General features: G+C 47.7%; 73 protein-coding genes, 1 pseudogene and 2 other annotated features. Of the genes and pseudogenes, 72 read left to right on the top strand and 2 right to left on the bottom strand.

Features of this window, described 5'->3' with window-relative positions; genetic code table 11:
* The first annotated feature begins 2 nt into the window (after nt 1-2).
* Both disA and pssA read left to right on the top strand, forming a co-directional pair.
* Entirely contained in the window at nt 3-1,082 is a 1,080-nt protein-coding gene (gene disA, locus I8U27_RS16460; protein ID WP_181753744.1) for a DNA integrity scanning diadenylate cyclase DisA, read from the top strand.
* 106 nt (nt 1,083-1,188) lie between these two features.
* Nucleotides 1,189-1,902, top strand: a complete 714-nt coding sequence (gene pssA / locus I8U27_RS16455) for a CDP-diacylglycerol--serine O-phosphatidyltransferase (RefSeq protein ID WP_181753746.1) — start codon at nt 1,189-1,191, stop codon at nt 1,900-1,902.
* A gap of 361 nt (nt 1,903-2,263) precedes the next feature.
* Here pssA and I8U27_RS16450 read toward each other — a convergent pair whose 3' ends face one another.
* Complete coding sequence (locus tag I8U27_RS16450; protein WP_181753748.1) at nt 2,264-2,662, bottom strand: DUF1573 domain-containing protein; 399 nt, start codon at nt 2,660-2,662, stop codon at nt 2,264-2,266.
* 237 nt (nt 2,663-2,899) lie between these two features.
* On the opposite strand from I8U27_RS16450, the gene I8U27_RS16445 reads away from it, so the two are divergent.
* The 68 genes and pseudogenes from I8U27_RS16445 to I8U27_RS16115 all read left to right on the top strand — a co-directional run bounded on the left by I8U27_RS16445 (nt 2,900) and on the right by I8U27_RS16115 (nt 53,505).
* Nucleotides 2,900-3,388 (top strand): CarD family transcriptional regulator, encoded by a 489-nt coding sequence (locus I8U27_RS16445; protein WP_181753750.1) that lies wholly within the window; start codon nt 2,900-2,902, stop codon nt 3,386-3,388.
* Nucleotides 3,389-3,506: 118 nt separating this feature from the next.
* A complete protein-coding gene (locus I8U27_RS16440; protein WP_181753752.1) occupies nt 3,507-4,601 on the top strand; it encodes a PIN/TRAM domain-containing protein in 1,095 nt (364 codons plus the stop codon).
* 77 nt (nt 4,602-4,678) lie between these two features.
* On the top strand, nt 4,679-5,362 hold the full coding sequence (gene ispD, locus I8U27_RS16435; RefSeq protein ID WP_309506168.1) for a 2-C-methyl-D-erythritol 4-phosphate cytidylyltransferase: 684 nt from the start codon (nt 4,679-4,681) through the stop codon (nt 5,360-5,362).
* Nucleotides 5,325-5,651, top strand: coding sequence for a hypothetical protein (locus I8U27_RS20755; RefSeq protein ID WP_232345598.1), 327 nt, complete (start codon nt 5,325-5,327; stop codon nt 5,649-5,651). Before ispD ends, I8U27_RS20755 begins: the two co-directional genes overlap by 38 nt.
* Nucleotides 5,652-5,666: 15 nt before the next feature.
* Nucleotides 5,667-6,335: pseudogene (locus tag I8U27_RS20750) on the top strand (RNA-guided endonuclease InsQ/TnpB family protein); the annotation flags it as partial.
* A gap of 159 nt (nt 6,336-6,494) precedes the next feature.
* Nucleotides 6,495-6,977 carry a 2-C-methyl-D-erythritol 2,4-cyclodiphosphate synthase gene (ispF, locus tag I8U27_RS16425; protein WP_181753754.1) on the top strand — a complete coding sequence of 161 codons (483 nt, stop codon included), beginning with the start codon at nt 6,495-6,497 and terminating at the stop codon, nt 6,975-6,977.
* Nucleotides 6,978-7,011: 34 nt separating this feature from the next.
* On the top strand, nt 7,012-8,472 hold the full coding sequence (gltX, locus tag I8U27_RS16420) for a glutamate--tRNA ligase (protein ID WP_220186017.1): 1,461 nt from the start codon (nt 7,012-7,014) through the stop codon (nt 8,470-8,472).
* A gap of 40 nt (nt 8,473-8,512) precedes the next feature.
* Nucleotides 8,513-8,741, top strand: a binding site (T-box leader).
* 190 nt (nt 8,742-8,931) lie between these two features.
* Nucleotides 8,932-9,678: a serine O-acetyltransferase gene (gene cysE, locus I8U27_RS16415; protein WP_181753756.1), complete on the top strand. Its 747-nt coding sequence runs from the start codon at nt 8,932-8,934 to the stop codon at nt 9,676-9,678.
* Entirely contained in the window at nt 9,605-11,041 is a 1,437-nt protein-coding gene (gene cysS, locus I8U27_RS16410; protein WP_181753758.1) for a cysteine--tRNA ligase, read from the top strand. Before cysE ends, cysS begins: the two co-directional genes overlap by 74 nt.
* Nucleotides 11,038-11,478: a Mini-ribonuclease 3 gene (locus I8U27_RS16405; RefSeq protein WP_232345586.1), complete on the top strand. Its 441-nt coding sequence runs from the start codon at nt 11,038-11,040 to the stop codon at nt 11,476-11,478. The genes cysS and I8U27_RS16405 overlap by 4 nt, the downstream gene beginning before the upstream one ends.
* On the top strand, nt 11,471-12,211 hold the full coding sequence (gene rlmB, locus I8U27_RS16400; RefSeq protein ID WP_181753760.1) for a 23S rRNA (guanosine(2251)-2'-O)-methyltransferase RlmB: 741 nt from the start codon (nt 11,471-11,473) through the stop codon (nt 12,209-12,211). The genes I8U27_RS16405 and rlmB overlap by 8 nt, the downstream gene beginning before the upstream one ends.
* The gene (locus I8U27_RS16395; RefSeq protein ID WP_181753762.1) at nt 12,204-12,725 is read left to right on the top strand and encodes an NYN domain-containing protein; all 522 of its coding nucleotides are present in this window, start codon (nt 12,204-12,206) and stop codon (nt 12,723-12,725) included. The genes rlmB and I8U27_RS16395 overlap by 8 nt, the downstream gene beginning before the upstream one ends.
* 111 nt (nt 12,726-12,836) lie before the next feature.
* Nucleotides 12,837-13,472: an RNA polymerase sporulation sigma factor SigH gene (gene sigH, locus I8U27_RS16390; RefSeq protein WP_374057941.1), complete on the top strand. Its 636-nt coding sequence runs from the start codon at nt 12,837-12,839 to the stop codon at nt 13,470-13,472.
* A gap of 300 nt (nt 13,473-13,772) precedes the next feature.
* Nucleotides 13,773-13,922 carry a 50S ribosomal protein L33 gene (rpmG, locus tag I8U27_RS16385; RefSeq protein WP_181753765.1) on the top strand — a complete coding sequence of 50 codons (150 nt, stop codon included), beginning with the start codon at nt 13,773-13,775 and terminating at the stop codon, nt 13,920-13,922.
* Between the two features lie 40 nt (nt 13,923-13,962).
* Nucleotides 13,963-14,187, top strand: coding sequence for a preprotein translocase subunit SecE (secE, locus tag I8U27_RS16380; RefSeq protein ID WP_181753767.1), 225 nt, complete (start codon nt 13,963-13,965; stop codon nt 14,185-14,187).
* 42 nt (nt 14,188-14,229) lie between these two features.
* Nucleotides 14,230-14,763, top strand: a complete 534-nt coding sequence (gene nusG, locus I8U27_RS16375; protein ID WP_181753770.1) for a transcription termination/antitermination protein NusG — start codon at nt 14,230-14,232, stop codon at nt 14,761-14,763.
* A 159-nt stretch (nt 14,764-14,922) separates the two neighbouring features.
* Complete coding sequence (rplK, locus tag I8U27_RS16370) at nt 14,923-15,348, top strand: 50S ribosomal protein L11 (RefSeq protein WP_181753772.1); 426 nt, start codon at nt 14,923-14,925, stop codon at nt 15,346-15,348.
* Nucleotides 15,349-15,429: 81 nt separating this feature from the next.
* Complete coding sequence (gene rplA, locus I8U27_RS16365) at nt 15,430-16,128, top strand: 50S ribosomal protein L1 (protein ID WP_181753775.1); 699 nt, start codon at nt 15,430-15,432, stop codon at nt 16,126-16,128.
* Nucleotides 16,129-16,200: 72 nt separating this feature from the next.
* Nucleotides 16,201-16,327: a sequence feature (ribosomal protein L10 leader region), on the top strand.
* A gap of 34 nt (nt 16,328-16,361) precedes the next feature.
* Complete coding sequence (gene rplJ, locus I8U27_RS16360; protein ID WP_181753777.1) at nt 16,362-16,874, top strand: 50S ribosomal protein L10; 513 nt, start codon at nt 16,362-16,364, stop codon at nt 16,872-16,874.
* A gap of 63 nt (nt 16,875-16,937) precedes the next feature.
* Complete coding sequence (gene rplL, locus I8U27_RS16355) at nt 16,938-17,303, top strand: 50S ribosomal protein L7/L12 (RefSeq protein WP_181753779.1); 366 nt, start codon at nt 16,938-16,940, stop codon at nt 17,301-17,303.
* A gap of 68 nt (nt 17,304-17,371) precedes the next feature.
* Nucleotides 17,372-17,974: a class I SAM-dependent methyltransferase gene (locus I8U27_RS16350; protein WP_181753781.1), complete on the top strand. Its 603-nt coding sequence runs from the start codon at nt 17,372-17,374 to the stop codon at nt 17,972-17,974.
* A gap of 259 nt (nt 17,975-18,233) precedes the next feature.
* The gene (gene rpoB / locus I8U27_RS16345; RefSeq protein ID WP_374057942.1) at nt 18,234-21,770 is read left to right on the top strand and encodes a DNA-directed RNA polymerase subunit beta; all 3,537 of its coding nucleotides are present in this window, start codon (nt 18,234-18,236) and stop codon (nt 21,768-21,770) included.
* Nucleotides 21,771-21,840: 70 nt separating this feature from the next.
* On the top strand, nt 21,841-25,458 hold the full coding sequence (gene rpoC, locus I8U27_RS16340; protein WP_181753785.1) for a DNA-directed RNA polymerase subunit beta': 3,618 nt from the start codon (nt 21,841-21,843) through the stop codon (nt 25,456-25,458).
* 82 nt (nt 25,459-25,540) lie between these two features.
* Nucleotides 25,541-25,795: a 50S ribosomal protein L7ae-like protein gene (locus I8U27_RS16335; RefSeq protein ID WP_181753787.1), complete on the top strand. Its 255-nt coding sequence runs from the start codon at nt 25,541-25,543 to the stop codon at nt 25,793-25,795.
* A 138-nt stretch (nt 25,796-25,933) separates the two neighbouring features.
* Nucleotides 25,934-26,347, top strand: a complete 414-nt coding sequence (rpsL, locus tag I8U27_RS16330; RefSeq protein WP_181753789.1) for a 30S ribosomal protein S12 — start codon at nt 25,934-25,936, stop codon at nt 26,345-26,347.
* A 47-nt stretch (nt 26,348-26,394) separates the two neighbouring features.
* Entirely contained in the window at nt 26,395-26,865 is a 471-nt protein-coding gene (gene rpsG, locus I8U27_RS16325; RefSeq protein ID WP_181753791.1) for a 30S ribosomal protein S7, read from the top strand.
* A gap of 39 nt (nt 26,866-26,904) precedes the next feature.
* Nucleotides 26,905-28,980 (top strand): elongation factor G, encoded by a 2,076-nt coding sequence (fusA, locus tag I8U27_RS16320; RefSeq protein WP_181753793.1) that lies wholly within the window; start codon nt 26,905-26,907, stop codon nt 28,978-28,980.
* Nucleotides 28,981-29,084: 104 nt separating this feature from the next.
* Nucleotides 29,085-30,272, top strand: coding sequence for an elongation factor Tu (gene tuf / locus I8U27_RS16315; RefSeq protein WP_181753795.1), 1,188 nt, complete (start codon nt 29,085-29,087; stop codon nt 30,270-30,272).
* A 1,207-nt stretch (nt 30,273-31,479) separates the two neighbouring features.
* Entirely contained in the window at nt 31,480-31,788 is a 309-nt protein-coding gene (rpsJ, locus tag I8U27_RS16310; RefSeq protein WP_093291968.1) for a 30S ribosomal protein S10, read from the top strand.
* Between the two features lie 33 nt (nt 31,789-31,821).
* A complete protein-coding gene (gene rplC / locus I8U27_RS16305) occupies nt 31,822-32,448 on the top strand; it encodes a 50S ribosomal protein L3 (RefSeq protein WP_181753797.1) in 627 nt (208 codons plus the stop codon).
* Nucleotides 32,449-32,477: 29 nt separating this feature from the next.
* Nucleotides 32,478-33,104, top strand: coding sequence for a 50S ribosomal protein L4 (gene rplD, locus I8U27_RS16300; protein WP_181753799.1), 627 nt, complete (start codon nt 32,478-32,480; stop codon nt 33,102-33,104).
* Nucleotides 33,101-33,388, top strand: a complete 288-nt coding sequence (rplW, locus tag I8U27_RS16295) for a 50S ribosomal protein L23 (RefSeq protein ID WP_181753801.1) — start codon at nt 33,101-33,103, stop codon at nt 33,386-33,388. Before rplD ends, rplW begins: the two co-directional genes overlap by 4 nt.
* 33 nt (nt 33,389-33,421) lie before the next feature.
* Nucleotides 33,422-34,252, top strand: a complete 831-nt coding sequence (rplB, locus tag I8U27_RS16290; RefSeq protein ID WP_181753803.1) for a 50S ribosomal protein L2 — start codon at nt 33,422-33,424, stop codon at nt 34,250-34,252.
* A gap of 42 nt (nt 34,253-34,294) precedes the next feature.
* Nucleotides 34,295-34,576, top strand: a complete 282-nt coding sequence (gene rpsS / locus I8U27_RS16285; RefSeq protein ID WP_181753805.1) for a 30S ribosomal protein S19 — start codon at nt 34,295-34,297, stop codon at nt 34,574-34,576.
* A gap of 31 nt (nt 34,577-34,607) precedes the next feature.
* Nucleotides 34,608-34,940 (top strand): 50S ribosomal protein L22, encoded by a 333-nt coding sequence (rplV, locus tag I8U27_RS16280; protein WP_181753808.1) that lies wholly within the window; start codon nt 34,608-34,610, stop codon nt 34,938-34,940.
* Nucleotides 34,941-34,965: 25 nt separating this feature from the next.
* Nucleotides 34,966-35,625: a 30S ribosomal protein S3 gene (gene rpsC, locus I8U27_RS16275; protein ID WP_181753810.1), complete on the top strand. Its 660-nt coding sequence runs from the start codon at nt 34,966-34,968 to the stop codon at nt 35,623-35,625.
* Between the two features lie 2 nt (nt 35,626-35,627).
* Complete coding sequence (gene rplP, locus I8U27_RS16270; RefSeq protein WP_181753812.1) at nt 35,628-36,053, top strand: 50S ribosomal protein L16; 426 nt, start codon at nt 35,628-35,630, stop codon at nt 36,051-36,053.
* Nucleotides 36,050-36,262: a 50S ribosomal protein L29 gene (gene rpmC / locus I8U27_RS16265; RefSeq protein ID WP_181753814.1), complete on the top strand. Its 213-nt coding sequence runs from the start codon at nt 36,050-36,052 to the stop codon at nt 36,260-36,262. The genes rplP and rpmC overlap by 4 nt, the downstream gene beginning before the upstream one ends.
* A complete protein-coding gene (gene rpsQ, locus I8U27_RS16260) occupies nt 36,259-36,525 on the top strand; it encodes a 30S ribosomal protein S17 (protein WP_181753816.1) in 267 nt (88 codons plus the stop codon). Before rpmC ends, rpsQ begins: the two co-directional genes overlap by 4 nt.
* A 40-nt stretch (nt 36,526-36,565) precedes the next feature.
* Nucleotides 36,566-36,934 carry a 50S ribosomal protein L14 gene (gene rplN / locus I8U27_RS16255; RefSeq protein WP_181753818.1) on the top strand — a complete coding sequence of 123 codons (369 nt, stop codon included), beginning with the start codon at nt 36,566-36,568 and terminating at the stop codon, nt 36,932-36,934.
* Nucleotides 36,935-37,009: 75 nt separating this feature from the next.
* A complete protein-coding gene (gene rplX, locus I8U27_RS16250) occupies nt 37,010-37,363 on the top strand; it encodes a 50S ribosomal protein L24 (protein WP_181753887.1) in 354 nt (117 codons plus the stop codon).
* A gap of 27 nt (nt 37,364-37,390) precedes the next feature.
* A complete protein-coding gene (gene rplE / locus I8U27_RS16245; protein WP_181753821.1) occupies nt 37,391-37,933 on the top strand; it encodes a 50S ribosomal protein L5 in 543 nt (180 codons plus the stop codon).
* Nucleotides 37,934-37,975: 42 nt separating this feature from the next.
* On the top strand, nt 37,976-38,161 hold the full coding sequence (locus I8U27_RS16240) for a type Z 30S ribosomal protein S14 (RefSeq protein ID WP_181753823.1): 186 nt from the start codon (nt 37,976-37,978) through the stop codon (nt 38,159-38,161).
* 25 nt (nt 38,162-38,186) lie between these two features.
* Nucleotides 38,187-38,585: a 30S ribosomal protein S8 gene (gene rpsH / locus I8U27_RS16235; protein ID WP_181753825.1), complete on the top strand. Its 399-nt coding sequence runs from the start codon at nt 38,187-38,189 to the stop codon at nt 38,583-38,585.
* A gap of 28 nt (nt 38,586-38,613) precedes the next feature.
* Nucleotides 38,614-39,150, top strand: a complete 537-nt coding sequence (gene rplF, locus I8U27_RS16230; RefSeq protein WP_181753827.1) for a 50S ribosomal protein L6 — start codon at nt 38,614-38,616, stop codon at nt 39,148-39,150.
* A 34-nt stretch (nt 39,151-39,184) separates the two neighbouring features.
* Complete coding sequence (rplR, locus tag I8U27_RS16225; protein ID WP_181753889.1) at nt 39,185-39,553, top strand: 50S ribosomal protein L18; 369 nt, start codon at nt 39,185-39,187, stop codon at nt 39,551-39,553.
* Complete coding sequence (rpsE, locus tag I8U27_RS16220) at nt 39,550-40,068, top strand: 30S ribosomal protein S5 (RefSeq protein ID WP_181753829.1); 519 nt, start codon at nt 39,550-39,552, stop codon at nt 40,066-40,068. Before rplR ends, rpsE begins: the two co-directional genes overlap by 4 nt.
* Before the next feature lie 6 nt (nt 40,069-40,074).
* Nucleotides 40,075-40,269, top strand: coding sequence for a 50S ribosomal protein L30 (gene rpmD, locus I8U27_RS16215; protein ID WP_181753830.1), 195 nt, complete (start codon nt 40,075-40,077; stop codon nt 40,267-40,269).
* Nucleotides 40,270-40,302: 33 nt separating this feature from the next.
* Complete coding sequence (gene rplO / locus I8U27_RS16210; RefSeq protein ID WP_181753832.1) at nt 40,303-40,743, top strand: 50S ribosomal protein L15; 441 nt, start codon at nt 40,303-40,305, stop codon at nt 40,741-40,743.
* Nucleotides 40,743-42,047: a preprotein translocase subunit SecY gene (secY, locus tag I8U27_RS16205; RefSeq protein WP_181753834.1), complete on the top strand. Its 1,305-nt coding sequence runs from the start codon at nt 40,743-40,745 to the stop codon at nt 42,045-42,047. Before rplO ends, secY begins: the two co-directional genes overlap by 1 nt.
* A 110-nt stretch (nt 42,048-42,157) precedes the next feature.
* Nucleotides 42,158-42,811 (top strand): adenylate kinase, encoded by a 654-nt coding sequence (locus I8U27_RS16200; RefSeq protein ID WP_181753837.1) that lies wholly within the window; start codon nt 42,158-42,160, stop codon nt 42,809-42,811.
* Nucleotides 42,808-43,554, top strand: a complete 747-nt coding sequence (gene map, locus I8U27_RS16195) for a type I methionyl aminopeptidase (protein WP_181753839.1) — start codon at nt 42,808-42,810, stop codon at nt 43,552-43,554. The genes I8U27_RS16200 and map overlap by 4 nt, the downstream gene beginning before the upstream one ends.
* A gap of 16 nt (nt 43,555-43,570) precedes the next feature.
* Complete coding sequence (locus I8U27_RS16190; protein WP_181753841.1) at nt 43,571-43,885, top strand: KOW domain-containing RNA-binding protein; 315 nt, start codon at nt 43,571-43,573, stop codon at nt 43,883-43,885.
* 4 nt (nt 43,886-43,889) lie between these two features.
* Nucleotides 43,890-44,108, top strand: a complete 219-nt coding sequence (gene infA / locus I8U27_RS16185; RefSeq protein ID WP_181753891.1) for a translation initiation factor IF-1 — start codon at nt 43,890-43,892, stop codon at nt 44,106-44,108.
* 67 nt (nt 44,109-44,175) lie between these two features.
* Nucleotides 44,176-44,289, top strand: a complete 114-nt coding sequence (rpmJ, locus tag I8U27_RS16180; RefSeq protein WP_013074249.1) for a 50S ribosomal protein L36 — start codon at nt 44,176-44,178, stop codon at nt 44,287-44,289.
* A gap of 17 nt (nt 44,290-44,306) precedes the next feature.
* On the top strand, nt 44,307-44,675 hold the full coding sequence (rpsM, locus tag I8U27_RS16175) for a 30S ribosomal protein S13 (RefSeq protein ID WP_181753843.1): 369 nt from the start codon (nt 44,307-44,309) through the stop codon (nt 44,673-44,675).
* A gap of 21 nt (nt 44,676-44,696) precedes the next feature.
* Nucleotides 44,697-45,095, top strand: coding sequence for a 30S ribosomal protein S11 (rpsK, locus tag I8U27_RS16170; RefSeq protein ID WP_181753845.1), 399 nt, complete (start codon nt 44,697-44,699; stop codon nt 45,093-45,095).
* A gap of 165 nt (nt 45,096-45,260) precedes the next feature.
* On the top strand, nt 45,261-46,205 hold the full coding sequence (locus tag I8U27_RS16165) for a DNA-directed RNA polymerase subunit alpha (RefSeq protein ID WP_181753847.1): 945 nt from the start codon (nt 45,261-45,263) through the stop codon (nt 46,203-46,205).
* 24 nt (nt 46,206-46,229) lie between these two features.
* The gene (gene rplQ / locus I8U27_RS16160; RefSeq protein WP_181753850.1) at nt 46,230-46,622 is read left to right on the top strand and encodes a 50S ribosomal protein L17; all 393 of its coding nucleotides are present in this window, start codon (nt 46,230-46,232) and stop codon (nt 46,620-46,622) included.
* Nucleotides 46,623-46,698: 76 nt separating this feature from the next.
* Nucleotides 46,699-47,547, top strand: coding sequence for an energy-coupling factor transporter ATPase (locus I8U27_RS16155; protein WP_181753853.1), 849 nt, complete (start codon nt 46,699-46,701; stop codon nt 47,545-47,547).
* Entirely contained in the window at nt 47,523-48,386 is an 864-nt protein-coding gene (locus tag I8U27_RS16150; protein ID WP_181753855.1) for an energy-coupling factor transporter ATPase, read from the top strand. Before I8U27_RS16155 ends, I8U27_RS16150 begins: the two co-directional genes overlap by 25 nt.
* The gene (locus tag I8U27_RS16145; RefSeq protein ID WP_181753857.1) at nt 48,383-49,177 is read left to right on the top strand and encodes an energy-coupling factor transporter transmembrane component T family protein; all 795 of its coding nucleotides are present in this window, start codon (nt 48,383-48,385) and stop codon (nt 49,175-49,177) included. Before I8U27_RS16150 ends, I8U27_RS16145 begins: the two co-directional genes overlap by 4 nt.
* Before the next feature lie 9 nt (nt 49,178-49,186).
* Nucleotides 49,187-49,939, top strand: a complete 753-nt coding sequence (gene truA / locus I8U27_RS16140) for a tRNA pseudouridine(38-40) synthase TruA (protein WP_181753859.1) — start codon at nt 49,187-49,189, stop codon at nt 49,937-49,939.
* Between the two features lie 201 nt (nt 49,940-50,140).
* Nucleotides 50,141-50,578 (top strand): 50S ribosomal protein L13, encoded by a 438-nt coding sequence (gene rplM / locus I8U27_RS16135; RefSeq protein ID WP_181753861.1) that lies wholly within the window; start codon nt 50,141-50,143, stop codon nt 50,576-50,578.
* A gap of 22 nt (nt 50,579-50,600) precedes the next feature.
* Entirely contained in the window at nt 50,601-50,993 is a 393-nt protein-coding gene (gene rpsI / locus I8U27_RS16130; RefSeq protein WP_181753863.1) for a 30S ribosomal protein S9, read from the top strand.
* A 97-nt stretch (nt 50,994-51,090) separates the two neighbouring features.
* A complete protein-coding gene (locus I8U27_RS16125) occupies nt 51,091-51,537 on the top strand; it encodes a hypothetical protein (protein ID WP_181753865.1) in 447 nt (148 codons plus the stop codon).
* Nucleotides 51,538-51,611: 74 nt separating this feature from the next.
* A complete protein-coding gene (cwlD, locus tag I8U27_RS16120) occupies nt 51,612-52,358 on the top strand; it encodes an N-acetylmuramoyl-L-alanine amidase CwlD (RefSeq protein ID WP_181753867.1) in 747 nt (248 codons plus the stop codon).
* A gap of 52 nt (nt 52,359-52,410) precedes the next feature.
* Nucleotides 52,411-53,505, top strand: a complete 1,095-nt coding sequence (locus I8U27_RS16115) for an Mrp/NBP35 family ATP-binding protein (protein WP_181753869.1) — start codon at nt 52,411-52,413, stop codon at nt 53,503-53,505.
* A gap of 267 nt (nt 53,506-53,772) precedes the next feature.
* Here I8U27_RS16115 and gerD read toward each other — a convergent pair whose 3' ends face one another.
* Nucleotides 53,773-54,402 (bottom strand): spore germination lipoprotein GerD, encoded by a 630-nt coding sequence (gene gerD, locus I8U27_RS16110; protein ID WP_181753871.1) that lies wholly within the window; start codon nt 54,400-54,402, stop codon nt 53,773-53,775.
* Nucleotides 54,403-54,668: 266 nt separating this feature from the next.
* On the opposite strand from gerD, the gene I8U27_RS20745 reads away from it, so the two are divergent.
* Both I8U27_RS20745 and I8U27_RS20740 read left to right on the top strand, forming a co-directional pair.
* Nucleotides 54,669-55,073 (top strand): hypothetical protein, encoded by a 405-nt coding sequence (locus I8U27_RS20745; RefSeq protein ID WP_332310908.1) that lies wholly within the window; start codon nt 54,669-54,671, stop codon nt 55,071-55,073.
* A partial coding sequence (locus I8U27_RS20740) for a zinc ribbon domain-containing protein (protein ID WP_309506169.1) occupies nt 55,070-55,193 on the top strand: 124 nt, incomplete at its 3' end. The genes I8U27_RS20745 and I8U27_RS20740, both read left to right, overlap by 4 nt.

The following is a 55,193-nucleotide window of genomic DNA, read 5'->3' as shown; positions in this document are numbered from 1 at the left end:
ACGTGAAAGAAGAAGGGAAAAAAGATCGGTTGAGCAGTGATATTTTGCGCTTCCTCGCTCCCGGAACCCCTTTTCGTGAGGGGCTTGACAATGTTCTGGGAGCCAAAACAGGTGCGCTGATCGTCATGGGCTATGATGAAACGATTCGTGAAATTGTTGATGGCGGATTTCACATCGATTGCCCCTTTACGCCTGCTCATCTTTATGAACTAGCCAAAATGGACGGAGCGATTATTTTAAGTAATGACGGTAAACGAATTTTATATGCCAATACCCAATTAGTCCCCAGTTCAGCCATACCTTCCACTGAGACGGGAATTCGCCATCGCACCGCACAACGAACAGCAAAACAGACCGGGAAATTAGTGGTGTCTATTTCACAGCGGAGAAATATTATTACATTATACAAAGGAAATTTCCGTTACGCCCTGAAGGATATAGGAGTAATTTTAACCAAGGCAAACCAGGCAATCCAGACGCTTGAAAAGTATAAGTCGGTCCTTGATCAGACAACCACCAATTTAAGTGCGTTGGAATTTGAAGAATTGGTTACATTACATGAAGTAGCGTTAGTTTTACAGAGAGTGGAGATGGTCCTGCGCATTAAACGTGAAATTGAAACCTATATTCATGAATTGGGGACAGAGGGTCGTTTGATTAGCATGCAGCTGGAAGAGCTGGTTTCCAATGTGGAGGATGAGGCAGAGCTGCTGATCAGAGATTACTGTCAGAATCCGGAATGCGTAAAACCCCAGGAAGTATTTGAGGAACTGAGTAAACTTTCTGCAGACGATTTGCTGGAGTATACAAATTTAGTACGGATTCTTGGATTTCCTGGAAATATTAATATCCAGGAGCAGGCTGTCTCCCCGCGCGGGTATCGGATCCTGAATAAAATCCCCCGCCTGCCGGCAAATATTATTGAAAATTTAATTTGTCGCTTTGAAACATTGCCGCGCATCATGCTTGCCAGCATTGAAGAATTGGATGATGTAGAAGGGATCGGAGATGTGCGTGCCAGAACGATTAAAGAGGGTTTGAAGCGAATTCAGGAGCAGGTCTTTATTGACAGACATATCTAAATAACCTAGAATGAAACCACTACAATAAATTGAGCGAAAACAGCGAAAGGAGGCATGCAGTCAGCCACCTTAAGCGGTACTCATTCCATTTAGGAGGTTCCCTGTTATGTTTGCGAGAGCATTGCCCAGTTGTTTTACAGTTGGGAACTTATTTCTCGGTATTATATCTATAATTTTAGCGATTCAGGGTTCGTGGCAGTACGCTGCAATTATGGTCATTATAGGAATGTTACTGGATGGCCTGGATGGCCGGGTTGCCCGGATGCTGAATACGGAAAGCGAATTCGGGAAGGAATTGGATTCATTATCTGATGTTATTTCATTTGGGGTAGCTCCGGCAATCATTATGTATGTATCCGTATTAAAAGATACAGGTCCCCAGGGCTGGCTGGTCACGGCTATTTTTCCGATCTGCGGTGCCCTCCGTCTTGCCCGCTTCAATGTAAGTCCCGGAAAGCCCGGTTATTTCATCGGTTTGCCGATCACGGCTGCGGGCGGAATTCTCGCCACTATGGCAATCTATAACGAATATGTAGCCAATGCATACATTCTTATGTTTGCGATGCTGTTTTTATCTTTTTTGATGGTCAGCCAGATCAAATACCCTAAATTTAATAAAATGAGAGTACCAAAAAGTGCGTATTGGTTTGCGCCTCTCTTTTTGATTGCCGTTGCTGTTTCAGCTATTTTATATCCCCGCGAACTGCCAAAAGTGATGTTCATTCCTCTGGCCCTGTATGCACTGTACGGGGTGAAAAAAGCGATTGACCGTAAACGGCGGGGAGAGGCGAATGATGATCCGGTTGAGGATCTGAAGTAAAAATATTCATGACTGAATATAACAATCAACTGGCAAAAACAACCCTGAATAAGGAGAGCAGGGTTGTTTTTAATATGAATAGCGGACTTCCCGCTGCAAACAGCCAGCATCTCATCAAAGGCACGTTCCATGCGCTTTCATTTAAATGGCGGGTTTTAATGTTTCCATACTTTTAGTTGTAAGCACCCGCAAGAGAGAACGGGCCAGTCTAAAAGGTGCAACCTGTGCTCAAAGATGGAGAAAGCAACAGGTTCAAAATATTTTATTTATTTGTTAAATATATTTCAATTGATCATAGATTTGGAGTATAATGGGCATAGTACGGGTTAAGAGGTGAATCCTTCCAGACTCCGGAGATCTTCTAGCGGAGAGTAAAAACTCCCAGAGTAGACAAATTATTGGACTCCTGCTTAATCACATCAAGTAAACGAATATCTAACAGATTGCACAATGCGGTCAGGTAAAACAGGTTTTTACCCATTTCCGACTTGACGACATCAAGACAATGGTCGCATAATTCTCCGGACAGGTGGGTCTTTAGTTGTTCTTTCCACTCTGAAACGGAAGCTGCTTTCGGAAAAGACTGGCGGCGGGCCTCTACTTCAATGCAGCCGCAGTCGGTAACAGCTTTCATTAAAGCGCGGTTGATCCGGGCGTTTGATTCTTGAAATTTGGAAGTAACATCCAAAAAGCTGCGGTGTCTTAAGAGAAGATCTCCCACTTGCTGTTGAAAGGAGTGAAAATGGTTCTCTTCACTCATGCCTTTCACCTCATTTTCCAGGGATTCCGTGCCGAAGTTTTTGCTATGTTTATTATATAGATGGCGCTTTCATGGTGTCAAATTCGCAGCCAAAGAATAAGTTGTGCTCATAAACAAAAAAGTTGTTGACGGTTTAAATAGGAATATGCTAATATAATAATTTTTAATTTTGTTGACTCGCGATCCCTTTTGTGATATCTTGGAAATAGATATTGCCCTTTTTGGAGGTGGATCGATTTGTTCAATATTGGCGACAAGGTGGTTTATCCGATGCACGGTGCCGGGGTCATTGAGTCAATTGAAGAAAAAGAGATCCTGGGAAAACGACAAAAGTACTATGTGATGCGCATGCCCATCGGAGATATGAAAGTGATGGTCCCGATGAAAAATGTGGAGAGCATCGGTCTCAGGGAGGTTGTGGACGAAAGTACTGTGGAGCGGGTCCTTGAAAGGATGCGCACTCAGGATGTAAATGACACGACCAATTGGAATCGCCGTTATCGTGCCAATTTGGACAAAATGAAGAGCGGAGATATTTATGAAGTGGCCGACGTAGTACGGTCTTTGATGCTTCGCGAAGAAGAGAAGGGCCTTTCTACCGGAGAGCGCAAAATGTTGGATAATGCCAAGCAGATCTTGATCAGCGAACTGGCTCTCGCGAGAAACCTCAAGGAAGAACAGGCGTTTGAACTTATTGATCATATCGTTATAACCCGTGATGCCTGATTCAAGATTTTCTGTTGTTACAAAAAAATCACAGGAAAATTGTATATTCGGGTTTTCATTTTGTCAGATTGTCTATAATGAATACTAGCAGAGTGAAGTTGGGAGGAGGTGAAGCCCCGTGTTGAAACGTTTTGTACAATTAGCTTTCACTCTTGTCGGAGCATCTGCCGGTTACTATCTGGGGCCAGAATTTTTCGGAGCGCTTCAAAAATCTCCTCTGAAATTCGGTGATGTACCCGCACCCGGTTATATAGGGGGCGCTTTGGGGGCCGTGATTATGTTTGTGGCCACCATCTGGTTGTCGAACAATGTGGTGAAGTGGATTCGTTGGAGCGAAGAGCGCTTGATTAAGATCCCTGCCGCGGACGGAGTATTTGGGGCTCTGGGCTTAATTTTTGGTCTTATCGTCGCTTTTCTCATCCAACAACCGTTGTCTTCATTGCCGATACCCGGTGTAAACCACGTCTTGCCGTTTATTTTTTCCGGTTTATTCGGTTATCTCGGATTCAGAGTGGGATATAAGAAACGCGATGAACTAATTTCTGTTTTTACTCTTGGCCGTCAGAATAAAGAAGGCCGAAACAAAAAAGAAGGACGCGAGACTTTCGAACACAAGATTTTAGATACCAGTGTCATCATTGACGGAAGAATCGCCGATATCTGCAGGACCGGTTTCCTGGAAGGAACCCTTGTCATTCCCAGTTTTGTTCTGGAAGAGCTGCAACATATCGCTGACTCCTCTGATGTATTGAAGCGGAACCGGGGACGAAGAGGCTTGGATATTCTTAATAAGATTCAAAAAGAGTTAAACGTAAAAGTAATTATTTACGAGGGAGACTTTGAGGAAGTGGCAGAGGTGGACAGCAAGCTGGTAAAACTGGCCAAGGTTTTATCCGGTAAAGTTGTCACCAATGATTTTAACTTGAATAAAGTTTGTGAGCTGCAGGGTGTGAGCGTCCTGAATATAAACGATCTGGCTAATGCGGTAAAGCCGGTTGTGCTGCCGGGTGAAGAGATCAACGTTCAAGTGATTAAAGACGGAAAAGAGCACGGCCAGGGAGTTGCTTACCTTGATGATGGCACTATGATCGTGATTGAGGGCGGACGTGAATATATTGGTGACAGGCTTGACGTACTGGTTACCAGTGTGCTACAAACTTCTGCAGGACGAATGATTTTTGCCAAACCTAAACTGCTTGAACGTGCCTTATAATGAGAGAGCTGCGAATTAGCCCGTAACGGTTTTGCTAAAGCCGACGGGCATTGCTGTGTTTGAAAGGAGATAGCTTCGTGAGTGTTGGCGTTGTGATTCCGGCGGCAGGGCAAGGGAAGCGGATGGGGGTCAAAGAGAGTAAACAGTTCTTATTATTTCATCATCATCCGATCCTCCTCCACACTTTACGTGTCTTTGAAACACATCCTGAAGTTGAAGAAATCGTCGTTGTCACCCGGGAAAATGAGATCGGACGGGTGAAGCAGTTGATTGCACAGGACGGGCTGATGAAAGTCAAACAAGTTGTTGCCGGCGGCAAAGAGAGACAAGAGAGTGTATACAGGGGACTTACCTGTTTAACGACGGAGTGGGTGTTGGTTCATGACGCTGTCCGTCCATTTGTCAGTCATGCCTCTATTTCCCGCTTGCTCACGACAGCCCGTATGCATGGGGCGGCCATTCTCGCCGTGCCCGTGAAAGATACAGTCAAACAAGTAGATCAAGCCGGGATTGTCGAGATGACTCCGGACCGAAGCCGCCTGTGGGCAGTGCAAACCCCGCAAGCATTTCGGACCCAGATCTTGTTGGAGGCTCATGAACAAGCATCAGGGCAGGAAGCGGCAGCCACTGATGATTCGATGCTGGTCGAACAGTTGGGAATTGATGTCCGGGTTGTTGAAGGGGAGTACACCAATATCAAATTGACAACGCCGGATGATCTCATTGTGGCTGAAGCGATTTATCAGATACGTCAATCATGAGCTGTCCAAAAGATCTCCCTGGATCAAAGATTGTGGAAGCAAGGCGAGAAAAAAAGCACTCGTTCATGCAGAAACGTCCTTCCGGCGATACTTTAAGAAATTGGCTGAAAAGCCACGATTCAAGAAGAAAAAGAATCAAGATGTAACAATCTATTTTCCTAAGAATAACAAAACCGATTTAAAGATCGGGCGTCATCGAATTAACATCCCCACTTTGGGCTGGATCCGGCTGAAGGAAAAAGGATACATGCCCCTGAGTGGGTTGGTATCCAGTTGTACAGTGGAATAGAAGGCAGATCGTTTCTATGTCTCGGTCCTCTTCAAGTCTGTCCTTCCCGGGAAAAATGAATGGAAGCGGAGAGATCACCCCTTCATCACGGGAGTGGGGATCGACCTGGGGATCCAACGGCTCGCTGTTGTGAGCAATGGTCAAGAGTTTAAGAATATCAACAAGTCTTCCGCTGTCAAGCGTACGGAGAAACGGCTGAAAAGAGCCCAAAGGGCATTATCCCGAAAGTACGAATCCAGGAAAAAGAGAGGTGAAAAACCTGCTGCGAAGGGCGGAAGCAACATACGCAAAAATGTCCTGAGAGTACAAAAATTACATCAACGCCTGGCCAGAATGAGGGAAGCGTATCGGGCATGGGTGGTGAGTGTCATCGCAAAAACCAAGCCGGCATTTATCACCACCGAAAAACTGCATGTGCGCGGGATGAAAAAGAACCGGTACTTGGCGAAGTCTGTTTCAAATCAGGGATTTTATGACTTCAAGATAAAGTTGCTGAACACCTGCAGGAAGATGGGGATGGAGTACCCGTCCAGCAAAACTTGTTCTTGTTGCGGTCATAAGAAAATCAACCTTTCCCTGTCTGAACGGATGTTTCGTTGTGAACAATATGGATGTGAAAGAGACAGAGACCTGAATGCATCTGTCAATCTGGCGAAGGCAAAAGAATATGCAGTGTTAACTTGACTGACCTGCAAATATGTACCGATGGCTAGTCGGGAATTGACGCCTGTGGAGTGCTACATCAAACCGTAGTAGCGAGTAAGAGGTGAGGCGGGGCACGAAGAAGCAGGAATCCTCTGGCATGGACATGTTTGTCTATGTTTTTAGTAGCAGCAAACAGGTATGATTCGGATTGGACAAGGGTTTGATGTACATCAATTGGGAGAGGATCATCCATTGATCATCGGCGGAGTAACCATTCCCTTTGAAAAAGGGCTGATCGGTCACTCCGATGCCGATGTCCTTTTACATACGATTACCGATGCGATTTTGGGCGCATTGGCGCTGGGAGATATCGGAAAGCATTTTCCTGACGATGATCCCGCATATAAAGGGGCAGATAGTGCGAAGCTGTTACAGACGGTGTGGAACCTGGCCAGGGAGAAAGGGTATGTTCTGGGAAATGTTGATGCCACAATTATCGCCCAGCGGCCTAAAATGGCTCCTTATATCCCCCAGATGTGTGAGCGGATTGCCGCGCTTTTGGAAGCAAGCATTGAACAGGTCAATGTAAAAGCGACGACGACGGAAAAGTTGGGATTTACCGGCCGGGGAGAGGGGATTGCTGCCATGGCCGTGGTCTGTCTTGTCAAAAACGGAAAATAAGATCAATGAGTGTATGGGAAAAGGGGAAAGAAGAATGACAAAAGTTCGTACACGATATGCACCAAGTCCCACAGGTCATCTGCATATTGGTGGTGCACGGACGGCGCTGTTCAGCTATTTACTTGCCAAAAAACACAGGGGCGACTTTATCGTCCGTATTGAAGATACCGATACAGAGCGAAATGTGGAGGGTGCTGCCGAGAAACAGCTGTCCATGTTAAAATGGCTCGGGATTGAATGGGATGAATCAGTTGATACCGGCGGTCCCTACGGGCCTTACCGTTCCATGGACCGGGCTGATATTTACCGGAAATATGCTGATCAATTATTAAGCAAAGGGCTGGCATACTACAGTTACAGCACCCCGGAGGAGTTGGAGAAAGAGCGTGAGGAGCAATTAGCGCGTGGAGAAGCACCCAAGTACAGCGGCTGGGACCGGGATCTGACTGCCGAACAGCGGGAGCGTTTGGAGGCGGAGGGGAGAGTGCCCAGCATCCGTTTCCGGGTGCCCGAAGGAAGGACGCTTGTTTTCGAGGATGCGATTCGCGGGCGGGTCAAATTTGAAACGGATGGGATCGGAGATTTTATCATTATGCGTCCCGATGGCCGTCCCACCTATAACTTTGCCGTTGCGATTGATGATGCCTTAATGAAAATTACTCATGTCATTCGCGGCGAAGAACACCTTTCCAACACGCCGCGCCAATTACTGATCTATGAAGTGTTTGGCTTTGAAGTGCCCACGTTTGCACATGTCCCGCTGATTTTGAACGCGGAAGGCAAAAAGATGAGCAAACGGGATGAAACCATTATCCAGTTTATCGATCAGTATAAAGAGCTGGGATATTTACCGGAAGCCATTATTAACTTTATTGCGCTGTTGGGATGGGCACCCGAGGGTGAAGAAGAGATTTTCTCCATGGAAGAGCTGTGCAATATTTTCTCCCTGGAACGCGTCTCAAAAGCACCTGCTGTTTTTGATACCGGCAAGTTGAATTGGATGAACGGCCATTATATCAAAAAGGCTCCGTTAGAGCGGATTGCCGGATTGGCTTTTCCCTATCTGGAACAGGCGGGCCGCATTTCTTTGCCGATGTCCCCGGAACAAGAGGAGTGGACCACCCGGGTGATCGGATTATATCAGGAACAATTGGAAAGTATTTCGCAGATTGTTGAGCTTACGGATCTTTTCTTCCAATCAGATATTACTTACTCCGACGAAGCCAAAAAGGTTTTGGCCGGAGACCAGGTGCCTGTGGTTTTACAAGCTTTTCTAAACCAGCTTGACGGGGCGGAGTCTTTAAGTCCGGATCAAATCAAAACAATGTTGAAAAATGTACAAAAAGAGACAGGCTATAAAGGGAAACAACTATTTATGCCTGTTCGGGCTGCTGTGACCGGAGTTGTACACGGGCCTGACCTCAGGGAAACGATTTCACTGCTTGGAGCAGACAAGGTGATCAAGCGTATTCAAGCTTTAGTTGACAAAAGATAAGTCTTTGGTAGAAAATAAAATGAACAAAGCGCGATCATACACTGTGGCAATGATTGGGAAAGTAGGAAGCGCATGTGGGATTACAGAGAGGAGCTGCCCGCTGAAATGGCTCTATCCCCGGCCCTTTTGAAATGCACCCAGGAGCTGACCTCTGAAACGGCTTGAACACCCGGAGTAGGAGGGTCCGGTACCCGCCGTTATTTTGGGGTCAAGAGGAATTCACACGTTGAGTTCAAGCAGAGTGGAACCGCGGAAAACCCGTCTCTGCAGCGTTTAGCTGCAGAGACTTTTTTTATCGCTGCCTGTTACAGCATTTGGAATGTATTTATGTTTTGGCTGTTTGTGAGCCTTCCCCATCAGGAGGTTCAGGTGGATAGAATGGATAAAAGCTGCTTGAGCAAGGGATCGTATGGTTGAGGCGTCAACCTTTATTTAAAGATGTGGAGGGAGAAACCAGATATGTCATTGTGGAGTAAATTGAGAGAGACACGGAGGATTTTGCAATCAGATGTTCAAGCTGTTTTTGACAGGGATCCGGCCGCCAGGAACACGTTGGAAGTGGTTTTAACCTACTCAGGTTTACATGCGATTTGGGCTCATCGGATTGCTCACCTCTTTTACCGGATGCGCTGGTTTCTCGCAGCGAGAATAATCTCTCAGATCAGCCGCTTTTTTACCGGAATTGAGATCCATCCGGGTGCCCGGATTGGGCGAGGTGTTTTTATTGATCACGGAATGGGTGTAGTGATTGGTGAAACCTGTGAGGTGGGGGACTATGTTACCATCTACCAGGGTGTGACGCTCGGAGGGACGGGCAAAGAAAAGGGGAAACGACATCCGACGATTGAAGATCATGTGATGATTGCATCCGGGGCTAAAGTGCTGGGGTCGATCCGGATCGGGCGCTGTGCCAAGATTGGTGCGGGATCGGTTGTTTTGCGTGATGTGCCCGCCAACTCCACGGTGGTCGGCGTTCCGGGGAGAGTGGTGATTCAGGATGGGGTCCGTGTCCAAACAGACCTGGACCAGGTCAACTTACCTGACCCTGTCGCCGAGATGTTCCGGTCTATGCAAGCCGAAATATCTATATTAAGAAACGAAATAGAACAACTGAAACAGGGGGTAAAATCAGATGAGTCTCGACCCGACGAAGAGAGACCCTCGGACCACGACTGTCAAGCTTTACAATACTCTGACCAAAAATAAAGAAGAACTAAAAACCCTGAAGCAGGGTGAAGTAAAAATGTATGTATGCGGCCCGACCGTATATAACTATATTCATATAGGCAATGCACGCGTGTTTGTCTTCTTTGACGTCGTGCGCCGATATCTGCATCACCTCGGCTACAAAGTAACCTATGTGCAAAACTTTACCGATGTGGATGACAGGCTGATCAATGCCTCCAAAGAAACGGGAGAGTCAGTTCCTGAGATCGCGGAACGGTATATTCATGCTTATTTTGATGATATGGATGCTCTGGGAGTGAAACGGGCTGATGTGCATCCGCGCGCCACAGAGCATATTGCCGAAATGATTGAGGCGGTACAGACCCTTATTGACAAAGGGTATGCCTACGAGAGAAACGGAGACGTCTACTTTCGATCTTTGCGTAAAAAGGATTACGGCAAACTTTCTCATCAGTCATTGGATGAACTCAAAGCAGGAGCCCGCATTGAAGTGAATGAACAAAAAGAGCATCCGCTTGACTTTGCATTGTGGAAAGCGGCTAAGCCGGGGGAGATCAGTTGGGACACACCCTGGGGACCGGGGCGGCCGGGCTGGCACCTGGAGTGCTCGGCGATGTCAAGAAAGTATTTGGGGGATACTTTAGATATCCATGCTGGCGGAGCAGACCTGTGCTTTCCTCACCATGAAAATGAAATCGCCCAGAGTGAAGCGTGGACGGATCAGCCGTTTGTCCGTTATTGGCTTCATAACGGGTTAATCAATATGAGAAATGAAAAGATGTCCAAATCCCTCGGCAATGTCAAATATGTCGCTGAACTGCGGAAGGAATATTCTTCCGCGGCCATTCGTTACTTCCTGCTCTCTGTTCACTACCGCAACCCGCTGCAATTTAGCGAAGAGATTATGAACCAGGCGGAAGGAAGTGTAGAGCGGATCGAGACAGCAGTCACCAATCTGAGGCACCGCAAACAGGCAGCACTGGAGGGGGCCCCTGCTGAAGAACTGATCGCAGCACTCCAGTCTCTGTCAGATCAGTTTTACTCTGCGATGAATGACGACTTTAATACAGCCAATGCCATCAGCGTGATCTTTGAGGCAGTCAAACTGGCTAACGAGTGGGTGGCTAAACCGGTTATCTCCAGGGGATCGGCTGAAGCCTTGCTTGATTGGTTTGATACGTTTGGCGGAGAAGTATTGGGTCTAGTGAGAGGGAATAAGGAAGAAAGCCTGGAAAGCGAAATTGAAGCTCTGATTCAAGAACGCCAGCAGGCCAGAAAAGATCGCAATTTTGCCCGTGCCGATGCCATTCGCGACCAACTTCTCAACCGGGGGATTATTTTGGAGGATACACCTCAAGGAGTCAGGTGGAAAAGAAAATGACCCACTCAGCGTTGCTTGGAATGACGCAATCCGTCATTTCCAAATCCCCGCGAGAACTAAATCCCCTTCTGCTCGCCTATTTAGGTGATGCTGTTTATGAAATTTACGTTCGCTACCATTTGATAGCTGCCGGATTGTTTCGTCCTCAAGACCTGCAGCGCGAGGCCACGCGCTACGTATCGGCAGGGGCACAGGCAAAGGTGTGCCGCAGGATTGAATCCGAGCTCACAGATGAAGAGATGGGCATCCTGAAGTGGGGGCGCAATGCAAAGTCGGGAAGTGTCCCCAAAAATGCCAGGGTTTCTGATTATCGATACAGTACCGGTTTGGAAGCATTGATTGGGTATTTATATGTATCAGGCAATGAACAACGACTACAAGAACTGATGCAATTGATCTTGGAGCAAGTGGAAAAGGGGAAGGCCCAGCATGAGTGATTGGATTCTCGGAAGACATTCCGTACAGGAAGCGTTGCGATCTGGGAGGCAGATTGAAAAAATCCTGTTGGCGGAAGGGATGCAAAAGAAGCAAATTCAAGCCATCTTACAACAGATTCAAGAAAAGAAAATTCCTTATCAGTGGGTGCCCCGTGCCAAACTGGATCAGCTTTCGGAAGGGGGAAACCACCAGGGAGTGATGGCTCAAGTGGCCGCTCACCGATACGCCACGGTGGATGACCTGTTTCAAAGAGCAGAAGAGAAGCAAGAGCCTCCCTTTTTTGTTCTGTTGGACGGAATTGAAGACCCCCATAACCTTGGCTCGATCCTGCGTACTGCCGACGGGGCGGGGGTTCATGGTGTCATCATCCCAAAAAGGCGGGCGGTTGGTTTAACTTCCGCGGTGGCAAAAACTTCCGCGGGTGCGATGGAATATGTGCCGGTTGCCAGAGTGACCAATTTGAACCGTGTCGCCGATGAGCTGAAAGAGCGGGGAATCTGGCTGGTTGGCAGCGACGGGAGCGCCAAACAAGATTATACGCAGGTTGATTACTCCTTGCCATTAGGGCTGGTTATTGGCAATGAGGGGCAAGGAGTCAGTCAACTGATGAAAAAGAAGTGCGATTTTCTGGTGAAATTACCCATGAAGGGGCGGGTCACTTCATTAAATGCATCTGTGGCGGCAGGAATACTCATGTATGAAGTGATGCGCTGCCGGACGGCCGATGGTTAGACAAGAAGAATGGCTGGTCGTAGACGGGTACAACGTCATCGGGGCCCATTCGCAGGTGCGTTGGAACCCGCTTTCCCTGGAAGAAGAGCGCGCGAAATTGATTCGTGATCTTTCTGAATATCAAGCGATCACAGGACGGCGTGTGTTTTTGGTATTTGATGCCCACCTCTCTCCGGGGGCGCAAGTAAAAATAACGCAGGAAAAAATCACCGTATACTATACCCGCCGGGATGAAACGGCCGATGAGCTGATTGAAAGATTTGTCAAAAAGCACAAAAGCCCTCATCGCCATATTTATGTAGCGACCTCTGATTATCTGGAGCAACGGATGGTGTTTGGTCAGGGGGCATACCGTATTTCATCGCGGGAATTGATTCAAGAAATTCAAACCGCCAAAAAGAAATTGAGTGAAAATCTGCGAAAAAAGGAGAATACAGGACAAAGAAACACCTTAATAGATAGATTAAGCGCAGAAATGCAGCAAAAACTTGAAAAATGGAGGAGGAAAAAATAGGAGAAAAATTGACGTTTTTGTTGCAGTTCAGCTATAATAAGCTTACTATGGGCTTCTAGGGCTTGGTCGGGAGGGAATGCGGTGAGTGTAAACCTACAATCCAGTAATTCTATTGATTACGAAAAGATGGTAGATTATAAGACATTAGCCGACGAAGAGCTGGTAAGTGGCGTACGTGTGGGAGACAGCGAAGCTCTAGAATATTTGATTAATAAGTACAAAAATTTCGTCAGGGCGAAGGCCAGATCGTATTTCCTGATTGGTGCTGATCACGAAGATATCGTTCAAGAAGGGATGATCGGCCTGTATAAGGCTATTCGAGATTTTCGAGGGGACAAGCTTGCTTCTTTTAAGGCTTTTGCTGAACTGTGCATCACTCGCCAAATTATTACGGCAATCAAGACGGCTACTCGCCAAAAGCATATTCCGCTCAACTCTTATGTATCTTTGGACAAGCCGGCGTATGATGAAGAGTCTGACCGGACTTTGTGGGATGTAGTAACGGTTAATCCGTTAAGCCCTGAAGAAATTTATATCAGTCAGGAAGAATATAATGATATTGAAGATAAGATTGCCAAAATTCTCAGCGATTTGGAACGAAAGGTTTTGATGTTGTACTTGGACGGGCGTTCCTATCAGGAGATCGCCGTCGACTTAAATCGACATGTAAAGTCCATCGACAATGCTCTGCAAAGGGTGAAACGTAAGTTGGAGCGCTATCTGGAGGTGCGTGAAATTTCCCTTTAGAGAATGTCAATGGTATACAAATTGCTGAACAAAAAACAGGTATTCGGCCTGTTTTTTTGTTATGATTCGACAAAAATCTGCATATTCCTTTTTTCTGTTGGAAAAAGGTTATGTGATGTTTCATTTTCTTTTTAACTGATTTGTTCCTGGTGAGAAGTTATCATCTATTAGGATTTGTCAATAATGGTAGAGCGGTCTCTGTTATACATTGACAGAAAGTAGACGTTATGATACTGTAGTTTGGGTATTTTCTATAATCATGTACATGATCGGTGTTTAAAAATAGAGGAGGTGTCGGACATGCGGGTTAACATTACTTTAGCTTGCACGGAATGCCGTGAACGCAATTACGCACAAACCAAAAATAAACGGAAACATCCTGACCGCATGGAGATCCGTAAGTATTGCCCCCGTTGTAATGCTCACACAGTACATCGTGAAACGAAATAATTCGTATAGAATCGTTTGAATGAAAGATGGGGGTGACAGCATGGCTTTCATCGCAAACATCGGCCGTGGAATTCGGAGAAGCGTCAGCGGAACGGCGGGCTTTTTCCGCGGCAGTGTACAGGAACTGAAAAAAGTGCGCTGGCCTAACCGCAAGGAGATGGTCAGCTATACGCTGGTTGTATTGATTACCGTCGTTTTATTAACCATCTTTTTCTTTATCATTGACCTGGGAATCGCGGAATTAGTTAAATTGGTTAACAAGTAGGCGTAACGCCATAAGGGGGGACAGGGTGAAACCCTGATAAGCATGGATAAGAATTGGTATGTGGTTCACACGTATTCCGGCTACGAGAATAAGGTAAAAACAAACCTGGAAAAGCGCGTCCACTCGATGGAGATGGAGGACAAAATTTTTCGCGTCTTAGTGCCGATGGAAGAAGAAATCGAACACAAAGAAGGAAAAAAGAAAACTGTTATGCGCAAAGTATTTCCGGGTTATGTGTTAGTGGAAATGATCATGACCGATGACTCGTGGTATGTCGTGCGGAACACGCCCGGTGTGACCGGCTTTGTGGGTTCATCCGGGGCTGGCTCAAAACCAACCCCCCTTATGCCGGACGAGGTACAAGCAATCTTGCGCCAGATGGGTGTGGAAGAATCCCGGAACGTAGCAGATTTTGCAACAGGCCAAAGCGTAAGAGTGAAGGAAGGGCCATTCGCCAACTTTGTCGGAACGATCGAGGAAGTGGATTTGAACCGTTCCAAACTAAAGGTGCTCGTCAATATGTTTGGCCGCGAAACCCCGGTTGAGCTGGATTTCTTCCAGGTGGAAAAAATTTAACGCAGGAAAATCTTTTCTGTCTGATCATGTTGTGATAAAGTATTCTTGTTTGTTACCCCCGTCTTTGGGGCGAGCGCAAGCCCGGTTCATTTGGGAGCTTGCCTTTCCGTGGGAGGGGAATACCCGAGAAAACCACATGTTTGAAGGAGGTTGGTTAGCGTGGCCAAAAAAGTGATCAAAGTGGTCAAGCTGCAAATTCCCGCTGGTAAAGCCAATCCGGCACCGCCTGTAGGTCCGGCTCTGGGACAAGCCGGTGTCAACATTATGGGCTTCTGTAAAGAGTTTAACGCCCGTACTGCTGACCAGGCAGGACTCATCATTCCGGTTGAAATTACGGTATACGAAGACCGTTCTTTCACCTTTATCACCAAAACTCCCCCGGCTGCCGTACTTTTGAAAAAAGCAGCAGGAATCGAGTCAGGTTCCGGTGAGCCAAACAAGAACAAAGTAGCGACCATTAAACGCGATAAAGTGCGTGAAATTGCAGAACTGAAGATGCCTGATCTCAATGCGGCAGACGTGGAAGCTGCCATGCGCATGGTTGAAGGTACCGCACGCAGCATGGGCATTGCGATCGAAGACTAATCAAAGCCTGACTGCACTGCCACGAGCAGTTTCGGCTTGTGGGAGGATCATCCGTTACGACCACGAAGGGAGGAAATCATTGTGGCAAAACACGGTAAAAAATATCTTGAGTCTCTGAAGAAAATTGACCGGGACAAAGTGTACGAGCCGGCTGAAGCGTTAGAGCTGGTAAAAAGCATCTCTACCGCTAAATTTGACGAAACAGTGGAAGCTGCTTTTCGTCTGGGAATTGACACCAAAAAAGCGGATCAACAAGTGAGAGGTGCAGTGGTCCTGCCGCACGGAACCGGTAAGACTAAGCGTGTACTTGTTTTCGCCAAAGGTGAAAAGGCGAAAGAAGCGGAACAAGCCGGTGCGGATTATGTGGGTGAAGAAGACCTCATCAACAAAGTAAACCAGGGATGGTTCGACTTTGATGTTGTCGTGGCTACTCCTGACATGATGGGTCAGGTAGGCCGACTCGGCCGGGTGCTCGGTCCTAAAGGTTTAATGCCAAATCCGAAAACGGGTACCGTTACTTTTGAAGTTGAAAAAGCGGTTAAAGAAATCAAAGCCGGTAAAATCGAGTACCGTGCGGATAAAGCAGGTAACGTTCATGCTGCCATCGGCAAAGTTTCCTTTGGTACGGAACAACTGGCAGAAAATCTGCAAACCCTTGCGGAGGCACTATTGAAAGCAAAACCGGCAGCAGCTAAGGGCACATACATGAAGAGCGTGACGGTTTCTTCCACCATGGGTCCTGGTGTAGCGGTAAACGCTCAGCGCCTTGCTGCCCGTTAACTATAAATTTGCCAGCAAAGAAAAGTTGACAAAGCTGATTTCAATCGAGTATGCTTAATTCGCTGCTTGAAAACATGAATATAGCTTTTACCGTAGACAGTAGGTGCGAGGTACGCTTAATTTCCTACCGAGGTAAGATTCTGATTTCAGTACTTACCAGAGCCTTCGACTGTCTACGGAGGCTTTTTCTATTTTATACATGTTAGAAAAACTCCTGATGAGGAGGTGTCCCCATGTCCAAAGCAATTGAACAGAAAAAGGCCGTCGTATCCGAGATCGCTGAAAAGCTCTCCAACAGCAAAAGCACGGTGGTTACCGACTATCGCGGACTCAACGTGAAACAAGTGAACGAGCTGCGCAAACAACTGCGTGAAGCAGGGGTGGAGTTCAAGGTATTGAAAAACACTTTGACCCGCCGTGCAACTGAACAAGTTGGCATGTCAGATCTGGATACTTATCTGACTGGCCCGACCGCGATTGCATTCAGTAACGAAGATGTGGTTGCTCCGGCAAAAGTTCTCTATAACTTCTCCAAAGAAAACAAAGCTTTGGAAATCAAAGGCGGGGTTGTTGAGGGAAAAGTTGTTGGCTTTGATGAAATCAAAGCACTTGCTGACCTGCCATCCCGCGAAGGGCTATTGTCCATGCTTCTTTCCGTGCTGCAAGCTCCTGTACGCAACCTGGCCCTTGCAGTTAAAGCTGTTGCTGAAAAAGACGGCGAAGAAGGAGCGGCTCAAGAGGCGTAATCCTGGTTTGATCCAACTTGAATTTAAAATATGAGAAATGATTGATACAGGGAGGTTTCCTTCATGACGAAAGAACAAATCATTGATGCAGTGAAGAACATGAGCGTTCTTGAACTGAATGAACTGGTAAAAGCAATCGAAGAAGAATTTGGTGTAACCGCTGCAGCACCTGTAGCAGTTGTAGGTGGAGCCGCAGCCGGCGAAGCTGCCGAAGAAAAAACTGAGTTTGATGTAATTCTCAACAGCCCGGGCGGTTCTAAAATCAACGTCATCAAAGTTGTTCGCGGAATCACCGGTCTCGGACTTAAAGAAGCAAAAGCGCTGGTTGATGGTGCTCCGTCTCCGGTCAAAGAAGGCGTATCTAAAGAAGATGCAGAAAAAATCAAAGCAGAACTCGAAGAAGCCGGTGCAAGTGTAGAAATCAAGTAATTGATTTAAATCCGGTCGGACCCGCCGTCATCGGTCGGCGGGTCGCTTTTATATCAGGAGGTACCCGGATGAGCGACCACTATTACTCCCCACAACCTACTTCGCAAAGAGAACAACGCCAATTTCAAGCAAATTTACTGGGACATTCGTTTGTTTTTCAGACCGATGCGGGTGTATTTTCTAAAAAAGGGGTTGATTTTGGTAGTCGTCTGCTGATCGAGACTGCCGAAATCGGGACTGGCGCTTCTGTCCTTGATCTCGGTTGCGGATATGGTCCGATTGGAATTGCACTGGCAGCTTCCTATCCACAAGCGCACATTGTCATGGTTGATATCAATGAACGGGCTGTTAAGCTCGCAGCGGAAAATGCAAACAGAAACCGGGTGGCAGATCGCATCGAGCTGTTAGTCAGTGATGGATTTTCAGCAATCGCCAATCGGCAATTTAATCAGATTCTCTTTAATCCTCCTATTCGGGTGGGTAAAGCTATCATTTACCGCCTGTTTGCAGAGACAAAACAACACTTGAAACCAGGTGGTTCTCTGTGGATCGTGATTCGCAAACAGCAAGGGGCGGGATCAGCCCGGGCGCAACTGGAGCGCCTCTATGAGAAAGTCCGCCTGGTCAAGCAGAAAAAAGGTTATTGCATTATTCAAGCTGTGAGAGATTGATGATTGACATGATTTTCCGCTTGTGATAGTGTTATAAATTGCAGAAAGTCCCTACATTCATGGCTCATTTTTTTGTATGAAAAGTTTTTCAACCAGTTGGTTTATTTATACAATTAACTGGATAACATAGGTAAATAGACTACTTATAGGTGAAAAATGAGGTTGCTGATTAAACCCATTTTCTTTTTTTAGTTTTCACAGCCGCAGTACGATGCGGCTTTCGACTGGGTACGAGGGGGGAGTTTGTTTGGTTGGTAAAATGATCCCATGCGGTCGTCGGCAACGTCGCAGTTATGCCCGTATTAACGAGGTATTGGAATTGCCGAACCTGATTGAGATTCAACAGAAGTCGTACCAGTGGTTTTTAGATGAGGGATTGCGCGAAATGTTTCAAGATATTTCGCCAATTGAGGATTTCACCGGAAATCTGGTACTTGAGTTTATCGATTATAGTTTAGGTGAACCCAAGTATGATGTGGAGGAATCCAAAGATCATCAGGTTACGTATGCTGCACCTCTGCGTGTCAAAGTGCGTCTGATCAATAAAGAAACAGGCGAGGTAAAGGAACAGGAAGTATTTATGGGTGATTTCCCGTTGATGACCGAAACGGGCACATTTGTAATCAATGGAGCTGAACGCGTCATTGTCAGCCAGTTGGTTCGTTCACCCAGTGTGTATTATAACACGAAAGTAGATAAAAACGGTAAGCCAACTTACACGGCAACGGTGATTCCAAACCGCGGAGCATGGCTGGAGTTTGAAACCGACGCGAAGGATATTATCTACGTGCGCATCGATCGCACCCGGAAAATTCCTGTGACGGTTCTTTTGCGTGCTTTAGGTTTTAGCAGTGATGCTGAAATCATTGATTTGTTGGGTGATGATGAGTATGTACGCAACACGCTCGACAAAGATAACACCGGAAATACGGAGAAAGCGCTGATTGAGATTTATGAGCGGCTACGGCCCGGTGAGCCGCCGACTGCTGATAATGCACGCAGCCTCCTGTTTGCCCGTTTCTTTGACCCCAAACGCTATGATTTGGCGAATGTGGGCCGTTATAAAATGAACAAAAAGCTTCACATTAAAAATCGCCTGCTCAATCAAAAGCTGGCGGAATCCGTGATCGATCCGGAGACGGGTGAAATCCTGGCCGATGCCGGACAGGTATTAGAGCGACGGTTATTGGATAAGCTGCTCCCTGTCCTTACAGGTGAAACAGCATTTGGTATGCATGAGCATACGGTTCGCGGCGGAGTGCCGGATGACGGTCCGGTCAAGTTGCAAACTGTTAATATCTTCTCACCGCTCGATGAGGGCAAGGTGATCAAAGTCATCTCAAATGGTGAAGTGGATCAATCGGTCAAACATATTACACCGGCAGATATTATCGCCTCGATCAATTACTTTATCAACTTGTTGCATGGTGTAGGAAGCACGGATGATATCGACCATCTGGGCAACCGCCGTCTGCGTTCTGTCGGGGAGTTGCTGCAAAACCAATTCCGCATCGGCCTTTCCCGCATGGAACGGGTTGTGCGTGAACGGATGTCTATCCAGGATGCCAATGCGATCACACCACAGGCCCTGATCAATATCCGGCCCGTGATTGCTTCGATCAAAGAGTTCTTTGGCAGCAGCCAATTGTCCCAGTTCATGGATCAAACCAACCCCCTGGCGGAACTAACTCATAAACGTCGTCTGTCCGCTCTGGGTCCCGGTGGTCTGACCCGGGAGCGTGCCGGGTTTGAAGTGCGTGACGTTCACCACTCCCACTACGGTCGGATGTGTCCGATCGAAACTCCTGAAGGTCCGAACATCGGTTTGATCAACTCCCTCTCCAGCTATGCACGGATCAATGCTTACGGGTTTATTGAGACCCCTTATCGCCGTGTTGATCCGGATACTGGACAAGTTACAGACCAAATTGATTATCTGACAGCGGATGAAGAGGATAATTACTATGTGGCACAGGCGAACGCACCGCTGGCTGAGGACAATACGTTTCTCAACGAGTCAGTAACCGTTCGCTATCAGGATGAAATTGTAAAAGTGCCCCGTGAACAGGTTGACTACATGGACGTTTCGCCGAAACAAGTTGTCTCAGTGGCTACGGCATGTATTCCCTTCCTCGAAAATGATGACTCAAACCGCGCGTTGATGGGATCAAACATGCAACGTCAGGCCGTTCCTCTTCTCAAACCGGAAGCACCGTTGATCGGTACGGGGATGGAACATATTGCCGCTCGCGATTCGGGTGTGATGATCCGTGCGAAACGCCCCGGAGCAGTGGAGCGCGTAACTGCTGATGAGATCTGGGTCCGTCATGAAGAAGAAGTGGATGGCCGTCTTGTGAAAGGCGACCTTGATAAATATAAAATCATCAAGTTTACCCGTTCCAACCAGGGCACTTGTATCAACCAGCGGCCGGTTGTGCGTGTGGGTGAAAAAGTAAAAGTGGGAGATACCCTGGCTGATGGTCCGTCAACAGAACAAGGTGAATTGGCGCTTGGCCGGAATGTAGTGGTAGCCTTTATGACCTGGGAAGGCTACAACTACGAAGATGCCATTTTACTCAGTGAAAAACTGGTGAAAGAAGATGTGTATACCTCCATTCATATTGAAAAACATGAATCGGAGGCACGGGATACCAAGCTGGGGCCGGAAGAAATTACGCGCGATATTCCAAACGTGGGGGAAGAAGCGCTTAAAAACCTGGATGAGCGTGGGATTATCCGCGTTGGTGCTGAGATTAAACCGGGAGATATTCTGGTTGGAAAAGTGACACCTAAGGGTGTGACTGAACTGACGGCGGAAGAACGCCTGTTGCATGCTATCTTTGGGGAAAAAGCGCGTGAAGTTCGAGATACTTCGCTACGGGTTCCTCATGGACAAGACGGGATTGTCGTTGATGTGAAGGTGTTTACCCGCGAAAACGGTGATGAACTGCCACCTGGTGTAAATCAGCTGGTACGTGTATATATTGCCCAGAAACGCAAAATTTCCGAAGGGGATAAAATGGCTGGGCGCCACGGAAACAAAGGGGTTATCGCCAGGATCATGCCGGAGGAAGATATGCCGTTCCTTCCGGATGGCCGTCCGGTTGAAGTTGTTCTCAATCCTCTCGGTGTTCCTTCACGGATGAATATCGGACAGGTTTTGGAGGTTCACCTGGGCATGGCAGCCAAAGCGCTCGGGATCCACATGGCTACACCTGTTTTTGATGGCGCCTCCGAGATTGATGTGTTTGAAACCTTGAAAGAAGCCGGATTAGATGAGGACGGAAAAACAGTTCTCTATGACGGCAGATCGGGTGAACCGTTTGAAAACCGTGTGACCGTTGGTGTGATGTATATGATCAAATTGGCACACATGGTTGACGATAAGATTCACGCCCGCTCTACCGGTCCTTACTCCCTGGTTACCCAGCAACCACTTGGGGGTAAAGCGCAGTTCGGAGGTCAAAGGTTTGGGGAAATGGAGGTTTGGGCACTTGAAGCTTACGGTGCCGCTTATACACTGCAAGAGATCTTGACCGTCAAATCAGATGATGTTGTTGGTCGCGTCAAAACTTATGAAGCGATCGTCAAAGGAGAAAATGTTCCCGAACCAGGTGTGCCCGAGTCTTTCAAAGTATTGATCAAAGAACTGCAGAGTTTAGGTATGGATGTCAAAATTCTGGCCGAAGATGAGCAAGAAATAGAGATGCGTGAATTGGATGAGGATGAGGAACCGGCCAATGATAAGCTCGATTTTGATCTAGAAGACGAGAAAAACGCTCGGTCAACTTCGTAAACGATGTACACGGGGGACTTTACCGGTCTGCCCGTGTGCACGGGATGAATCCTGAGGGAGGAATCGCCCAATGCTCGATGTAAATAACTTCGAATACATGAAAATCGGCCTCGCCTCTCCTGAAAAAATTCGTTCGTGGTCCCGTGGTGAGGTAAAAAAGCCCGAAACGATTAACTACCGGACACTCAGGCCGGAAAAAGAAGGTCTTTTTTGTGAAAAGATTTTCGGTCCTCAAAAAGACTGGGAGTGTCACTGTGGAAAATATAAACGGGTTCGCTATAAAGGGGTTGTCTGTGACCGTTGTGGAGTAGAAGTGACTCGTGCCAAGGTGCGCCGCGAACGGATGGGACATATTGAATTGGCTGCACCCGTTTCCCATATCTGGTACTTTAAAGGGATTCCCAGCCGAATGGGGCTTGTGCTGGATATGTCTCCCCGCTCTTTGGAAGAAGTCATTTATTTTGCATCCTATGTTGTTGTCGACCCGGGTGCGACCCCGCTGGAGAAAAAGCAGCTCCTTTCTGAAAAGGAATATCGCAGTTATCGCGAAAAATACGGAAAAGCCTTTACGGCAATGATGGGTGCCGAGGCCATTAAACGCCTTCTCTCCGATATCGACCTGGAAAAAGAAGTAGAGCTATTGAAAGAAGAGTTGCAAACCGCTCAGGGGCAACGCCGTAACCGTGCTGTCAAACGGCTGGAAGTACTGGAGGCATTCCGGCATTCCGGTAACCGCCCCGAATGGATGGTTCTCGATGTATTGCCGGTTATTCCACCGGAACTTCGCCCGATGGTCCAATTGGATGGAGGCCGTTTTGCCACGTCAGACCTCAATGATCTTTACCGTCGGGTGATTAACCGCAATAACCGCCTCAAACGTTTGCTTGATCTGGGTGCACCTGATATTATCGTGCAAAATGAGAAGCGGATGTTGCAGGAAGCTGTAGATGCCTTGATCGACAATGGCCGTCGCGGCCGACCTGTCACCGGGCCCGGTAACCGTCCGCTCAAGTCGCTCTCCCATATGCTTAAAGGAAAGCAGGGACGCTTCCGCCAAAACCTGCTTGGTAAACGGGTTGACTATTCCGGACGTTCTGTGATTGTCGTGGGTCCAAACCTGAAGATGTATCAATGCGGCCTGCCCAAAGAAATGGCTCTGGAACTATTTAAGCCATTTGTGATGAAAGAGTTGGTCGCCAAAGGTCTCGCCCATAATATCAAAAGCGCGAAACGGAAAGTGGAACGCGTACATCCGGAGGTTTGGGATGTCCTTGAGGAAGTGATCAAGGAACACCCTGTCCTGTTAAACCGGGCTCCTACCCTTCACCGACTCGGCATTCAGGCATTTGAACCTGTGTTGGTAGAAGGCCGTGCCATTCGCTTGCATCCTCTGGTATGTACGGCTTACAATGCCGATTTTGACGGTGACCAGATGGCCGTCCACGTTCCATTGTCTGCCGAGGCGCAAGCGGAAGCCCGCCTTTTGATGCTGGCAGCCCAAAACATCTTGAACCCGAAAGACGGAAAACCTGTTGTGACGCCTTCACAGGACATGGTATTAGGCAGTTACTACCTGACCGTTCAAAAAGAAGGGGAAAAAGGCGAAGGAAGCATTTTTTACTCCATCTCTGAGGCAATCAATGCTTACCAGCAGGGCTATGTCAGTCTGCATAGCCGAATTGCCATCCCGGCCAGGAAGGTCAACAAAAAGACATTTACGGAAAAACAACGGAATGCCCTGCTGATCACTACTGTCGGCAAGTTGATCTTTAACGAGATCTTTCCGGAAGAGTTTCCGTTTATCAACGAACCGGGGAAGAAAAACTTTTCAGGTACACCCGATCAGTATTTTGTGTTTGAAAAGGGTACAAACATCCGGGAATTTATAAAGCAGATGCCGGATCCGGGTGCGCTCAAGAAAAAAGACCTGGGTGCGATTATCGCCGAATGCTTCCGTCGCTTTGGAACCACGACCACTTCTGAGATCCTGGATAAGGTGAAACAGTTGGGCTACTCTTACTCCACCAAAGCAGGGATCACCATGTCTGTGTCTGATGTAACAGTTCCGGAAGAAAAATCGAAAATCCTCGCTGAGGCGGAGGAAAAAGTTTCGATGGTATTAAAACAATACCGCCGCGGGCTGATTACCGATGACGAGCGATATGAACGTGTCATCTCCATCTGGAGCCAGGCAAAAGACCAAATTACTGAAGTGTTAATGCAGAACATGGGTAAATACAACCCCATCTACATGATGGCCAACTCGGGTGCGCGGGGGAACGTATCACAGATTACCCAGCTGGCCGGGATGCGCGGCCTGATGGCCAATCCGGCAGGTAAGATTATTGAACAGCCCATTCGCACTAACTTCCGTGAGGGTTTGACCGTATTGGAGTACTTTATCTCCACCCACGGAGCACGGAAAGGCCTCGCCGATACGGCGCTCAGAACAGCCGACTCCGGTTACCTGACCCGCCGCCTTGTAGATGTGGCACAAGATGTCATCGTTCGTGAAGAAGATTGCGGTACAGATAAAGGATTAGCCGTATCACGCATGTCTGAAGGCAACGAAGTAATCGAGGGCCTGTTTGACCGTATTGTCGGGCGTACTGCTTTTGAAACCGTCCGTCATCCGGAAACGAATGAAGTGATCGTTGCCCGTAATGAGTTGATCGATGAAGAGATCGCAAGCGAAATCATTAATGCGGGAATTGAAACTGTGATCATCCGCTCTGTACTGTCTTGCCGGACGAAACACGGTGTCTGCAAAAGATGCTACGGACGCAATCTGGCTCTTGGCACCCCGGTGGAAATTGGCGAAGCGGTTGGTATTATCGCTGCTCAATCCATTGGTGAACCCGGTACCCAGTTGACGATGCGCACCTTCCATACCGGCGGGGTGGCTGGTGACGACATCACGCAAGGTTTACCGCGGATTCAAGAGCTGTTCGAGGCCCGAAACCCCAAAGGACAGGCGATTATCAGTGAGATCACCGGTAAAGTGGCTGAGATTCGTGAAGTGAAAGACCGCCGCGAAATCGAGATCGAGGGAGAAGTGGAAACAAAAGTACATCATGTTCCCTATGGTTCCCGCCTGCGCGTAGCTGTTGGCGATGAAGTAAAAGCCGGGGACGAGCTAACCGAAGGTTCTATTGACCCCAAAGAGTTATTGCGTATTAAAGGTGTACATGGCGTTCAGCAATACATCTTGCAAGAGGTACAAAAAGTTTATCGCTTGCAAGGGGTAGAAATTGATGATAAACACGTCGAAGTCATGATTCGTCAAATGATGCGCAAAGTCCGCATCACCGACTCGGGAAGCACGGATCTGCTGCCGGGGTCCGTCGTTGACATCCACGAATATGAAGAAGCCAACCGGAAAGTGTTGCTGACCGGTGGAGAGCCGGCTGTTGCCCGCCCAATCCTGCTCGGGATTACCAAAGCTTCTCTCGAAACCGAATCCTTCTTATCTGCGGCATCATTCCAGGAAACCACACGTGTCCTGACAGATGCGGCGATCAAGGGAAAAGTAGACCGTCTGCTCGGGCTAAAAGAAAACGTGATTATCGGGAAACTTGTTCCAGCCGGTACGGGGATGGCCCGTTATCGTACACTAAAGATTGCACTGGTGAACGAAGCCCAAGAAACAAAAGAAACATCCCCAAAGGAAAAGGTCATGATCGACTGAAGTTTTTCTGTTGACTTTAGTTGATACTGGTGTTAAGATATTTTCGTGTGCTTGGGAACTATTCACTTTGGAGGGCGAATCAATGTCTTATGAAAAAGTGAAACAAGCGAAGTCGTTAACGATTGGCACCAAGCAAACCAGGAAAGCCATTGAACAGGACAGAGTGCAAGAAGTGTTTGTGGCAGATGATGCGGACCCACAAATTACGAACTTGATCCTCTCAATGTGCAAAGACCGGGGAATTGCTGTTGTCCGTGTGGACTCGATGAAACAATTGGGGAAAGCATGTGGCATTGAGGTAGCTGCGGCTACTGCGGCGATCCTGAAGCAAGCGTGATGGAGCGACTATGAAAGGCCGTGTACCACGAAGCTTGGTGCACGGTCCATTAAAATAAAAAGTCGTTCGTGTTTTTTTGATCATGGATGAAACACCTGGATCTGTGGTCTTGATTTTCATTCCAAAGGAGGTGCAGACATGCCAACCATTAACCAGCTCGTACGCAAAGGTCGAAAAAGTAAAGTGAAAAAATCAAAGTCCCCAGCACTGCAATATACTTTTAACACCTTTAAGAAAGAAGTTGTACCACAGAGTGCTCCGCAGAAACGCGGTGTATGCACCCGTGTCGGAACGATGACTCCTAAAAAACCGAACTCTGCTCTTCGGAAGTATGCCCGTGTTCGTTTGAGCAACGGCACAGAGGTTACCGCTTATATCCCGGGAATCGGTCATAACTTGCAAGAGCACTCCGTGGTTCTTATTCGTGGAGGACGGGTCAAAGACTTGCCCGGTGTTCGTTACCATATCGTACGTGGTGCTCTGGATACCACCGGGGTACAAAACCGCAACCAGGGGCGCTCCAAATACGGAACAAAACGCCCAAAAAAATAAATTTGAATAAATGACGGAAAAAATGAAGCAGAAAAGGAGGGGAAAACATGCCACGTAAGGGTCCAGTACCTCGCCGGGATGCTCTTCCTGATCCGATTTATAACAGTAAGTTGGTAACCCGTCTCATCAACCGTTTGATGTATGACGGAAAAAAAGGAGTTGCCCAGCGAATTCTCTATGATGCGTTTGATATCATCCGTGAACGCTCCGGCAATGATCCAATGGAGGTTTTTGAGCAAGCTCTCAAAAACGTAATGCCGGTATTGGAAGTAAAAGCACGCCGTGTAGGGGGTGCAAACTACCAGGTACCGGTAGAGGTGAAGCCGGAACGCCGTACCAGTCTCGGCTTGCGCTGGTTGGTAAGTTATGCACGCCTGCGTAACGAAAAAACTATGCAAGAGCGTTTGGCGAATGAAATCATGGATGCAGCCAACAACTCCGGTGCTGCCGTGAAGAAGAAAGAAGATACGCATCGTATGGCGGAAGCTAACCGTGCATTTGCTCATTACCGCTGGTAATAGATCTCATACTTGTGAACATGAAAGGAGAAATTTCCGATGGCACGTGAGTTCTCCTTAAAAGATACACGCAATATTGGGATCATGGCTCACATCGATGCAGGTAAAACAACGACCACTGAGCGTATTCTGTTCTATACCGGTATTGTTCATAAAATAGGTGAGGTGCATGACGGCGCCGCGACTATGGACTGGATGGAGCAGGAACAAGAACGCGGAATCACGATTACTTCTGCCGCTACTACCGCTCAGTGGAAAGGTCATCGGATCAATATTATTGACACACCGGGTCACGTTGATTTTACTGTAGAAGTAGAGCGTTCCCTCCGTGTATTAGATGGAGCAGTTGGGGTTTTCTGTGCCAAAGGCGGCGTAGAACCCCAATCGGAAACCGTTTGGAGACAGGCGGATCGTTATGGCGTACCACGTATTGCTTATGTGAATAAAATGGATATTTTGGGTGCTGATTTCTACAGTGCCGTTGAACAGATGAGAGAGCGCCTTCAAGCTAATGCTGTACCGATTCAGTTGCCGATCGGTGCCGAGGATACCTTTGAAGGGATCATCGATCTTGTCACCATGCAAGCGATCGTGTACACCGATGATCTGGGAACCACCTCTGAGGCGTGTGAGATCCCGGATGATTATAAAGAAAAAGCTGAAGAGTATCGAACCATGCTCGTGGAAGCTGTTGCCGAGCTGGACGAAGAGTTAATGATGAAGTATCTTGAAGGTGAAGAACTTACCGAAGAAGAGATCAAATCAACTCTTCGCAAAGGTACCTGTGAAGTGAAAATCATTCCGGTCCTCTGTGGTTCTTCTTACAAAAACAAAGGAGTACAACCTCTGTTAGACGCAGTGGTTGATTATCTCCCGTCACCCCTGGATGTTCCTGCCATCCAGGGACAACTGCCGGACGGTACAGAAGCTGTGCGTAAGTCCAGTGATGAGGAACCTTTTGCTGCCCTTGCCTTTAAAATCATGACCGACCCCTATGTCGGTAAGCTGACCTTCTTCCGCGTTTATTCGGGCAGCCTGGATGCAGGTTCCTATGTGCTTAACTCCACCAAAGGAAAACGGGAACGGGTTGGCCGTATTCTGCAGATGCATGCCAACCACCGCCAGGAGATCAGCACCGTATACTCCGGGGACATCGCCGCTGCCGTTGGGTTGAAAGATACCACCACCGGTGAGACCCTCTGTGATGAGAAAAAACCGATCATTCTTGAGTCCATGGAGTTCCCGGAACCGGTTATCAAGATCGCCATTGAGCCCAAAACCAAGAGCGACCAGGATAAAATGGCGATTGCGCTTGCCAAACTGGCTGAAGAAGACCCGACCTTCAGGACTTCTACGGATGAAGAAACGGCTCAAACCATCATTGAGGGTATGGGTGAGCTTCACCTCGATATTATTGTCGACCGCCTCAAACGTGAATTCAAAGTTGAAGCAAATGTGGGTGCTCCTCAAGTTGCTTACAAAGAAACCTTCCGCGGCTCTGCCAAAGTGGAAGGGAAGTTTGTCCGCCAGTCCGGTGGACGCGGGCAATACGGTCACGTTTGGGTCGAGTTCGAACCGCTTGAAGAAGGGGCCGGTTTTGAGTTTGTCAATAAAATTGTCGGTGGAGTGGTGCCCAAGGAATACATCCCGGCTGTACAGGCGGGGATCGAGGAAGCTATGCAGAATGGGGTCGTGGCCGGATTTCCGCTCGTTGACATCCGCGCGACTCTCGTCGATGGCTCTTACCACGATGTCGACTCCTCGGAAATGGCATTTAAAATCGCCGGTTCCATGGCGCTTAAAGCGGCGAAAGGCAAATGTAACCCAGTCATTCTCGAACCAATGATGAAAGTGGAAGTTACAGTGCCGGAAGAATACATGGGTGACATTATGGGTGACATCAACTCCCGCCGTGGACGTGTAGAGGGAATGGAAGCGCGTGGCGGTGCCCAGGTTGTTCATGGAATGGTTCCACTCGCCGAAATGTTTGGTTACGTAAACACTTTGCGTTCCCGTACGCAAGGCCGTGGTACCTTCTCTATGCAGTTTGACCATTACGAAGAAGTGCCGAAGAACATTGCGGAAGAGATCATCAAGAAAGCTTCCGGACAGTAAAGCCTGCTCCAAAAGAAACTGGTGAAGCGGTTCGCCGCTTCCCGGATTTCCTATACATTTAATCAAAAAATACTTATTCCTGAATAAAGGGAGGATTTTGAGTCATGGCTAAAGCCAAGTTTGAACGTACAAAACCTCACGTTAATATTGGTACCATCGGTCACGTTGACCACGGTAAAACCACTTTGACCGCTGCGATTACCACTGTACTCGCAACAAGAGGTGGTGCTCAAGCGACAGCTTACGATCAAATCGATAAAGCACCGGAAGAAAGAGAGCGCGGGATCACCATCTCTACTGCTCACGTAGAGTATGAAACAGACAATCGTCACTATGCTCACGTTGACTGCCCGGGTCACGCTGACTATGTGAAAAACATGATTACCGGTGCAGCACAAATGGATGGTGCGATTCTCGTTGTATCCGCTGCTGACGGCCCAATGCCGCAAACCCGTGAGCACATCCTGCTTTCTCGTCAGGTAGGAGTTCCATACATCGTTGTATTCCTGAACAAAGTTGATATGGTAGATGACGAAGAGCTTCTCGAACTCGTCGAAATGGAAGTTCGTGAACTTCTGTCCGAATACGAGTTCCCGGGAGATGACATTCCGGTTATCAAAGGTTCCGCATTGAAAGCTCTTGAAGATCCGTCTGGTGAATGGTCCAAAGCCATTGACGAACTCATGGCTGCTGTTGACGAGTACATCCCTGAGCCGGAGCGCGACACCGACAAAACCTTCCTCATGCCGGTTGAAGACGTATTCACCATTACCGGTCGTGGTACGGTTGCTACCGGCCGTGTAGAGCGTGGAGTTGTTAAAGTGGGTGACGAAGTTGAGATCGTTGGACTCGCAGAAACCCGTAAAACTGTTGTTACCGGGGTAGAAATGTTCCGCAAGCTGCTCGACTCCGCTCAAGCAGGGGACAACATCGGTGCTCTCCTTCGTGGTGTTGAGCGTAAAGATGTCCAACGCGGACAAGTTCTTGCTAAACCTGGCAGCGTGAATCCGCATACCAAATTTAAAGCTCAAGTATACGTTCTGTCCAAAGAAGAAGGTGGTCGTCATACCCCATTCTTCTCCAACTACCGTCCGCAATTCTACTTCCGCACCACTGACGTAACCGGTGTTATCAAGTTGCCGGAAGGTACCGAAATGTGCATGCCTGGCGACAATGTAGAGATGGAAGTTGAACTGATCGCTCCCATCGCGATCGAAGATGGTACCCGTTTCGCGATTCGCGAAGGTGGACGCACGGTAGGTGCCGGTGCAGTTACCGAGATCATTGAGTAATTGCTGCTGATAAAAAAAGCTGTTAACCCTTGCGGGATAACAGCTTTTTTATATCTTTGCGAGCAAGAGAACCACTTGCTTTTGCTATAGGGATGAGAAAGGGATAAGGAGGTTCAATCCTCTCACAAGTCCGATATTTTTTGAAAAAGCCTATTTAAAAACACGCATTTCTTTACTCACATTTACCTGGGTTGCTATTTGAAAAGTAGATAGTGGATCCGATTGTACAAGTCAATCGTCCTTGCTTTGAACGTCAGATCTGAAAATCGACAATCAAGCAGTAAATACAGCCTAAGACTGGCAACTAAACTCTCCTTAAACCGTGGCATTTACGGGGTTTGCTTGGCCCATTTCTTTTCGATAGACAAGATTACCCAAGAATCCCACGCATTCATGTAGGGGAGTGACATACACCCAGGATCCGACACGGTATTCAATCATGTTTCTACATTTATTTCCCCGGAAATATACCAGGTGACACCTTTCAACATAACACTGGTATGTGAAGCTTCGATTAAAAATGGGGGTATCATTCTTTCAAAATTTATAGGCTGCGGTTCCTTTACACTTGCTCTGTCCATCGACTAACAATGGTTGTGCATAAGTATCATCAGTAATTAAATAAAGATTAAAAGGGTGCGTCCTGTCTCTCATTTGCTCAATTCACTCTTTGATCAACAAATCCCGGGCGACTCATTGTCTGCTCACTGTAACGGGATAGCAAATTTATTGATTTGAGGGTGGATTGCGTGTGACTCTTTAAACATCCTATATAAACCATGCATAAATTTGCTAGAAAAGATACAAATATGCCGCAGGTAAACATTTCACAAACATATAGATGATAGTAGAAAGACTTGTGCTCTTAAATCTCTTGTAACTACTTCTTTCTTGTTCCAATTGCATTCAGGAGATTCATATTGGGAAAGAAATAAATCGAAGCTGCTCAGTTGATAAACCGGATGCTACATGCCTGTTATTATATATTTAAATTAATTCATTAAAAGAAACATCAAAACCTAATATTACCCCAAAACAGGTGCAAAAAAACTTGCATCTGTTTCTTTTTTTCTATATAATGAGGACTGTTGTCATAGACAGCGATGATGCGGAAGGTTGCCGACACACCCGGGCCCTTTGCCATGGCCGGACGGGAAATTTCCGCGGAGAAGTTCAATGTAAAATTGGGCGAGAAGGAGGGTTACCAATGGCAAAACAAAAGATTCGCATTCGTCTTAAAGCTTACGACCACCGTGTACTGGATCAATCGGCTGTAAAAATCGTCGATACGGCAAAGCGGACGGGGGCCAGCGTATCCGGACCGATTCCGTTGCCGACTGAAAAGTCTGTGTATACGATTCTACGAGCGGTTCACAAATATAAGGATTCTCGTGAGCAATTCGAAATGCGCACTCATAAGCGTCTGATTGACATCGTTAATCCAACTCAACAAACAGTAGATGCGTTGATGAGATTGGACTTGCCTTCTGGTGTCGATATCGAAATCAAATTGTAATCTTACAATCTCTGACGGTAGGAGGTGTACAAAGTGAAAGGTATTCTCGGCAAAAAAATCGGGATGACGCAAATCTTCAATGAAGACGGGGTAGTCGTGCCAGTTACCGTGGTTGAAGCTGGCCCTTGTGTTGTTTTGCAAAAGAAAGATAAGACGACCGACGGGTATGAAGCAATCCAACTAGGATTTAAAGAGAAAAAAGAGCACCGTGCCAATAAACCGGAGCTTGGCCATGCGAAAAAAGCGAATGCCAAACCACAAAAGTTCATCAAAGAAATCCGTGGTGTAAACCTGGATGAATATGAGCTGGGGGGAGAAGTAAAAGCGGATCTCTTTGCGGAAGGCGAATTTGTTGATGTAACCGGTACCTCCAAAGGGAAAGGCTTTGCCGGTGCCATTAAACGTCATAACCAGGCCCGCGGTCCGATGAGCCACGGTTCCCGTTACCATCGCGGACCAGGTTCCCTCGGTGCGATCGCGCCAAACCGTGTATTTAAAGGGCAAACTCTCCCGGGTCGCATGGGCGGGGAGAAAGTTACCACGCAAAACCTTCAGGTGGTACGCGTTGATACAGATAATAATCTGCTTCTGATCAAAGGAGCCGTACCCGGGCCGAAAAACAGTTATCTTGTGATCAGATCTGCAGCAAAAGGAAAGTAATGATTGTTTGAGGAAAGGAGGATTCATTCATGCCAAAGCTATCAGTGTTAGATATGAGCGGTAACAAAGTTGATGACATTGAATTGTCAGAACAGGTATTCGGCATTGCTCCGAATGAAGCCGTATTGCATGATGCGATTGTGATGCAACAGGCATCTTTGCGCCGTGGTACCGCAGCAGTGAAAAACCGTGCGGCTGTTCGCGGTGGCGGCAGGAAACCCTGGAGGCAAAAAGGCACGGGTCGTGCCCGGCACGGAAGCATCCGCTCTCCGTTGTGGGTTGGCGGTGGTGTAGTATTTGGTCCGACACCTCGCAGCTATGCTTATAAATTGCCAAAGAAAGTTCGCCGGCTGGCGATCAAGTCCGCTCTTTCTTCCAAAGTGAATGATAACGAGCTGGTCGTGTTGGATGAACTGAAACTGGAACAGCCCAAAACGCGTGAAATGGTAAACGTGCTGAAAAATCTGGGTGCTGACAAAAAAGCACTGGTTGTAACTGACAACCTGGAAGAAAACGCTCTTCTCTCTGTACGCAATATTCCGGGTGTGAAGCTGATCCACGCCGACGGCTTGAATGTACTGGATGTCGTTTATCATGATAAATTGATTCTCACTCGCGGAGCTGTGAATCGCGTCGAGGAGGTGTTAGGCCAGTGAAAGACCCACGCGATATTATCCGTCGTCCCATCGTAACTGAAGCATCCACAGATCTGATGGAAGAGGGCAAATATGTCTTTGAAGTTGATGTTCGGGCCAACAAAGTTGAAATCAAAAAAGCCATTGAGGAAATCTTCGGTGTGAAAGTAGAAAAAGTGAACACCATGCGTGTTCCCGGCAAACAAAAGCGTTATGGTCGTTACACCGGCCGGACCCCTGAGAGAAAAAAAGCGATTGTCAAGCTGGATAAAGACAGCAAGCCGATTGAAGTTTTTGAAGCCTAATTCTTATTACACGTAAAAAGGAGGGAAAGGAAAATGGGCATCAAACATTATAAACCGACAACCCCATCCCGTCGTCATATGACCGGGTCTACATTTGAAGAGATTACCACTGATAAACCGGAAAAATCCCTTACTGTTCCGCTGGTTAAGAAGGCCGGTCGCAACAACCAGGGGAGATTGACCATGCGTCATCAAGGCGGCGGTCACAAGCGGAAATACCGGATTATCGACTTTAAACGGAACAAAGATGGCATTCCCGGCAAAGTTGCCACGATTGAATACGATCCAAACCGCTCCGCAAACATCGCTCTCATTCACTATGTTGATGGTGAGAAGCGTTACATCCTCGCGCCAAACGGACTCACCGTTGGTACCGAGATCATGTCCGGACCGGAAGCAGACATCCGTACAGGCAATGCTCTGCCTCTTAAAAACATTCCTGTCGGTACTGTGATCCACAACATCGAGTTAAAACCGGGCCGCGGCGGACAATTGGTTCGTGCTGCCGGTGCTTCTGCCCAGCTGCTGGGTAAAGAAGGCAAATATGCGATCATTCGTCTGGCATCCGGAGAAACTCGGATGATCCATCTTGAGTGCCGCGCAACCATTGGTCAGGTAGGAAACCTGGATCATGAATTGATCACCGTCGGTAAAGCCGGACGTTCCCGCTGGAAAGGAATCCGCCCGACAGTTCGCGGTTCTGTAATGAACCCGGCAGATCACCCGCATGGTGGTGGTGAAGGCCGTGCGCCGATCGGTCGTAAATCTCCGGTTACACCATGGGGCAAACCAACTCTCGGTTACAAAACACGCAAGAAAAACAAAGCGTCTGATAAATATATCATTCGTCGTCGTAAGAAGTAATCGCGGGTTTAAAAACACCTCGCTCGAAGGGAGGTTATATGTATGGGCCGCAGCCTGAAAAAAGGACCATTTGCAGATGCTCACCTGCTGAAAAAAGTGGAAGAGTTGAACGAGAAAAATGAGAAGCGCGTCATCAAAACCTGGTCACGCCGTTCTACCATCTTCCCGGACTTCGTCGGTCATACTTTTGCTGTACATGATGGACGGAAACATGTACCGGTTTATGTAACGGAAGATATGGTCGGCCATAAGCTGGGTGAATTTGTTTCGACTCGTACATTCAAAGGTCACGCTGGCGACGACAAAAAAACGAAAAGACGGTAGAGGATAGGTCTTCGCGAGAGGAGGTCAGACTATGCAAGCAAAAGCTGTTGCACGCAATGTGCGTATCGCTCCGCGCAAAGCGCGTTTGGTTATCGATCTGATTCGTGGCAAATCTGTGGAAGAGGCTCTAGCTATTCTTCGCTTTACTCCTCGTGCCGCCTCACCGATCATTGAAAAAGTTCTTTCATCAGCCGTGGCGAACGCTGAACACAACTACAATTTGGACACTGGCCGCTTGGTTGTTGAAAAAGCTTTTGTCGATGAGGGGCCCACAATGAAACGATATATGCCCCGCGCTATGGGTCGTGCGAGCAGAATTAACAAACGTACCAGCCATATTACTGTTGTGGTATCGGAAAAATAATGACTGAATAAGGAGGGATGAAGCTTTGGGTCAAAAGGTACATCCAGTTGGACTACGTGTTGGCATTATCCGTGACTGGGATTCAAAATGGTTTGGCGGAAAAGATTATGCTGAACTGTTGCATGAAGACATTAAGATCCGTGAATTCATCAGAAATCGCCTGAAAGATGCGGCGGTTTCCAAAATCGAGATCGAACGTGCTGCAAATCGGGTAAACATCGGCATCCACACAGCGAAGCCGGGTATGGTGATCGGTAAAGGCGGTACAGAAGTTGAATCATTGCGTCAGGCACTGGCGAAATTGACTAACAAAAAAGTCCACATCAACATCAATGAAGTGAAAAACCCTGAGCTTGACGCTTATCTCGTTGCTGAAAACATTGCTCAACAATTAGAGCGCCGGATTTCTTTCCGCCGTGCGATGAAGCAAGCGATCGGACGCACCCTGCGTGCAGGCGCAAAAGGTGTTCGCACCATGGTGAGCGGACGTTTGGGCGGTGCGGATATCGCGCGCAGTGAGGGTTACAGCGAAGGTACGGTTCCTCTGCACACCCTGCGTGCAGACATTGACTATGGCTTTGCGGAAGCTCACACCACTTACGGGCGGATCGGTGTAAAAGTCTGGATTTACCGTGGAGAAGTTCTTCCTGCGAAAAACAAGGGAGAAGTGGAAGGAGGCGAGTAAGCATGCTATTGCCAAAACGCGTGAAATATCGTCGTCAGCACCGCGGCAAAATGAGAGGTCGTGCCAAGGGTGGTACGGAGGTAGCATTCGGTGAATACGGCCTGCAAGCTCTTGAGCCGTCCTGGATCACCAACCGCCAAATCGAGGCAGCACGTATCGCTATGACTCGCTATATCAAACGGGGCGGGAAAGTTTGGATCAAAATTTTCCCGGACAAACCGATTACCCAAAAGCCGCTTGAAGTTCGGATGGGTAGCGGTAAAGGCTCCCCGGAGAAATGGGTAGCTGTCGTGAAGCCAGGTAAAATTATGTTTGAACTGGCAGGTGTTCCGGAAGAAACTGCTCGTGAAGCGATGCGGCTTGCGGCTAACAAACTTCCGATCAAAACAAAATTTGTGAAACGTGAAGAAGCGGGTGGTAACCAATGAAAGCGAAAGAGCTGATCGAGTTGACCACCGCCGAGATCGAGCAAAAGCTCGCACAGTACAAAGAGGAACTGTTTAACCTCCGGTTCCAGTCTGCGACGGGACAATTGGATAACCCGGCTCGCTTGAGTCAAGTCCGTAAAAACATTGCCCGTTGCAAAACGGTTCTTCGGGAACGTGAACTGGGAATCGAAAGGAGGAAACAGGGATGAACGAGCGTACGACTCGCCGTAAAGTACGTGTCGGCAAAGTGGTCAGCGATAAAATGGATAAAACGATCGTCGTCACTGTAGAAACCTACAAAAAAGATCCGCTGTACGGAAAACGCGTCAAGTACACCAAAAAGTTTAAGGCCCATGATGAAGAAAACAAAGCCAAAGTTGGCGATATCGTAAAAATCATGGAGACCCGCCCGCTGTCCAAAGATAAGCGGTGGCGTTTGGTGGATATCGTGGAAGAAGCGGTTATTATCTAACTTCATATGCGTGTGATTGACACGGGAAGGAGGGAAACTGATGATTCAACCTCAAACTCGTCTTCGTGTGGCAGATAACTCCGGCGCGAAGGAAGTCATGTGTATCCGGGTATTAGGCGGGTCTAAAAAGGCCACTGCCAGCATCGGCGATGTGATTGTTGCTTCAGTGAAACAAGCAACACCCGGCGGTGTTGTCAAGAAGGGTGATGTAGTGAAGTGCGTTGTTGTTCGTACTGTGCGTCCTACGCGCCGTGCTGATGGCTCCTACATCCGGTTTGACGAAAACGCTGCTGTTGTGATCAAAGAGGACAAAAGCCCCCGGGGAACACGTATTTTCGGACCAGTTGCCCGCGAATTGCGTGAGCGCGACTTTATGAAGATTATCTCTCTGGCACCGGAAGTGCTGTAAGGATAAAACCAACTCCGTTTTAGAAACACTCCCGAAAGTAAGGAGGTGCCGAGCATGTCCGGTAAACCAAATAAACTGCACATCAAAACGGGAGACACCGTCATCGTTATGCGCGGGAAAGAAGCCCCCTACTTTGAAAACGGCAAAAAAGTTTACACTAAAGGTCGTGTGATCAAAGTTTTCCCGAAAGAGAACCGTGCATTGGTTGAGGGTGTCAATATGGTGAAAAAACACTCTCGTCCGACTCAAGCCCATCCTCAAGGTGGTATCATCGAAAAAGAAGCACCGATTCATATCTCAAACTTGATGATTGAAGATCCGAAAACCAAAGAGCCAACCCGGGTTGGGTATAAGTATATCGAAGGCAAAAACGGTGAAACGAAGAAAGTACGTTACGCCAAAAAGTCCGGTGAAATTCTTGACAAGTAACTTTGCTAATGAAGGGAGGTTCACCTGGTGTCAGCTCGTTTAAAAGAACAGTTTAAAAATGAAGTTACTCCGGCATTGATGAAAAAGTTTAACTACAAATCACCCATGCAAGTGCCGAAAATCGAAAAGATTGTCATCAACATGGGTGTGGGTGAAGCTGTGCAAAATGCCAAAGTATTGGACAGCGCAGTAGAGGACCTCACCCTGATCTCCGGTCAGAAACCAGTGGTTACTCGTGCGAAGAAATCAATCGCCGGATTTAAGCTCCGTGAGGGAATGCCGATTGGTGTAAAAGTGACACTCCGTGGAGAGCGTATGTATCACTTCCTGGACAAACTCATCAATGTTGCTCTGCCTCGGGTGCGCGATTTCCGCGGAGTTTCTCCAAAGTCTTTTGATGGACGCGGAAACTACACTCTGGGACTGAAGGAGCAGCTCATCTTCCCGGAAATCTCGTACGACAAGGTCGACAAAGTCCGAGGTATGGATGTTGTGATTGTAACCACTGCCAATACCGATGAAGAAGCACGTGAGCTTTTAACACAAATGGGAATGCCATTTCGCAGATAAATCTTGACCGGTTTATAATCAATTGCTAAAGGAGGGAATCCGTTGGCCAAAAAATCAATGATCGTGAAGTCTCAGCGCAAACCGAAATTCAAAGTGCGCGAGTACACTCGTTGTGAACGTTGCGGACGGCCGCATTCGGTCTTGCGCAAGTTCCGTCTCTGTCGTATTTGCTTCCGTGAATTGGCCTATAAAGGTCAGATTCCCGGCGTAAAAAAAGCAAGCTGGTAATGACGAAAGGAAGGAGGAGTCTCGCATGGTGATGACAGATCCGATTGCTGATATGCTTACAAGAATCCGTAATGCCAACATGGTGCGCCATGAAAGCGTAGAGCTCCCTGCTTCTCGTATGAAACGGGAAATTGCCGAGATTCTGAAGCGCGAGGGTTTTATTCGTGATGCAGAGTACATTGAAGACAACAAGCAAGGCATCTTGCGGATCTTCTTGAAATACGGACCCAACAATGAAAAAGTAATCACAGGTCTGAAACGGATTAGTAAACCCGGTTTGCGTGTTTATGCGAAAGCCAATGATATTCCACGCGTTTTGCGCGGTTTGGGCATCGCTATCCTGTCTACCAACAGAGGCGTGATGACAGATCATGAAGCACGCCAACAAAAAGTAGGCGGAGAGGTAATCGCGTACATCTGGTAAGAAAGTTTTTTGGATGGAGGTGAATGGAATGTCTCGTATCGGAAGAAAGCCGATCACAGTACCAAACGGTGTAGAAGTGAAAATCGAGGGAAACAAAGTTACCGTTAAAGGTCCAAAAGGAACGTTATCCCGCGACTTCCATCCCGATATCGCCGTCAAGCTGGAGAATAATGAGCTGATTGTGGAACGTCCAAGTGATCACCGCACGCATCGTGCTCTTCATGGTACAACCCGCAGCCTGGTCGCTAACATGGTTGAGGGGGTATCCAACGGCTTCTCCAAAACGCTTGAGCTGGTTGGTGTCGGTTACCGGGCTTCCAAGAAGGGGAACAACGTGGTATTAAACGTTGGCTATTCTCATCCGGTTGAAGTTAACCCGGAAGAAGGAATCGAACTGGAAGTTCCTTCAGCCACACAAATTATCGTACGTGGAATTGATAAACAAAAAGTAGGTGCTGTAGCAGCTAACATTCGTGCGATCCGCGAGCCTGAACCATACAAAGGAAAAGGGATTAAATACAGCGACGAACGAATCAGACGTAAAGAAGGTAAAACCGGTAAGTAATAAACATGCTGATTAGAAGGGAGTGAGCTGGACCGTGATTCAAAAAGAAGATCGCAATAAAAAGCGTAAAAAACGCCACTTGCGTGTTCGGAAGAAACTTTTTGGCACGGCTGAGCGTCCCCGCCTCAATGTTTTCCGTTCTTCAAAAAATATTTACGCACAGCTGATCGATGATACTACTGGTACCACCCTGGTAGCCGCCTCTACCCTTGATCCGGAATTTAAAGGTAAGGGCGTGGGTGCCGCTACGGTTGATGGTGCGCGTAATGTCGGTGAAATGATTGCAAAACGGGCGATCGAGAAGGGCTATAAAGCCGTTGTCTTTGACCGGGGCGGATATATTTATCATGGTCGCGTCAAAGCATTAGCCGAAGGAGCAAGGGAAGGAGGTCTCGACTTTTGAGCAAACAGGAAAAACCACGCAAAAAAGATGCTGCACAATCCGAGTATCTGGAAAAAGTGGTTAATATTAACCGTGTAGCGAAAGTTGTTAAAGGTGGTCGCCGCTTCAGCTTCAGTGCGCTTGTGGTTGTTGGCGACGGTAAAGGAAAAGTGGGAGCAGGGATCGGTAAAGCTGCTGAAGTGCCGGAAGCAATTCGTAAAGGAATTGAAGATGCGAAGAAGAACATGATCTCCGTACCGCTCATGGGAAGCACCATTCCTCATGACACGATCGGACATTACGGTGCAGGCCGGGTTCTCTTAAAGCCGGCTTCCAAAGGTACGGGTGTCATTGCCGGAGGTCCTGTGCGCGATGTATTGAATGTAGCGGGTGTGGGTGATATCCTCACCAAATCTACCGGCTCTAACAACCCCATTAACATGGTTCGTGCCACGCTGTCCGGATTGCAAAGCTTAAAGCGTCCTGAAGATGTAGCCAGACTGCGCGGAAAAAGCGTAGAAGAATTGTTAGGATAAGGAGGGATGACCGTGGCAAACAAATTGGCGATAACCCTCAAACGGAGCATGATCGGCCGTCCTGAAGTGCAACGTGTCACCCTGCGCACACTCGGTCTCAAAAAGCGCGAACAGACCGTTCTTCATCAAGACAATCCGGCCATCCGTGGTATGATCAACAAAGTCAAACACCTGGTCGAAGTCAAAGAAATCAACGAGTAATTTGCATGATATGATGAAGAGGAGGTGCGAGGAATGAAACTTCATGAATTAAAACCTGCTGAAGGTTCTCGGAAAAAGAGAAAACGCCTGGGTCGCGGAATCGCCGCCGGCCAGGGGAAAACGGCAGGCAGAGGCCATAAAGGGCAAAAAGCCCGCTCCGGTGGCGGCGTACGTCCTGGTTTTGAAGGGGGACAAAACCCGATTTACAGACGGTTGCCAAAACGTGGTTTTACAAACCCGAATCGGGTGGAATATGCAATTGTCAACCTGGATGTATTGAACCGTTTTGAGGAAGGTACGGAAGTAACGCCTGAGCTTCTTATGGAAACAGGAGTTGTGAAAAGCCTTAAAGATGGATTGAAAGTGTTGGGTGACGGTGAACTTAACAAAAAATTAACCATAAAGGCTCATAAGTTCTCGAAGTCGGCAACAGAAAAAATCACCGCCGCTGGTGGAGCGACGGAGGTAATCTAATGATTCGGAACCTGGGTAACATTTTTAAGGTGGAAGATCTTCGTCGTCGTATCCTGTTTACATTGATGATGTTAGTTATCTTTCGGATCGGCAGCTTTATTCCGGTTCCCAACACAAACGCAGAAGCATTGAAGCAGTTGATGGGCGGGGGAGAAGGTATATTTGGATTGATCAACGCCTTCTCGGGTAATGCACTAAGCAACTTCTCGATTTTTGCAATGGGTATAATGCCTTATATCACAGCTTCGATTATTGTAAATCTGTTAACGATGGACGTAATCCCAGCGTTTGCCCGTTGGGCCAAGGAAGGCGAAACCGGCCGGAGAAAGCTGGCCCAGTTCACACGGTATTTTACCATTGTACTGGCGCTGATCCAGTCTATTGGTCTGTCGATCGGATTCAATAATATGGGACAGGGCGGATTTATCACGGATGAGAGCTTTTTCAGTTTTGCCCTGATCTCTTTAACTCTCACGGCGGGTACAGCCTTTATGATGTGGATGGGTGAGCAAATCACTGACAAAGGAATTGGAAACGGAATTTCCATTCTTATTTTTGCAGGTATCGTCGCTGCCATCCCAGGCTATCTGGATTTGATATATACAACACTGTTCATTGATCCCAAACAACAGATTTTCTTAAGCATCGTCAAAGCTGTAGGCATTCTGTTGGTTGTCGTTCTCGTCATTGTTGGGGTTATCTATATCCAGCAAGGTGTGAGGAGAATTCCGGTACAGTACACCAAACGTGTTGTCGGGCGTAAAATGTACGGTGGGCAATCTACCCATATTCCTTTGAAAGTAAATGCAGCAGGTGTGATACCAGTCATCTTTGCCATTTCCTTAATCATGTTTCCGCCTACCATTGCACAGTTCTGGGCCGGAAATCCCGTAGCTGACTGGATAAGTGCAAACTTTAATCCAAACCAGTTTGGGATTGGTATGGTTCTCTACGTAATCCTGATCATCGGCTTTACTTATTTCTACACGTTTGTGCAGATCAACCCCATCCAACTGGCTGATCAGATGAAGAAAAACGGCGGCTTTATCCCCGGCATCCGTCCGGGTAAAAACACATCCACCTATATGACCCGGGTGATGAATCGACTCACGCTTACGGGTGCTCTGTTCCTGGCGGCTGTGTCCATTCTGCCTGTCTTCCTGATCATCGTTGCCGATCTGCCTCAAAGCGTGCAAATCGGCGGTACCTCTCTTTTAATCGTGGTCGGGGTAGCTCTTGAAACGATGAAAACGATCGAAAGCCAGTTGATTAAGCGTCATTACAAAGGTTTTATGAATAAATAGGTTCAATGAAGATCCCCCGGAGCCCATCCGGGGACTATGCATGAGCAGGTTTGTCATCCATGACTTTACACGCGAGCCGCTCACAGGCAATGAACCGGGAGGGATGATACTTGAATATCGTACTGATGGGATTGCCCGGAGCTGGCAAAGGGACACAGGCGGCTCGGATTGTTCAGGAATTGAACATCCCGCATATCTCTACCGGAGATATGTTTCGGGCAGCAGTCAAAGAAGGAACACCGCTTGGCCTGGAGGCAAAATCCTATATGGATCAGGGTCAATTAGTTCCCGACCGTGTCACGATCGGTATTGTTCGTGAGCGCCTGGGCAAAGATGATTGTGCGAAAGGTTTTTTGCTGGATGGTTTTCCAAGAACAGTTCCCCAGGCTGAAGCGCTGGACGAATTGACAAAAGACCTTGGCAGGGAGCTTAATATTGTCGTATACATTGATGTAGATCAAGATGAGTTGTTACAGCGACTGACAGGCCGGCGAATATGCCGAGACTGTGGGGCCACCTACCATGTGGTTTTTGCACCTCCCAAGGTAGAGGGTGTTTGTGACCGCTGCGGGGGAAACCTCTATCAGCGGGATGATGATCGAAAAGAAACGGTTGCTAAGCGTTTAGAGGTCAACATGGAACAAACCCGACACTTGCTGAAGTATTATGAATCCACAGGTAAACTTCATCGCGTTGATGGAAAACAGCCAATCGAACTTGTGACGGATTCGATCCTGTCGCAGATTCGAGGGAAAGTAAAATGATCGTTCTGAAGTCGGCAAAAGAATTGGAACGCATGAAGCAAGCGGGGAAGATCGTATATTTAACTCATCAGGAGTTAAAAAAAGTGATTCGTCCGGGAATCACGACCCGGGAGCTGGATCAGCTCGCTGAAAAAGTGATTCGAGGATATGGAGCAACTGCCTCCTTCAAAGGGTATAATGGTTTTCCGGGCAGTGTCTGCACTTCTGTAAATAACGAGTTAGTGCACGGAATTCCCGGAAACCGGAAGCTTCAAGAAGGAGATATCATTTCCATCGATATCGGCGCTTGCTATGAAGGGTATCATGGTGATTCTGCCTGGACTTATGCTGTTGGTAAAATTTCCCCGGAAGCGGAAAAACTGTTGGCAGTGACTGAGGCTTCGCTCTATAAAGGTTTGGAACAAGCAAAGCCCGGGGCACGGCTCGGTGATATCTCTCATGCGATCCAAGTCGTTGCAGAGCAAGCGGGCTTCTCTATTGTCCGTGAGTACGTCGGGCACGGCATTGGTCAAAACTTGCATGAAGCACCCAGTGTTCCGAATTACGGTTTGCCGGGCAAAGGCATCCGCCTCAAACCTGGCATGACCCTTGCTGTCGAACCTATGGTAAACATGGGTAGCCGCTTTGTACGAACTTTAACGGATAACTGGACGGTTGTTACCACTGACGGTTCTTTATGTGCTCACTTTGAGCATACCATTGCGATCACGGATGAAGGTCATGAGATTCTTACGACAGCGTAATTTCAGGTGAAGGGTGATGAATGTGACAGATGTTGACAGTCGACCCCGTCTAGGGCAAATTGTTCGTGTACTGCGCGGACGAGAAGCTGGGACGTATGCGATTGTCATTGGCTTGGAAGCACCTCACTTTGTTTGGTTGGCCGACGGTAACCAGCGCAAGTTTGATCGTCCGAAAAAGAAAAACGTAAAGCATATCCAGGTGACCAACGTGGTGGCCGGGGAAGTAGCTGACGTTTTAGAGGAATTCGGTCGTGTGAATAATGCGAAGTTGCGATACGCCCTGAACCAGTACCTGCTCCAGAATGCCAAGCATGAGCAGAAAGGAGAGTGAGTCGATGGCCAAAGAAGATGTGATCGAGGTGGAAGGGATCGTCAGAGAGCCTCTGCCTAATGCTATGTTTAAAGTTGAGTTGGAGAACGGTCACGAAGTGCTGGCACATGTATCTGGCAAGATTCGCATGCACTTCATCCGCATTTTGCCGGGGGACAAAGTGACGGTTCAACTCTCGCCCTACGACTTAACCCGCGGACGGATCACTTATCGTTACAAGTAATGGATACAAGATCTTTACTTGTATACCTGTTGATAAGGGTCTGTGCAAGAGACAGGAGGTAACCCGAATGAAAGTAAGACCATCGGTGAAGCCCATTTGCGAAAAATGTAAAGTGATTCGTCGCAAAGGGGTTGTTATGGTTATCTGTGAAAACCCTAAGCATAAACAAAGACAAGGATAAGACGGGAGGTGTAATGGATGGCACGTATTGAAGGTATTGACCTGCCACGTGAAAAGCGGGTTGAGGTTGCCCTCACCTATATTTATGGAATTGGTCGTTCACAAGCCAAAAAAATCCTGGAAGCTACCGGTATTAATCCGGATACTCGCGTTCGCGACCTGACCGAAGATGAAGTCGCAAAACTCCGCAGCTACATTGATAAAAACCTGATCGTTGAAGGTGACTTGCGTCGTGAAACAGCCCTCAACATCAAACGCCTGATTGAGATCGGTTCTTATCGTGGAATCCGCCATCGCCGCGGCTTGCCGGTTCGCGGACAGCGTTCCAAAACGAATGCCCGTACCCGTAAAGGGCCGCGCCGTACGGTAGCAAACAAAAAGAAATAAGAGAAGTAAGGAGGGAAAATAGTGGCTAAACGCAAAACTACTACTCAACGCGTTAAACGTCGTGCGAAAAAGAATATTGAGTCCGGAGTTGTACACATTCGTTCCACTTTCAACAACACCATCATTACCATTACGGATCCGCGCGGTAATGTTGTTGCCTGGGCGAGTGCCGGGACCATGGGTTTCAAAGGCTCCCGCAAAAGCACTCCTTTCGCAGCGCAAATGGCTGCTGAACAGGCAGCAAAAACGGCGATGGAAAACGGAATGAGATCTGTTGAAGTAATGGTAAAAGGACCCGGGGCTGGTCGCGAAGCAGCGATCCGTTCTCTGCAAGCGGCAGGTTTGGAAGTCAACTTGATCAAAGATGTTACACCGATCCCGCACAATGGTTGCCGCCCGCCGAAACGTCGCCGTGTATAATGAGCCCTTCACCAAATCAAGTCCGTGGTTTAATTTGGAAGAAGTTTGTGTATACTGGATAGGACCCGATAAACTCACCATTCCTATGCTTACACAACATCTTATTCACCAGACGGTGAGATAACGCCCGGAATGCGACGTTCAGAAGGAGGGTTTGTTAGCCGTATGATTGAAATTGAAAAGCCGAGGATCGAAACTGTGGAAATCAGTGACGATCATCGATTTGGGAAATTTGTTGTGGAACCCTTGGAACGCGGATACGGCACTACCCTGGGCAACTCTCTGCGCCGTATCTTGCTGTCCTCATTGCCAGGTGCGGCCGTTACTACCATCCAGATTGATGGGGTATTGCATGAATTTTCCACGATTCCCGGTGTGGTTGAGGATACAACTGAAATTATTCTCAACTTAAAGCAGCTATCTTTAAAAATTCATTCGGATGAAGAAAAAATTCTTGAGATAGACGTAGAAGGAGCCGGGGAAGTAAAAGCTAGCGACATTCGCGCCGACAGTGATGTTGAGATCTTAAATCCGGATCTTCATATCGCTACTCTGGCCGAAGGGGCCAGCCTTCGCATTCGAATGACGGCGAATCGTGGTCGCGGATATGTGTCCGCTGATAAAAATAAACACGAAGATCAGCCTATTGGGGTTATTCCGATTGATTCGATCTATACGCCGATTGAGCGTGTCAACTTCCATGTGGAAAACACTCGTGTCGGACAAGTTACCAACTATGATAAGTTGACCCTGGAAGTATGGTCAAATGGCAGTTTGATGCCGGATGAAGCAGTGAGTCTTGGCGCCAAGATTTTAAATGAGCATCTTATGCTGTTTGTCGGACTGACGGATGAAGCCAAAGATGCGGAAATTATGGTGGAAAAAGAGGAAGACAAAAAAGAGAAAGTGATGGAGATGACCATTGAAGAACTGGATCTCTCTGTCCGCTCTTATAACTGTTTGAAACGTGCCGGCATTAATACGGTTCAGGAGCTCACGCAGAAATCGGAAGAAGATATGATGAAAGTCCGTAATCTGGGACGCAAATCGCTGGAAGAAGTACAAGAAAAGTTGGCCGAATTGGGACTTTCCTTGCGCAGCGATGACTAGTACTCGTAGGGGGAGGGAAATTCGATGGCATACCAAAAATTAGGTCGGGACACTGCAGCGCGCAAAGCACTGTTTCGTGATCTTGTGACTGATCTGATCATCAATGAACGAATCCAAACAACCGAAGCAAAAGCAAAAGAGGTTCGCTCTATCGCTGAAAAACTGATCACGCTCGGTAAACGGGGTGATCTGCACGCACGCCGTCAGGCGGCCGCTTTTGTACGCACCACTCGCTCTAACACTGAAAACGACGGTAATGAAGTAATCCATAATAAGCAAGTAGACGCAGTGAAAAAGCTGTTTGATGAAATTGCACCTCGTTATGAGGAACGGAATGGCGGTTATACACGGATTCTTAAGTTGGGCCCTCGTCGCGGAGATGGGGCACCTATGGTTTTCTTGGAATTAGTGAAATAACTATTTGTTGATGAAAGGGTGAGGGCAGGATCCAACCGGTCCTGACGTTAACCCTTTTTTCTTTTGAGGAGAGAAGATGAATCCTTTGATCCAGGTTTCAGGAGTATGGTTTGACTATCAACCGGAAGAGTCTCCGCAAGAGAATTGGGCGCTCAAAGAGATCAACCTCTCCATTCAAGCCGGCGAGTATATCAGTATTATCGGTCCAAACGGATCCGGCAAGTCGACGCTGGCCCGGCTTTTAAACGGACTTTTACTCCCTGTTAAAGGGAATGTAATCATCGGGGGCAAAAAAACTACGAACGAGCAGGACCTCTGGCAAATTCGCCGGCAAGTGGGGATGGTCTTTCAAAACCCTGATAACCAGATTGTCGCCACGACGGTCCAGGATGATGTTGCTTTTGGTTTGGAAAATCTGGGAGTTCCCCGTGAAGAAATGACCGGACGAATCAGGCTTGCCTTAGAAGCAACAGGCCTGTCAGAAATGGAAGAAAGAGAGCCCCATCATTTATCGGGTGGGCAAAAGCAGCGTCTGGCGATTGCGGGTATTATTGCTATGCAGCCTGAGGCGATTGTTTTCGATGAAGCCACTTCCATGTTAGATCCGCAAGGAAGAGAAGATGTGCTTCAGATTATCCGGGAATTACACCAGCAGGGCACAACGGTGATTCATATTACCCATTCAGCCCGGGAGGCTTTTTTAGCGGAGAGGATTGTTGTGATGGCTGCAGGGCAAATTCAATTAGATCTCCCCTCCGGAGAACTGTATCCGCAGTCCATGTTGTTAAAAAAGTGGGGATTGGAAGTGCCTTTGCCAGTCGAACTGCACCATCGGTTACTTCAACACGGCTGGCCTCTCCAAAGGGAGATTACCAGCCTTGAGGATCTGGTGAATGAACTATGGAGATTCTTATCGAAGGATTAAGTCATGTTTACATGCCGGGCACACCTTTCAGCAGACAGGCGCTCTCCGATATCCATATGCAGATCAAAAGCGGTTCATTTGTTGCCATCCTCGGTCCGACGGGGTCCGGGAAATCAACTTTAATCCAGCTGATCAGCGGGTTGATGAGACCAACCAGGGGGAAGATTCATGCAGGGCCCCATGTAGTTACCGGAGAGGCGAAAAACAACTATCTGTTGCGGCAACATATCGGGGTGGTATTTCAATATCCGGAACACCAGTTATTTGAGGAGACGGTTGCAAAAGATATCGCTTTTGGACCTCGCAATCAGGGGTTAACGGAAACAGAGATTATAGAACGAGTCGATCTGGCAATGAAATGGGTGGGTCTCCCTCCCGAACTGGCCGGGCGTTCCCCGTTTCAATTGAGTGGCGGGCAAATGAGACGGGTGGCAATTGCAGGGGTTTTGGCGATGCAACCAGATGTTTTGATTTTAGATGAACCCACTGCCGGTTTGGATCACCAGGGGCAGCAAAATCTGTTGGAGACGATTCACCGGCTGCATCAAGAACGCCGTTTTACTGTGATCATGGTTACCCATAATATGGATGAAGCCGCGCGCTATGCGGAGTATCTGTATATTTTATCAGAGGGTCGCTGTGTCTTGGGTGGTGCTCCTGCGGATATTTTTTCCCAACGGGAGAAGTTGATGGATCTTAAGCTGGACTTGCCAGAGCTGACGAAACTTGTGTTTCAGTTAAATCAAAAGTTAGATCCTCCGCTTCCTTCCCATCTGTTCCATCCTGATGAACTGGAAAGAGAGTTGCTTGCGAGGAAGCTGAAGGAGGGGACCACATGAACCAGCCGGTCATCGGTCAATTCATCCCTGGCAACTCCTTGCTTCATCGGATGGACCCCAGGTCAAAGCTTCTTTTTGTTCTTGCTTTTATGTTTGTCGTCTTTCTTGCCAACAATGCAGCAAGTTATGGCTTATTATTGGCTTTTATTGCAATCGGAGTTTATTTTTCACGGATTTCCCCGATTATTCTTTATCGGGCAGTTAAACCTATTTTCTTTTTGCTTCTTCTTACCTCGATTCTTCATCTCTGGATGACCAAGGGAGGAGATGTGCTCTTAAAGCTCCCGTTTGTTACCATCTATGAAGAAGGAGTCCGGCAAGCGGTTTTTATCTCGGTCCGCTTTTTCCTGTTGATGGCAGCCGCTTCTCTGTTAACCTTTACGACTTCCCCGATTGATCTGACGGATGGGATGGAAAGGTTAATAAAGCCTTTGGAGCGGGTGGGTGTACCGGCTCATGAATTAGCTCTTATGATGTCCATTGCTCTGCGTTTTATTCCTACTCTGTGGGAGGAAACGGAAAAGATAAAAAAAGCGCAGATGTCGCGGGGAGCTGATTTTGAGAGCGGCCACGTTATTACGCGGGTGAAAAGCTATATTCCCGTCTTTATTCCTCTGTTTATCTCCGCTTTTCGGCGTGCTGAAGATCTGGCGCTCGCGATGGAGGCACGCGGCTATCGGGGAGGGGCAGGGCGTACGAAATTCAGGGAACTCCGATACTCGAAGCCGGACGGTGTCTTGCTTGTCTTTTTTGTGGCTATGCTTGCAGGGCTATGGGTGCTCAGAAAGTAGGAGATTCAGTTGAGAAAGATTAAGCTGGTCATTGCTTATGACGGAACTGATTTTTCCGGGTTTCAGGCCCAGCCGGGAGAACGCACCATTCAAGGTACGTTGGAAGAGGCACTGTCGGCGTTGACAGGGGAGGAGATCCGGATCTACGGTTCGGGCCGCACAGATGCCGGAGTGCATGCACTGGGGCAAGTTTGTCATTTTTCGACTTCAAGTCCAATTCCAGTTGAGAAGTATCCTTATATTTTGCGGCGTATGTTGCCACGTGATATAGTGGTTATCTCCTGTGCGGAAGTTGACTTTGATTTCCATGCGCGAAAAAGCGCTTATTGGAAAACGTATCGTTATCAGATTGACACAAATCCGGTTCCTGATCTTTTTATGCGCCGCTTTCGCACTCATCTCCCATTCCCCGTTGATCTCAGTTCCATGCAGGCAGCTGCCGACCGGTTTCTGGGGACTCATGACTTTACATCCTTCTGTTCCACGAAAACATTTGTCACTGACAAGGTTCGCACCATCTACCAGTGCCGGGTTAAACAAGAGTCAGGAGGCTTTTCGATTGAAGTGACGGGAAGCGGGTTTCTGTATAATATGGTTCGGATCATTGCCGGCACTTTATATGAAGTTGGCAGAGGTCAACGATCTGCCGGGGATATATCCGACATCCTGGCTGAACGCGACCGAACCCTGGCAGGGCCCACATTTCCGCCGGAGGGTCTGCTTTTGGTTGAGGTGGGATATCAGCCCTGGGAGGGGATCTGATCCTGTCAATCTGCATGGCTGGGATGGCAGAGCCCATGATTTTTCTTGACACACGTGCGTTTTTAAGGTATGATTACGCTTGGTATTTTCCACTCCACGCCCCGGTGGAATCAAGTTCGGCGCATTTTTTTCAATGCTTCTATGTTAACTCATTCACTTTGAAAAAACGGGATCCCCGTTGTTGATAGAGGAGGGAATACGATGCGTACCACATATATGGCTAAGCCCCATGAAGTTGAACGGAAGTGGTATGTGGTAGACGCTAAAGGTAAAACTTTAGGCCGTTTAGCGTCTGAAGTTGCCAGCATTCTCCGTGGGAAACATAAGCCTCAGTACACTCCCCACGTGGATACCGGTGACTTTGTGATTGTAATTAATGCATCTCAAGTAGAACTGACTGGTAAAAAACTAACACAAAAAATTTACTATCGTCATTCCGGATATCCGGGTGGCCTGAAAGCAACTCCGGCTGGCAAGATGCGTGCCACCCGTCCTGAGCGCATGATTGAACTCGCAGTCAAAGGCATGCTTCCCAAAGGAAGCTTAGGTCGTCAACAGTTTAAAAAATTAAAAGTATACGCTGGTTCCGAACATCCTCATCAAGCTCAACAGCCCGTTGAGTGGGAACTGCGCGGCTAGGAAAGGGAGGTAACCGATTAACATGGCACAAGTTCAATTTTACGGAACCGGTCGCCGGAAAGAATCGGTCGCTCGAGTCCGCCTCGTTGCGGGAGACGGCCGAATCGTGATCAATGGCCGTGACATCAATGACTATTTTGGCCTTGAAACCCTGAAAGCGATCGTACGGCAACCGCTCGTGTTGACAGATACTGCTGACCGTTATGATGTTTATGTAAATGTGGACGGCGGAGGCTTCACCGGACAAGCTGGCGCAATCCGTCACGGAATTGCCCGCGCACTCTTAAAAGCAGATGCGGAACTTCGCCCTTCCTTGAAAAAAGCTGGATTCTTAACCCGTGATCCACGGATGAAAGAACGTAAAAAATATGGTCTCAAAGCTGCTCGTCGCGCCCCGCAGTTCTCCAAGCGCTGATCGGGCTTTACAGGAACCCCCCAACCCAACGGGGGTTTTTTCTTTTTCCTTTCGTCAACACTAAACATAGCAAGTTGACAAAGGAGCTATGACCACCATGGGGCAAATCATTGACCTGGAACAGATACGAACAGTCCGCCGGGACAGAATTCGCAATGAGGCGCTTAAAAGATTTCCCTGGCGTGAGATGGAGAGAATCAGCCGGGATGTACTGGAACCCATGGTCCGGTTTTGGTCGGAAAAAAAGCGCCATATCCTGCTGGAATTGGTTTATCGGTCAGTATATGAAGCATTTGTCTATGGAATGCTTGAAGCCAAAAATGCAAGGGGACATCTGCGGGATCTTTCTGACTCCCATACCTGGGATGATATTTACCGTCTTTTTTATCAGGAGAATTGCCAGCAGTTGATGCAGCAGATGGTCAATCAATTTGCCATCTTTCAGTGGCTGGATGAGTGGAGATGCGAATCGGTCTGTCTACTGCTGGAATACCTGATACGGGTATGGTTTATCGAGGGATTGCAGTTTTCAGACAAGAGCTGATAGCTTCCCGTTCATATTTGACAGCCTCGTCCCATATACATTAGCAACCAAGCATGGACAGTGAGGCGAAGGCTATGTTGGGAAAACTTCTCCAGACGGCAAAACAAGGAAAGTTTTTATGGCTCGGCTTCGCTTTTCTGGTCAGTCTGGCTGCCATTTCCCTGAGCTTGCAATTTCTATTCAAACACGAGAGTACCTGGATGATGCCGCTGTCAGGGAAATTTATCGTGATTGACCCCGGACATGGCGGACCTGACGGTGGTGCAGTCAGTGATGACGGACTGGTCGAAAAAGATGTGACCCTGCAAGTTTCTTTCTTTTTGCGGGACTATTTACAGGAGGCAGGAGCTTTTGTCATCATGACGAGAGAAAAAGATGTGGATTTAGCCAAGCCTGGAACGCAAAAGTTGAGCCGCCGCAAGACTGAAGACTTAATGAGACGAATTTATCTTACAAAAGAAAAAAAAGCAGACGCTTTAATCAGCATCCATTTAAACTCTTTCCCTTCTTCCCGCTGGCGGGGGGCACAAACATTTTATAATCCCGTCCGCGAAGATAATAAAAAATTGGCTACACTGATCCAGTCTGAGCTGATTCGGAATCTGGGAAATACGGACCGCCTTGCCAAACAAAAGGGAGATGTTTATATACTGAAAGAATCGCCTGTCCCAACCGCTCTGGTTGAAGTGGGATTTTTATCCAATCAACAGGAAGCAGCACTTTTAGCCAGTGAGGAATATCAGAAAAAGATTGCAGCCTCCATTTATTATGGAGTGATCCGTTTTTATTCCGGGAAGGAACCCCCGGCTGCCAAGGAATGATATGATATAATGACAGTTAAGAAACCGAAAATAACATCGAGGTGTTCCTTCCATGATAACGAAAGAAAAAGTTCTTGATGCTTTGCGTGATGTGAAAGACCCCGAGCTGAACAGAAGCCTCGTTGAATTAAATATGATTCGCAATATCCAAATCGAAGACAGCCGGGTATCGTTAGATGTAATTTTAACGATTCAAGGTTGCCCGTTGAAAGTCAAAATCCAGGAAGATGTGGAAAATGCGATTAAACGGCTGGGAGCCAAACAGGTAGACATCACTTTTGGCTCCATGACGGATGAGGAGCGGGCGGCCCTTTCTGCCAGCTTAAGAAAGCAGCAGCAAGCGCAACAGGGGACTTCTGCTGTTCCTCCGATTCTGGCCAAAGGCTCAAAGACCCAGTTTATCGCGATTGCCAGCGGGAAAGGCGGAGTTGGTAAATCAACCGTTACCGTTAACCTGGGGGTCGCCCTCGCCCGGGAAGGGAAAAAAGTAGGAATTATTGATGCCGATATTTACGGTTTTAGTGTGCCGGATATGATGGGGATTGAACAGCAGCCGGTCGTGATTGACAAAACGATTCTTCCGGTAGAGCGGTTCGGCGTCAAAGTGATTTCAATGGGCTTTTTCGTCCAGGACAACGCCCCGGTTGTCTGGCGTGGACCCATGCTGGGCAAGATGTTGCGCAATTTTTTCAGTGAGGTACACTGGGGAGAACTGGACTACATGCTGTTAGATTTGCCGCCGGGGACGGGTGACGTCGCACTTGACGTGCATCAGATGATCCCGCAGAGCAAAGAGATCATCGTAACCACTCCGCATGCCACTGCCGCTTTTGTTGCTGCCCGCGCCGGAGCGATGGCCCTGCATGCCACCAAGCATGAAATTCTCGGTGTGGTGGAAAATATGTCCTGGTATGAAAACAAAGACGGTGAAAAAGACTATGTCTTTGGACGCGGCGGAGGAGAGAAGCTGGCACAGGAGCTGAAAGTTGAACTTCTGGCGCAAATTCCCCTTGGAGCACCAATGAATGAGCTTGATCAGCCCGATTATTCCCCCTCTGTCTATCCGCTTGATCACCCTGCCGGACAATTGTACCAGGGGTTAGCACGGAAAGTGATCCAAAAGCTACCGGTGCCACAAGAAAAGTAAATCACCCGTCATTCTAGAGACAAAAAAGGAGCCATATTCCTGACCTCTCATTTTTCCAAAGGCTGTGGGTGGAAGGACAGAACGGCTCCTTTTTTCATTTTTTGCTGTCCTGACCGGCGGAATAGCGGCCGGCCATGTATCCATTTTGCTGCAGGACCAAATTCTTATAATTTTATGGCCTTGCAGATTGGTTAACATTCATTTGTTTGCGGAACGTTCCCGTTAAAATGATCTCTACCCAAATTAAGTAAAACGGAGTTGGGTGGATCAGCTTCCGGCACCACCGCCTCCACCACCGACACCACCACCACCGCCTTGGCCGCCCTCTCCGCCTTCATCTTGCTTCTTCTGCCCTTTTTGTTTCTGTTGGGCCTGTTGCATGATTTTGCCGAGCTTTTCCTGCACACTGGGGACTTGAAGTTGCTCTTCCATGATTTTACCTGCTTCTTTTCGGTACTGTTGGCTTTTCATCAGTTGGAGCAGATGTTGTGAAAATTGAGGGTCCTTTAACAGATCCAGCATCATTTTTTGGTATTCGGGGTCTTTCATAAGTGTTTTCATCAACTTTTTTTGTTGCTGTTCGGTCGCTTTTGCCAGGTTCATCGCCACTTGAGGCTTTTCCAGCAACTTTTCCCACTCTTTTTTTGTTTTTTCATCCTTAATGCTTTTGGAGACAGCTTTTTCCATCCCCTGATCATTGACGATCACCTGTTGCTTAAACTCAGGGTCTGCCATCAATTCCTGCAGCGCTTTTTTCCCTTCGGGAGTATGTAATACATCGAGGGTTATTTCTTTGACCTTTTGGTAATCTTGTTGTTCCGGTGATTGGGATTGGTTCGGGCTGCAGGAAGTTAATGCAAATAGGAAAACCAGCGATATACAGATTAGGCGAAGCATAAGAACAGTCCTCCGTTTCTCGGGCAAATACTACTTTTAATATGGTAATTTGTGTGACGTTTTATGCTTGACTGGTCAAAGAAGAAGCCATTTTGATACAATCAGGAAAGTGAAAGATAACAGGAGATGAGAAACACATATAAAATGTAGAAATAAGTACGGTCCTCTTCAAGTCTGTCCCCCCGAAGAAAAATGAATGGAAGTGGAGAGATCAGCCCTTCACCCCGGGAGTGGGGATTGACCTGGGGATTCAACGGCTCGCTGTTGTGAGCAATGGTCAAGAGTTTAAGAATATCAACAAGTCTTCCGCTGTCAAACGTACGGAGAAACGGCTGAAAAGAGCCGGGTGGGCATTATCCCGAAAGTACGGATCCAGGAAAAAGAGAGGTGAAAAACCTGCTGCGAAGGGCGGAAGCAACATACGCAAAAATGTCCTGAGAGTACAAAAGTACCACCAACGCCTGTCCAGAATGTGGGAAGAGTACCGGACATGGGTGGTGAGTGTCATCGTGAAAACCAAGCCCGGCATTTATCACCATCGAAAAGCTGCATGTGCGCGGGATGAAAAAGAACCGGTACTTGGCGAAGTCTGTTTCGGATCAGAGATTTTTGGCTTTAAGGTGAAATTGCTGAACACCTGCAGGAAGATGGGGATGGAGTTGGAAAAGTGAGTGATTTCTACCCGTCCAGCATAACTTGTTCTTGTTGCGGTCATAAGAAAATCAACCTTTCCCTGTCTGAACGGATGTTTCGTTGTGAACAATATGGATGTGAAAGAGACAGAGACCTGA

The organism is Paenactinomyces guangxiensis (genome assembly GCF_016055185.1).
Lineage (GTDB): Bacteria > Bacillota > Bacilli > Thermoactinomycetales > Thermoactinomycetaceae > Paenactinomyces > Paenactinomyces guangxiensis.
This window is presented reverse-complemented; position numbering and strand designations above follow the sequence as displayed.

Coding starts and splice junctions, on each gene's coding strand:
- pssA (WP_181753746.1), top strand. CDS start 1,189: ATGTTTGCGAGAGCATTGCCCAGTTGTTTTACAGTTGGGAACTTATTT.
- I8U27_RS16450 (WP_181753748.1), bottom strand. CDS start 2,662: ATGAGTGAAGAGAACCATTTTCACTCCTTTCAACAGCAAGTGGGAGAT.
- ispF (WP_181753754.1), top strand. CDS start 6,495: ATGATTCGGATTGGACAAGGGTTTGATGTACATCAATTGGGAGAGGAT.
- gltX (WP_220186017.1), top strand. CDS start 7,012: ATGACAAAAGTTCGTACACGATATGCACCAAGTCCCACAGGTCATCTG.
- cysE (WP_181753756.1), top strand. CDS start 8,932: ATGTCATTGTGGAGTAAATTGAGAGAGACACGGAGGATTTTGCAATCA.
- cysS (WP_181753758.1), top strand. CDS start 9,605: ATGAGTCTCGACCCGACGAAGAGAGACCCTCGGACCACGACTGTCAAG.
- I8U27_RS16405 (WP_232345586.1), top strand. CDS start 11,038: ATGACCCACTCAGCGTTGCTTGGAATGACGCAATCCGTCATTTCCAAA.
- rlmB (WP_181753760.1), top strand. CDS start 11,471: ATGAGTGATTGGATTCTCGGAAGACATTCCGTACAGGAAGCGTTGCGA.
- I8U27_RS16395 (WP_181753762.1), top strand. CDS start 12,204: ATGGTTAGACAAGAAGAATGGCTGGTCGTAGACGGGTACAACGTCATC.
- rpmG (WP_181753765.1), top strand. CDS start 13,773: ATGCGGGTTAACATTACTTTAGCTTGCACGGAATGCCGTGAACGCAAT.
- secE (WP_181753767.1), top strand. CDS start 13,963: ATGGCTTTCATCGCAAACATCGGCCGTGGAATTCGGAGAAGCGTCAGC.
- nusG (WP_181753770.1), top strand. CDS start 14,230: ATGGATAAGAATTGGTATGTGGTTCACACGTATTCCGGCTACGAGAAT.
- rplJ (WP_181753777.1), top strand. CDS start 16,362: ATGTCCAAAGCAATTGAACAGAAAAAGGCCGTCGTATCCGAGATCGCT.
- rplL (WP_181753779.1), top strand. CDS start 16,938: ATGACGAAAGAACAAATCATTGATGCAGTGAAGAACATGAGCGTTCTT.
- I8U27_RS16350 (WP_181753781.1), top strand. CDS start 17,372: ATGAGCGACCACTATTACTCCCCACAACCTACTTCGCAAAGAGAACAA.
- rpoB (WP_374057942.1), top strand. CDS start 18,234: ATGATCCCATGCGGTCGTCGGCAACGTCGCAGTTATGCCCGTATTAAC.
- rpoC (WP_181753785.1), top strand. CDS start 21,841: ATGCTCGATGTAAATAACTTCGAATACATGAAAATCGGCCTCGCCTCT.
- I8U27_RS16335 (WP_181753787.1), top strand. CDS start 25,541: ATGTCTTATGAAAAAGTGAAACAAGCGAAGTCGTTAACGATTGGCACC.
- rpsL (WP_181753789.1), top strand. CDS start 25,934: ATGCCAACCATTAACCAGCTCGTACGCAAAGGTCGAAAAAGTAAAGTG.
- rpsG (WP_181753791.1), top strand. CDS start 26,395: ATGCCACGTAAGGGTCCAGTACCTCGCCGGGATGCTCTTCCTGATCCG.
- fusA (WP_181753793.1), top strand. CDS start 26,905: ATGGCACGTGAGTTCTCCTTAAAAGATACACGCAATATTGGGATCATG.
- tuf (WP_181753795.1), top strand. CDS start 29,085: ATGGCTAAAGCCAAGTTTGAACGTACAAAACCTCACGTTAATATTGGT.
- rpsJ (WP_093291968.1), top strand. CDS start 31,480: ATGGCAAAACAAAAGATTCGCATTCGTCTTAAAGCTTACGACCACCGT.
- rplD (WP_181753799.1), top strand. CDS start 32,478: ATGCCAAAGCTATCAGTGTTAGATATGAGCGGTAACAAAGTTGATGAC.
- rplB (WP_181753803.1), top strand. CDS start 33,422: ATGGGCATCAAACATTATAAACCGACAACCCCATCCCGTCGTCATATG.
- rpsS (WP_181753805.1), top strand. CDS start 34,295: ATGGGCCGCAGCCTGAAAAAAGGACCATTTGCAGATGCTCACCTGCTG.
- rplV (WP_181753808.1), top strand. CDS start 34,608: ATGCAAGCAAAAGCTGTTGCACGCAATGTGCGTATCGCTCCGCGCAAA.
- rplP (WP_181753812.1), top strand. CDS start 35,628: ATGCTATTGCCAAAACGCGTGAAATATCGTCGTCAGCACCGCGGCAAA.
- rpmC (WP_181753814.1), top strand. CDS start 36,050: ATGAAAGCGAAAGAGCTGATCGAGTTGACCACCGCCGAGATCGAGCAA.
- rpsQ (WP_181753816.1), top strand. CDS start 36,259: ATGAACGAGCGTACGACTCGCCGTAAAGTACGTGTCGGCAAAGTGGTC.
- rplN (WP_181753818.1), top strand. CDS start 36,566: ATGATTCAACCTCAAACTCGTCTTCGTGTGGCAGATAACTCCGGCGCG.
- rpsH (WP_181753825.1), top strand. CDS start 38,187: ATGGTGATGACAGATCCGATTGCTGATATGCTTACAAGAATCCGTAAT.
- rplF (WP_181753827.1), top strand. CDS start 38,614: ATGTCTCGTATCGGAAGAAAGCCGATCACAGTACCAAACGGTGTAGAA.
- rpmD (WP_181753830.1), top strand. CDS start 40,075: ATGACCGTGGCAAACAAATTGGCGATAACCCTCAAACGGAGCATGATC.
- rplO (WP_181753832.1), top strand. CDS start 40,303: ATGAAACTTCATGAATTAAAACCTGCTGAAGGTTCTCGGAAAAAGAGA.
- secY (WP_181753834.1), top strand. CDS start 40,743: ATGATTCGGAACCTGGGTAACATTTTTAAGGTGGAAGATCTTCGTCGT.
- map (WP_181753839.1), top strand. CDS start 42,808: ATGATCGTTCTGAAGTCGGCAAAAGAATTGGAACGCATGAAGCAAGCG.
- I8U27_RS16190 (WP_181753841.1), top strand. CDS start 43,571: ATGAATGTGACAGATGTTGACAGTCGACCCCGTCTAGGGCAAATTGTT.
- infA (WP_181753891.1), top strand. CDS start 43,890: ATGGCCAAAGAAGATGTGATCGAGGTGGAAGGGATCGTCAGAGAGCCT.
- rpmJ (WP_013074249.1), top strand. CDS start 44,176: ATGAAAGTAAGACCATCGGTGAAGCCCATTTGCGAAAAATGTAAAGTG.
- rpsM (WP_181753843.1), top strand. CDS start 44,307: ATGGCACGTATTGAAGGTATTGACCTGCCACGTGAAAAGCGGGTTGAG.
- I8U27_RS16165 (WP_181753847.1), top strand. CDS start 45,261: ATGATTGAAATTGAAAAGCCGAGGATCGAAACTGTGGAAATCAGTGAC.
- rplQ (WP_181753850.1), top strand. CDS start 46,230: ATGGCATACCAAAAATTAGGTCGGGACACTGCAGCGCGCAAAGCACTG.
- I8U27_RS16155 (WP_181753853.1), top strand. CDS start 46,699: ATGAATCCTTTGATCCAGGTTTCAGGAGTATGGTTTGACTATCAACCG.
- I8U27_RS16150 (WP_181753855.1), top strand. CDS start 47,523: ATGGAGATTCTTATCGAAGGATTAAGTCATGTTTACATGCCGGGCACA.
- I8U27_RS16145 (WP_181753857.1), top strand. CDS start 48,383: ATGAACCAGCCGGTCATCGGTCAATTCATCCCTGGCAACTCCTTGCTT.
- rplM (WP_181753861.1), top strand. CDS start 50,141: ATGCGTACCACATATATGGCTAAGCCCCATGAAGTTGAACGGAAGTGG.
- rpsI (WP_181753863.1), top strand. CDS start 50,601: ATGGCACAAGTTCAATTTTACGGAACCGGTCGCCGGAAAGAATCGGTC.
- I8U27_RS16125 (WP_181753865.1), top strand. CDS start 51,091: ATGGGGCAAATCATTGACCTGGAACAGATACGAACAGTCCGCCGGGAC.
- cwlD (WP_181753867.1), top strand. CDS start 51,612: ATGTTGGGAAAACTTCTCCAGACGGCAAAACAAGGAAAGTTTTTATGG.
- I8U27_RS16115 (WP_181753869.1), top strand. CDS start 52,411: ATGATAACGAAAGAAAAAGTTCTTGATGCTTTGCGTGATGTGAAAGAC.
- gerD (WP_181753871.1), bottom strand. CDS start 54,402: ATGCTTCGCCTAATCTGTATATCGCTGGTTTTCCTATTTGCATTAACT.